At 39.4% G+C, this 57671-nt stretch carries 61 protein-coding genes and 2 riboswitches (2 of these 63 only partly in view); of the genes, 47 read left to right on the forward strand and 14 right to left on the reverse strand.

Going from position 1 to position 57671, the window contains the following annotated elements:
* The 13 genes from LC455_RS07810 to LC455_RS07870 form a co-directional block, all read left to right on the forward strand.
* Nucleotides 1-14, forward strand: the 3' portion of a protein-coding gene (locus tag LC455_RS07810) for an HD-GYP domain-containing protein (protein ID WP_223589606.1). The gene continues 1174 nt to the left of window position 1, outside the view; the window shows 14 of its 1188 coding nt (coding positions 1175-1188); the start codon falls outside the window, past its left edge; it ends in the stop codon at nt 12-14.
* 346 nt (nt 15-360) lie between these two features.
* Nucleotides 361-1542 carry a hypothetical protein gene (locus LC455_RS07815; RefSeq protein WP_223589608.1) on the forward strand — a complete coding sequence of 394 codons (1182 nt, stop codon included), beginning with the start codon at nt 361-363 and terminating at the stop codon, nt 1540-1542.
* A gap of 149 nt (nt 1543-1691) precedes the next feature.
* The gene (locus LC455_RS07820) at nt 1692-2780 is read left to right on the forward strand and encodes a hypothetical protein (protein ID WP_223589609.1); all 1089 of its coding nucleotides are present in this window, start codon (nt 1692-1694) and stop codon (nt 2778-2780) included.
* Nucleotides 2767-4947 carry a molybdopterin oxidoreductase family protein gene (locus LC455_RS07825; RefSeq protein ID WP_223589611.1) on the forward strand — a complete coding sequence of 727 codons (2181 nt, stop codon included), beginning with the start codon at nt 2767-2769 and terminating at the stop codon, nt 4945-4947. The genes LC455_RS07820 and LC455_RS07825 overlap by 14 nt, the downstream gene beginning before the upstream one ends.
* Nucleotides 4948-5508 carry a 4Fe-4S dicluster domain-containing protein gene (locus LC455_RS07830; protein ID WP_223589612.1) on the forward strand — a complete coding sequence of 187 codons (561 nt, stop codon included), beginning with the start codon at nt 4948-4950 and terminating at the stop codon, nt 5506-5508.
* A 12-nt stretch (nt 5509-5520) separates the two neighbouring features.
* Nucleotides 5521-6045 (forward strand): Rieske (2Fe-2S) protein, encoded by a 525-nt coding sequence (locus LC455_RS07835; RefSeq protein ID WP_223589614.1) that lies wholly within the window; start codon nt 5521-5523, stop codon nt 6043-6045.
* Nucleotides 6035-6226 carry a hypothetical protein gene (locus tag LC455_RS07840; RefSeq protein WP_223589616.1) on the forward strand — a complete coding sequence of 64 codons (192 nt, stop codon included), beginning with the start codon at nt 6035-6037 and terminating at the stop codon, nt 6224-6226. The genes LC455_RS07835 and LC455_RS07840 overlap by 11 nt, the downstream gene beginning before the upstream one ends.
* Entirely contained in the window at nt 6219-6530 is a 312-nt protein-coding gene (locus tag LC455_RS07845) for a hypothetical protein (protein ID WP_223589618.1), read from the forward strand. The genes LC455_RS07840 and LC455_RS07845 overlap by 8 nt, the downstream gene beginning before the upstream one ends.
* The gene (locus LC455_RS07850) at nt 6517-6798 is read left to right on the forward strand and encodes a hypothetical protein (RefSeq protein ID WP_223589619.1); all 282 of its coding nucleotides are present in this window, start codon (nt 6517-6519) and stop codon (nt 6796-6798) included. The genes LC455_RS07845 and LC455_RS07850 overlap by 14 nt, the downstream gene beginning before the upstream one ends.
* A gap of 48 nt (nt 6799-6846) precedes the next feature.
* Nucleotides 6847-7500, forward strand: coding sequence for a sensor histidine kinase (locus LC455_RS07855; RefSeq protein WP_223589621.1), 654 nt, complete (start codon nt 6847-6849; stop codon nt 7498-7500).
* A gap of 24 nt (nt 7501-7524) precedes the next feature.
* Nucleotides 7525-8178, forward strand: a complete 654-nt coding sequence (locus tag LC455_RS07860) for a response regulator (RefSeq protein ID WP_263297701.1) — start codon at nt 7525-7527, stop codon at nt 8176-8178.
* Between the two features lie 15 nt (nt 8179-8193).
* Nucleotides 8194-8646 (forward strand): GAF domain-containing protein, encoded by a 453-nt coding sequence (locus LC455_RS07865; protein ID WP_223589623.1) that lies wholly within the window; start codon nt 8194-8196, stop codon nt 8644-8646.
* 15 nt (nt 8647-8661) lie between these two features.
* The gene (locus LC455_RS07870; protein WP_223589625.1) at nt 8662-9681 is read left to right on the forward strand and encodes a PAS domain-containing sensor histidine kinase; all 1020 of its coding nucleotides are present in this window, start codon (nt 8662-8664) and stop codon (nt 9679-9681) included.
* A gap of 29 nt (nt 9682-9710) precedes the next feature.
* Here the strand turns inward: LC455_RS07870 and LC455_RS07875 are convergent, their stop codons facing one another.
* Nucleotides 9711-11366, reverse strand: a complete 1656-nt coding sequence (locus tag LC455_RS07875) for a glutamine--tRNA ligase/YqeY domain fusion protein (protein WP_223589626.1) — start codon at nt 11364-11366, stop codon at nt 9711-9713.
* A gap of 187 nt (nt 11367-11553) precedes the next feature.
* On the opposite strand from LC455_RS07875, the gene LC455_RS07880 reads away from it, so the two are divergent.
* The 7 genes from LC455_RS07880 to LC455_RS07910 all read left to right on the forward strand — a co-directional run bounded on the left by LC455_RS07880 (nt 11554) and on the right by LC455_RS07910 (nt 19281).
* Entirely contained in the window at nt 11554-12540 is a 987-nt protein-coding gene (locus tag LC455_RS07880) for a Gfo/Idh/MocA family protein (RefSeq protein WP_223589628.1), read from the forward strand.
* A 226-nt stretch (nt 12541-12766) separates the two neighbouring features.
* Nucleotides 12767-13783, forward strand: coding sequence for a 4Fe-4S binding protein (locus LC455_RS07885; protein ID WP_223589630.1), 1017 nt, complete (start codon nt 12767-12769; stop codon nt 13781-13783).
* Between the two features lie 123 nt (nt 13784-13906).
* The gene (locus LC455_RS07890; RefSeq protein ID WP_223589631.1) at nt 13907-14509 is read left to right on the forward strand and encodes a TetR/AcrR family transcriptional regulator; all 603 of its coding nucleotides are present in this window, start codon (nt 13907-13909) and stop codon (nt 14507-14509) included.
* A gap of 99 nt (nt 14510-14608) precedes the next feature.
* Nucleotides 14609-14974: an SCP2 sterol-binding domain-containing protein gene (locus LC455_RS07895; RefSeq protein WP_223589633.1), complete on the forward strand. Its 366-nt coding sequence runs from the start codon at nt 14609-14611 to the stop codon at nt 14972-14974.
* Between the two features lie 189 nt (nt 14975-15163).
* Nucleotides 15164-15529, forward strand: coding sequence for an SCP2 sterol-binding domain-containing protein (locus LC455_RS07900; RefSeq protein WP_223589635.1), 366 nt, complete (start codon nt 15164-15166; stop codon nt 15527-15529).
* Nucleotides 15530-15565: 36 nt separating this feature from the next.
* Entirely contained in the window at nt 15566-17449 is a 1884-nt protein-coding gene (locus LC455_RS07905; protein WP_223589637.1) for an AMP-dependent synthetase/ligase, read from the forward strand.
* A gap of 116 nt (nt 17450-17565) precedes the next feature.
* A complete protein-coding gene (locus tag LC455_RS07910; RefSeq protein WP_223589639.1) occupies nt 17566-19281 on the forward strand; it encodes a WG repeat-containing protein in 1716 nt (571 codons plus the stop codon).
* Between the two features lie 38 nt (nt 19282-19319).
* Here LC455_RS07910 and LC455_RS07915 read toward each other — a convergent pair whose 3' ends face one another.
* Both LC455_RS07915 and LC455_RS07920 read right to left on the reverse strand, forming a co-directional pair.
* Entirely contained in the window at nt 19320-20408 is a 1089-nt protein-coding gene (locus LC455_RS07915) for a copper resistance D family protein (RefSeq protein WP_223589641.1), read from the reverse strand.
* On the reverse strand, nt 20409-21008 hold the full coding sequence (locus LC455_RS07920) for a copper resistance CopC family protein (RefSeq protein ID WP_223589642.1): 600 nt from the start codon (nt 21006-21008) through the stop codon (nt 20409-20411). It lies immediately after the preceding gene.
* Between the two features lie 461 nt (nt 21009-21469).
* On the opposite strand from LC455_RS07920, the gene LC455_RS07925 reads away from it, so the two are divergent.
* From LC455_RS07925 to LC455_RS31345, 4 genes are all read left to right on the forward strand, one after another.
* Nucleotides 21470-21769, forward strand: coding sequence for a DUF5658 family protein (locus tag LC455_RS07925; RefSeq protein WP_223589644.1), 300 nt, complete (start codon nt 21470-21472; stop codon nt 21767-21769).
* 111 nt (nt 21770-21880) lie between these two features.
* Nucleotides 21881-23026 carry a DEAD/DEAH box helicase gene (locus LC455_RS07930; protein ID WP_223589645.1) on the forward strand — a complete coding sequence of 382 codons (1146 nt, stop codon included), beginning with the start codon at nt 21881-21883 and terminating at the stop codon, nt 23024-23026.
* Between the two features lie 459 nt (nt 23027-23485).
* On the forward strand, nt 23486-24955 hold the full coding sequence (locus LC455_RS07935) for an amidase family protein (RefSeq protein WP_223589646.1): 1470 nt from the start codon (nt 23486-23488) through the stop codon (nt 24953-24955).
* Between the two features lie 56 nt (nt 24956-25011).
* On the forward strand, nt 25012-25146 hold the full coding sequence (locus LC455_RS31345) for a hypothetical protein (RefSeq protein WP_263297732.1): 135 nt from the start codon (nt 25012-25014) through the stop codon (nt 25144-25146).
* A gap of 37 nt (nt 25147-25183) precedes the next feature.
* On the opposite strand, the gene LC455_RS07940 is transcribed toward LC455_RS31345, so the two are convergent.
* Entirely contained in the window at nt 25184-26722 is a 1539-nt protein-coding gene (locus tag LC455_RS07940; RefSeq protein ID WP_223589648.1) for an FAD-dependent oxidoreductase, read from the reverse strand.
* Between the two features lie 133 nt (nt 26723-26855).
* Between LC455_RS07940 and LC455_RS07945 the strand changes: the two genes are divergently transcribed.
* Nucleotides 26856-27764: a phosphotransferase gene (locus LC455_RS07945; protein WP_223589649.1), complete on the forward strand. Its 909-nt coding sequence runs from the start codon at nt 26856-26858 to the stop codon at nt 27762-27764.
* On the opposite strand, the gene LC455_RS07950 is transcribed toward LC455_RS07945, so the two are convergent.
* Both LC455_RS07950 and LC455_RS07955 read right to left on the reverse strand, forming a co-directional pair.
* Nucleotides 27761-27907, reverse strand: coding sequence for a hypothetical protein (locus LC455_RS07950; RefSeq protein WP_223589651.1), 147 nt, complete (start codon nt 27905-27907; stop codon nt 27761-27763). The genes LC455_RS07945 and LC455_RS07950 overlap by 4 nt on opposite strands.
* 104 nt (nt 27908-28011) lie before the next feature.
* Complete coding sequence (locus tag LC455_RS07955; RefSeq protein WP_223589653.1) at nt 28012-28386, reverse strand: DUF1360 domain-containing protein; 375 nt, start codon at nt 28384-28386, stop codon at nt 28012-28014.
* A 113-nt stretch (nt 28387-28499) separates the two neighbouring features.
* On the opposite strand from LC455_RS07955, the gene safA reads away from it, so the two are divergent.
* From safA to LC455_RS08010, 11 genes are all read left to right on the forward strand, one after another.
* Entirely contained in the window at nt 28500-29114 is a 615-nt protein-coding gene (gene safA, locus LC455_RS07960) for a SafA/ExsA family spore coat assembly protein (RefSeq protein WP_223589654.1), read from the forward strand.
* 142 nt (nt 29115-29256) lie between these two features.
* Complete coding sequence (locus tag LC455_RS07965) at nt 29257-29604, forward strand: lmo0954 family membrane protein (RefSeq protein WP_223589656.1); 348 nt, start codon at nt 29257-29259, stop codon at nt 29602-29604.
* Nucleotides 29605-29813: 209 nt separating this feature from the next.
* Nucleotides 29814-30458 (forward strand): PspA/IM30 family protein, encoded by a 645-nt coding sequence (locus LC455_RS07970; RefSeq protein WP_223589658.1) that lies wholly within the window; start codon nt 29814-29816, stop codon nt 30456-30458.
* A gap of 76 nt (nt 30459-30534) precedes the next feature.
* Nucleotides 30535-31278: a cell wall-active antibiotics response protein LiaF gene (gene liaF / locus LC455_RS07975; protein ID WP_317851416.1), complete on the forward strand. Its 744-nt coding sequence runs from the start codon at nt 30535-30537 to the stop codon at nt 31276-31278.
* Nucleotides 31275-32324 carry a sensor histidine kinase gene (locus tag LC455_RS07980; RefSeq protein WP_223589661.1) on the forward strand — a complete coding sequence of 350 codons (1050 nt, stop codon included), beginning with the start codon at nt 31275-31277 and terminating at the stop codon, nt 32322-32324. The genes liaF and LC455_RS07980 overlap by 4 nt, the downstream gene beginning before the upstream one ends.
* Complete coding sequence (locus tag LC455_RS07985) at nt 32317-32949, forward strand: response regulator (protein WP_223589662.1); 633 nt, start codon at nt 32317-32319, stop codon at nt 32947-32949. The genes LC455_RS07980 and LC455_RS07985 overlap by 8 nt, the downstream gene beginning before the upstream one ends.
* A gap of 138 nt (nt 32950-33087) precedes the next feature.
* Nucleotides 33088-33936 carry an iron uptake system protein EfeO gene (gene efeO / locus LC455_RS07990; RefSeq protein ID WP_223589663.1) on the forward strand — a complete coding sequence of 283 codons (849 nt, stop codon included), beginning with the start codon at nt 33088-33090 and terminating at the stop codon, nt 33934-33936.
* Nucleotides 33937-35223: an iron uptake transporter deferrochelatase/peroxidase subunit gene (gene efeB, locus LC455_RS07995; RefSeq protein WP_223589665.1), complete on the forward strand. Its 1287-nt coding sequence runs from the start codon at nt 33937-33939 to the stop codon at nt 35221-35223.
* A gap of 32 nt (nt 35224-35255) precedes the next feature.
* Entirely contained in the window at nt 35256-37001 is a 1746-nt protein-coding gene (locus LC455_RS08000) for an FTR1 family iron permease (RefSeq protein ID WP_223589667.1), read from the forward strand.
* 107 nt (nt 37002-37108) lie between these two features.
* Complete coding sequence (locus LC455_RS08005) at nt 37109-38458, forward strand: polysaccharide biosynthesis protein (protein ID WP_223589668.1); 1350 nt, start codon at nt 37109-37111, stop codon at nt 38456-38458.
* A gap of 87 nt (nt 38459-38545) precedes the next feature.
* Nucleotides 38546-40285 carry an aromatic amino acid hydroxylase gene (locus LC455_RS08010; RefSeq protein ID WP_223589670.1) on the forward strand — a complete coding sequence of 580 codons (1740 nt, stop codon included), beginning with the start codon at nt 38546-38548 and terminating at the stop codon, nt 40283-40285.
* A 42-nt stretch (nt 40286-40327) separates the two neighbouring features.
* Here the strand turns inward: LC455_RS08010 and LC455_RS08015 are convergent, their stop codons facing one another.
* Nucleotides 40328-40936: a Bax inhibitor-1/YccA family protein gene (locus LC455_RS08015; RefSeq protein WP_223589862.1), complete on the reverse strand. Its 609-nt coding sequence runs from the start codon at nt 40934-40936 to the stop codon at nt 40328-40330.
* 76 nt (nt 40937-41012) lie between these two features.
* Nucleotides 41013-41411, reverse strand: coding sequence for a large conductance mechanosensitive channel protein MscL (mscL, locus tag LC455_RS08020; RefSeq protein WP_223589671.1), 399 nt, complete (start codon nt 41409-41411; stop codon nt 41013-41015).
* 157 nt (nt 41412-41568) lie between these two features.
* Nucleotides 41569-41615: riboswitch (PreQ1 riboswitch) on the forward strand.
* Between the two features lie 89 nt (nt 41616-41704).
* On the opposite strand from mscL, the gene queF reads away from it, so the two are divergent.
* A complete protein-coding gene (gene queF, locus LC455_RS08025; protein ID WP_223589673.1) occupies nt 41705-42202 on the forward strand; it encodes a preQ(1) synthase in 498 nt (165 codons plus the stop codon).
* Between the two features lie 42 nt (nt 42203-42244).
* Here queF and LC455_RS08030 read toward each other — a convergent pair whose 3' ends face one another.
* A complete protein-coding gene (locus LC455_RS08030; RefSeq protein ID WP_223589674.1) occupies nt 42245-43747 on the reverse strand; it encodes a LuxR C-terminal-related transcriptional regulator in 1503 nt (500 codons plus the stop codon).
* 204 nt (nt 43748-43951) lie between these two features.
* On the opposite strand from LC455_RS08030, the gene LC455_RS08035 reads away from it, so the two are divergent.
* The 3 genes from LC455_RS08035 to LC455_RS08045 are packed head-to-tail and all read left to right on the forward strand — an operon-like array spanning nt 43952 to nt 46089.
* The gene (locus tag LC455_RS08035) at nt 43952-44524 is read left to right on the forward strand and encodes a DUF6230 family protein (RefSeq protein WP_223589676.1); all 573 of its coding nucleotides are present in this window, start codon (nt 43952-43954) and stop codon (nt 44522-44524) included.
* A gap of 13 nt (nt 44525-44537) precedes the next feature.
* Complete coding sequence (locus LC455_RS08040) at nt 44538-44924, forward strand: DUF6114 domain-containing protein (RefSeq protein WP_223589678.1); 387 nt, start codon at nt 44538-44540, stop codon at nt 44922-44924.
* A gap of 13 nt (nt 44925-44937) precedes the next feature.
* Entirely contained in the window at nt 44938-46089 is a 1152-nt protein-coding gene (locus tag LC455_RS08045) for a hypothetical protein (RefSeq protein ID WP_223589679.1), read from the forward strand.
* Nucleotides 46090-46155: 66 nt separating this feature from the next.
* Here the strand turns inward: LC455_RS08045 and LC455_RS08050 are convergent, their stop codons facing one another.
* Entirely contained in the window at nt 46156-47388 is a 1233-nt protein-coding gene (locus LC455_RS08050; RefSeq protein ID WP_223589681.1) for an aminopeptidase, read from the reverse strand.
* 435 nt (nt 47389-47823) lie between these two features.
* Nucleotides 47824-49095 carry an MDR family MFS transporter gene (locus LC455_RS08055; RefSeq protein WP_223589683.1) on the reverse strand — a complete coding sequence of 424 codons (1272 nt, stop codon included), beginning with the start codon at nt 49093-49095 and terminating at the stop codon, nt 47824-47826.
* A gap of 133 nt (nt 49096-49228) precedes the next feature.
* Here LC455_RS08055 and LC455_RS08060 point away from each other — a divergent pair, with 133 nt between their 5' ends.
* Both LC455_RS08060 and hutH read left to right on the forward strand, forming a co-directional pair.
* On the forward strand, nt 49229-51418 hold the full coding sequence (locus LC455_RS08060) for a DNA topoisomerase III (RefSeq protein WP_223589685.1): 2190 nt from the start codon (nt 49229-49231) through the stop codon (nt 51416-51418).
* A gap of 331 nt (nt 51419-51749) precedes the next feature.
* Nucleotides 51750-53267: a histidine ammonia-lyase gene (gene hutH / locus LC455_RS08065; RefSeq protein ID WP_223589687.1), complete on the forward strand. Its 1518-nt coding sequence runs from the start codon at nt 51750-51752 to the stop codon at nt 53265-53267.
* Between the two features lie 30 nt (nt 53268-53297).
* On the opposite strand, the gene LC455_RS08070 is transcribed toward hutH, so the two are convergent.
* A complete protein-coding gene (locus LC455_RS08070; RefSeq protein ID WP_223589688.1) occupies nt 53298-53498 on the reverse strand; it encodes a hypothetical protein in 201 nt (66 codons plus the stop codon).
* 134 nt (nt 53499-53632) lie between these two features.
* Here LC455_RS08070 and LC455_RS08075 point away from each other — a divergent pair, with 134 nt between their 5' ends.
* Both LC455_RS08075 and LC455_RS08080 read left to right on the forward strand, forming a co-directional pair.
* Nucleotides 53633-54007: a DnaJ family domain-containing protein gene (locus LC455_RS08075; protein ID WP_223589690.1), complete on the forward strand. Its 375-nt coding sequence runs from the start codon at nt 53633-53635 to the stop codon at nt 54005-54007.
* A gap of 520 nt (nt 54008-54527) precedes the next feature.
* A riboswitch (cyclic di-GMP riboswitch) is annotated at nt 54528-54618 on the forward strand.
* A 29-nt stretch (nt 54619-54647) separates the two neighbouring features.
* Entirely contained in the window at nt 54648-54797 is a 150-nt protein-coding gene (locus LC455_RS08080; protein ID WP_223589691.1) for an anti-repressor SinI family protein, read from the forward strand.
* An 80-nt stretch (nt 54798-54877) separates the two neighbouring features.
* Here LC455_RS08080 and LC455_RS08085 read toward each other — a convergent pair whose 3' ends face one another.
* A complete protein-coding gene (locus tag LC455_RS08085) occupies nt 54878-55207 on the reverse strand; it encodes a helix-turn-helix domain-containing protein (RefSeq protein WP_223589693.1) in 330 nt (109 codons plus the stop codon).
* Between the two features lie 285 nt (nt 55208-55492).
* Here LC455_RS08085 and map point away from each other — a divergent pair, with 285 nt between their 5' ends.
* Nucleotides 55493-56242 carry a type I methionyl aminopeptidase gene (gene map, locus LC455_RS08090; RefSeq protein WP_223589695.1) on the forward strand — a complete coding sequence of 250 codons (750 nt, stop codon included), beginning with the start codon at nt 55493-55495 and terminating at the stop codon, nt 56240-56242.
* Nucleotides 56243-56272: 30 nt separating this feature from the next.
* Here the strand turns inward: map and LC455_RS08095 are convergent, their stop codons facing one another.
* Nucleotides 56273-56497 (reverse strand): DUF1128 domain-containing protein, encoded by a 225-nt coding sequence (locus LC455_RS08095; RefSeq protein WP_223589697.1) that lies wholly within the window; start codon nt 56495-56497, stop codon nt 56273-56275.
* A 201-nt stretch (nt 56498-56698) separates the two neighbouring features.
* On the opposite strand from LC455_RS08095, the gene LC455_RS08100 reads away from it, so the two are divergent.
* Both LC455_RS08100 and LC455_RS08105 read left to right on the forward strand, forming a co-directional pair.
* The gene (locus tag LC455_RS08100) at nt 56699-57037 is read left to right on the forward strand and encodes a YtxH domain-containing protein (RefSeq protein WP_223589699.1); all 339 of its coding nucleotides are present in this window, start codon (nt 56699-56701) and stop codon (nt 57035-57037) included.
* A gap of 28 nt (nt 57038-57065) precedes the next feature.
* Nucleotides 57066-57671, forward strand: the 5' portion of a protein-coding gene (locus LC455_RS08105; protein ID WP_223589701.1) for a YihY/virulence factor BrkB family protein. Its footprint extends 231 nt past the window's final position; the window shows 606 of its 837 coding nt (coding positions 1-606); its start codon is at nt 57066-57068; its stop codon lies beyond the right edge, outside the window.

Here is a 57671-nt window from a genome sequence, read left to right on the forward strand (position 1 = left end):
ATGCAATAAATTAGTTGGGAAGGAGGTGGAAATATGAAAATTCGTAAACTTAACAAAGTTAAAGTTTCTTGTTGGTGGTGTCTCTGGATTAATTAATAATGTGGATTGGGATGCTTACGATACTAAAAAAGCATCCTTTTTTATAAATTGGCTGTGTAAAATGTTATTTATGATTTTTTATCTCTGTTGATTGGAGCGGAAGGCGCGAGACTCCTGCGGGAGTACGGGACAGGGGAGACCCCGCAGGCGCTAAAGCGCCGAGGAGGCTCCCCGAACCGCCCGCGGAAAGCGAAGCGCCTGGAGAGGAAATCAACAGACTAGTTTAACACAGCCTATAAATTAAAGTTAAAGGGTGTTGATATGGGCCTTTCACTCGATTCATATCTTTCTTTAGTCCCGCACGAAATTCGCAAGGATAAAAAACATTATATTGTTGAAGATAAAATTTCTGGTGAGTTTTATGAAATGCCGGAAGTATGTATTGATGCAATTAATTTGATTAATCAAAATGAACAGCTTAGCGTAATTGAAGGATTCCTAAAAGATAAATATCCATCTGAAAAGATTGACCTCGTGGATTTTGCAAAGCAGCTTTTGGAATTAGAATTGATCAATGAAATTGATGGCATAAAGGTTGAAATAAATGAAAAGAACAAGGAAAGTCTTGGCTTTATGTGGCTATCTCCATTACTAGGAAAATTCTTCTTTAATAAAATAGCACTATTAATTTATAGTGCTCTTTTCGTCTCAAATATTTACTTATTCATTTCCCATCCGAATTTATTTCCAGATTATAAGGATCTTTTTATTTTTGATTACATGATGTTTAATATTCCAGCTTGGATGCTCATAACATTTATTCTTGTGTTAGCCCATGAATTCGGCCATGTATTAGCAATGAGGGCGCAAAATCTCCCAACCAAATTAGAAATAGGTCACCGGTTATTTCTTGTTGTTCTTGAGACTGATATGGCTGCAGTATGGAAGTTGCCTTCAAAGGAACGGAATGTTTTATACTTAGCAGGGCTTTGTTTTGACACGGTTATTCTTTCGCTGGCTTTAATTTGCCAATTGAATTTTGCAAGTGGATCAGGTATTTTCCTGAACATCATGAATGTAGTCGTTTTGGATACATTTATTCGCATAGTGTACCAATGCTGTGTGTACATGAAAACAGATTTGTATTACATTTTTGAAAATGTGTCGGGCTGTTATAACCTAATGGAAAATGCCCAACAGGTTCTTAAAAAATGGTTCCCATTTCAAAAATCCTATTTAAGAGATGATGTTATTTATGAAAGTGAAAGGAAAACTGTTTACACTTATTCGATTATCTACTTTATTGGTGTAATCTTGACAGTGGCCTTATATTTTACTTTTTATATCCCGCAATTATTGTTTGCTATTAAGAAAGCTCTCCCAGGATTCTTGGAAGGAGCGGCCTCGTTTTCTTTTTGGGATGCAGTCATTTTTACCATGCAAATCGTCATTGGTTTGTTATTACTTTTGTATTCTTGGCGAAAAAAATACCTTCATAACTAGTCTGTGACAGAACTTTGTCAAAATCGAAATATCTAGGGGTTTTTTCCCCCTAAGATAGGGGAGTTCCCTTATATAGATAACACTGCCGTTTTTCTTACAATTAGCTTAAGAAAACGGAAGTGTTATTTTTTTTGAGGAGGATCAAGAAAATGCAGTCAACTATTTCAGCTAAAACGACTAAAAAGCCGGCAAGAAGTGTAAATGATGCATTTGCATCTCATTTTGCCAAATCCATGTTTTTAACTGTCGCAGGAATTGCCATTTTAGTGTTTATCGGAACAAGAATGTTTACACATATTGATTTAAACCTTTACGGATACATGGTCGGAACGATTGTATTCATTGGAGGTTTTTTCTACCGCTTTATCGCTTGGGGAGAAAGACCGCCAACCAAAATTATCATCAAAAAAGGCTTAAAGCTTTTATTTAGAAAAAGTACCCCAAAAACCGCTGTTAACCACTTTGCGATTTACGATTTCATTAAGAACCGCGGCCTTTACCGTTGGGTACAGCACATTTTAATCGGCTGGGGCTGTGTGCTTGCTTGTTTAGTTACTTTCCCGCTGGTGTTTAGCTGGATGTATTTTACGATGGAAGAAAACGGCTACTATACAATCGTCCTTTTTGGAATGAATGTCATGAAGGTTCCAGCAGAAGGAATTATCGCCTTCTTTTCCTACAATGCACTTAACATTGCAGCCATTATGGTTACAGCCGGAGTCTGCATGGCGCTTCGCCGCCGCTTGAAAAATATGCAGGCAAGAGCGGAACAGAAATTTATGTACGACTTCTTACCGCTTTACTTATTATTGTTTATTTCTGTTACAGGACTTCTGTTAACTGTCCAAAACGTATTTTTACATGGCTGGATGCAGCCCCAAATGTCGCTGATCCACCAATTTTCAGTCATTGTAACGCTAATCTACTTACCATTCGGAAAGCTTGCACATATTCCTTTCCGACCAATGAGTGTTTTTGCAAGAAACTACCGCGAACATTATGGGGAACAAGAAATGAAAAAGTGTAAAGTGTGCGGCGATCATTTTATATCTGTTGAACAATCAAACGATGTTATTCAGGTGTTAAGTGTTAATGAAATGGAATTCAATATGAAGGACGGCTTTAATCTTGCTGAATTGTGTCTGCCATGCCGCAGAAAATACCGCATTGCAAGATTCTCAGGCTTCGCTACGCATCAAGTTAAGGTTAAGGAGGCAAATCAAAATGCAAGAGGTTAAGGTTAGAGATAAATTTTTAAAAGAAATCGAAAATGTTCGTCATCCAAATGAAACTCTTATCAAAACACACTGTGCTTATTGCGGCATGCAATGTGGGATGAACTTACGAGTTAATACAAAAACAAACAAAATAATTGGTGTTGAGCCACGTTATGATTGGCCGGTAACAGTCGGAAAAATGTGCCCAAAAGGGGTTACCGCGTATCAGCAAACGAATCACCCGGATCGTATCTTAAAACCATTAATCCGCGACGATGCTTCCTTAAAAGGAACTCAGAAAGGCTTCCGTGAAGCAACTTGGGAAGAAGCATATAATCTGATTGCGAAAAAGTTTTCTGAGTTACAAGCGAAATACGGTAAAGATACATTATCAGTTTTCAGCGGTGTATCAATGACAAATGAAAAATGTTATTTAACTGGAAAGTTTGCTCGGGTAGCTTTGCAAACTCGTTATATCGATTATAATGGCCGTTTCTGTATGTCGAGTGCAGCCGGCGGCTTCCTTCGCTCTTTCGGTGTAGACCGTGGATCAACATTGCCTTGGACAGATATCCATGAAACAGATTGTTTATTCATTGCGGGAAGCAATACGGCTGAATGTCACCCAACCTCCATGTTCCGCGTTTGGCATGTACAAGAAAGAGGAGGCTACTTAATCGTTGCTGACCCTCGCGAAACGCCGATTGCCAGAAGAGCTGACGTTCACTTAGATTTAAGACCAGGTACAGACCTTGCACTTGCGAATGGAATCCTAAATCTTCTCATCCAGAACGGCTATACAGATGAAGAATTCATTAAAAACCATACAAACGGTTTTGAAGAGACTAAAGAGTTAGTAAAGGAATTTACACCTGAATATACAAGCCAAATTACGGGCGTTGCACCAGAAAAAATCATCCGTGCTGCAGAAATTTACGGTAAGGCACCAAATGCTGTTGTGATGTTCGCACGCGGTATAGAACAGCAGCATAAAGGAGTCGACAACGTTTCTGGTTACACCAACATGGCGCTTGTGACGGGAAAAATTGGTCGTCCAAAAGCTGGTGTCGCTACCTTTACTGGTCAAGGAAATGGTCAAGGCGGCCGTGAGCATGGTCAAAAATCAGACCTGCTTCCAGGCTACCGCAAAATTACCAATCCAAAGCATGTTGAAGAGGTATGTAAGGTTTGGGGAATTACTCCAGAAGAAATGCCGCAGCCAGGTGTTTCAGCTTATGAAATGTTTGAATTGATGGAAGAAAAGACAATTCGCGGTTTATATTTGCTTTGTTCTAACCCAGCTGTTTCTGCGCCAAATCAAAACTTTGTCCGTAAAGCCTTAAAGGGATTAGATTTTATGGTTTGTGCCGATTTCTATCTTTCAGAATCAGCTGAGTTTGCAGATGTGATTCTTCCTACTGTTACATGGTCTGAAGATGAGGGAACAGTTACAAATCTTGAAGGACGGATTATTAAGATCAATAAAGCACAAGAGCCCCTGGGCGAGTCAAAACCAGATTGGCAAATTCAAGTTGAACTAGCAGAAAAGCTTGGAAGAGGAAAATATTTCTCTCATTTAAAAACAGCAAGAGACGTTGCCGACGAATTCCGTCTCGCATCAAAAGGCGGTTATGCAGACTACTACGGAGCAACATGGGATAAAATCGATAAGCAGGATGGCGTATTCTGGCCATGTAAAGATGAAAATGATTCTGGAACTCCACATATGTTCCTTGATAAGAAATTCTATCATCCAGATGGAAAGGCAAAAATCTGTGCTTTACCTTATCGTCCGCCAGCTGAAGAACCGGATGCCGAATATCCGTTACGTTTAACAACTGGACGTGTTGTTTTCCACTATTTGTCAGGAAATCAAACAAGAAGAATCCAATTTTTACGCGATATGTGCCCAGAACCGTATGTCGAAGTTCACCCTGAAACAGCGGAAAAATATAACATTGAACATGAAGAATATGTCCGACTTTTTACACGCCGAGGCGAAGCAGAATATAAAGTGAAAATCACCGAAGCGATTCGTAAAGATACCGTATTTGTTCCATATCATTTTGGTCACGAAAAATCTATTAATCTCTTAACCATTGCCGCACTTGATCCAATGTCACGGATGCCTGAGTTCAAGGCTTGTGCAGCACAGATAGAAAAACTAGACATGAAGAAGGTGCAGTAAATGAAGAAGAGGCTTTATTTAGAACTGGAAAACTGTATAGGCTGCCGCTCTTGTTTAGCAGCCTGCACACAGTGCGGAGGACATGAGCAGCGCAACCGTAACTATGTTTACGACGTTAACCCGCTTGTTAACCGTCAAACGATGCCTCTTATGTGCCTTCACTGTGTGAATCCGGCATGTGCGAGAAGCTGCCCGGCTCAAGCGATTCAAATTCATGAAACAGGAGCCGTCTTATCTGCTCTTGTAGAAAAATGCATTGGCTGCCAAAACTGTACTATTGCATGTCCATATGGAATACCAAAGTTTGATACGGAACAAAATTTAATGTATAAGTGCGACCTCTGTATCGATCGTTCTAAAGATGGCATCCCGCCGATGTGTGCGAGCGTTTGTCCATCAAATACACTTCAGTGGTTGACAGATGAAGAAATTGAAGCAAAGCAAAAGCAATTTAATCTTGGTAATGGTAAATGGGTAACAAGCATGCCTTATTTAGAAGGCGAAACAAATGTAAAAGTGAATCTCCCTGGAATACTGCAGGGTGTCACAAAGTTGTTTTAGGAGGGATTAGACATGACAAATAAAAATAATAAAATCCCGTTTGATGAAGATAATTACACACATAATATAAACCGTAATAATGAACGAAAGCTCGACCGACGCGGATTTATGAAGACCCTTGTTGGGGCTGCCGGCGTTTTCGCCGTTTCATCTCTTCCATGGGGAGCGATGGCTGCAAAGGAACTTACAGGCTTAGGTGACAAAAAATATCCCAAGCATAAGATTACTGAGGTAAAATCCATCGCGATTGGCGATGCTGTAGACTTTGCTTTCCCCGGTGAGCACGATAGCGCCATCTTAATAAGACTTTCAGAAAATAAATATGTTGCATATCAAAATGCCTGTACTCATCTTCGATGTCCTGTTTTCTGGAAAAAAGACGAGGGGGAAATGCTCTGCCCTTGCCATCACGGGAAATTTGATGTAGAAACGGGTGCACCAATTGCCGGACCACCAAGACGTCCGCTTCCAGAAATCCATGTAAAAGTGGAAAACGGTGCTGTTTATGCCGTGGGGGTGAAGCGTTATGAAGCGTAGTTACGTTCCTGTTATCCTGCTATTGGCCGTCCTGATGCTAAACATTATTTTTACGCAATACATGGTACATCAATATTTTTATGAACATTACACAAACACGATTATTGCCGCAGTTATCAATGTGATTTTATTTCCGATAGCCTTCCTCATCTATAAAAAAGGTGTGAATGTTAATGACTAGCGAAACCTACATCGATTTTTGTTTTATGCGAGCGGAAGCAGGCGGATTTGCTGCAGAAATTGATAGTCTTTTAAAAACCACGTTTGCTAAAAAACGCTTAAATTGGTTTCTAGAAGAAAAAACAATCGAAAATGCTGAAATGGTTGTTGCCGAAATAAAAGGAATGAGCGATTGGGGTTCAGAGGAAGAAACGATTCAGTTCCTGGAGGAAAATGCCGAAGATAAATTTTGGGAGTATCTTCAAGGCTACAAAATGTTCATTTATCCTGTAAAGAGAGGATGCAATAGCTGTGGAACTCATTAAATTAGAAGATGTGGAACGGTTTGTTGGTGTGCCGGTTGAAATTGCAATCCAGGATGAAGAGGGCGGAGAACGGGCACCATCGGTTAAGAAAACAGTGAAAAAGGTTCAATATTGTCCGGATCGTACTCATATCCGTTTTTATTTTGATGATTTTTACTTTCTAGCAGCACCGCTGTCAAGCAGGGTAAGTCAATCGGAAAATGAATGGGCTGCCTACGACTCGGAAAGCGGGTTAACATATAAAGTAAAAAAGGTTCAGGTATTGTAAAAGTGCCTGAATTTTTTATAGGTCACAAGGTTAGAGGAGGGGTGATGAATGGAATTAATAAATCCAAAACAGCCAATTAGCTCATACATTATTGATTCTCAAGAAGAAGAAATAAAAAGGATTGCTTTTGAGCTTCACGAAGGGGTCGGACAAAACTTGTATAGCATATTAACAGGCTTGCAATTTGTTGAAACAGGAATAAAAGAGCCGCATATGAAAAATCACCTGCGCGAAATGTCATTGTTGATCGAAAAGACAATCCAAGAAATTAGGCTGCTTTCCGTTGAATTACATCCGCCTGCCCTAACAACACTTGGTTTACTTCCTGCCGTGAAAAACTATATTAAGTTATATACCTCCACCTTTGGCATTCTAGTTGATTTAGAATCGTACGGTGATGAAAGACCGATTCCAGAAAGAAACAGGATTGCGGTTTTTCGGGTATGCCAAGAAGCATTCGTGAATATTGCTAAGTATGCAGATACATCAGAAGTAAAAATGAATTTTTATTGGAATGAGGATGAGTTAAAGATTAACATTCATGATTTCGGCAAAGGATTTCAACCAGTAGAACCTAAGGAGCATACCTCTTCATCAGGTCTTGCGGCGATGAAAGAAAGGATGTATCTGACTGGCGGAGAGTGTACGATTTCCTCTAAAATAGGAGAAGGGACATCCATACAAATTTCTCTTCCGTTATAAATAGTCTCTAAAGGGGAGTTTATTTTGATAAAAATTCTGTTGGTTGATGATCATGCTGTAGTAAGAAGCGGTTTAAAAATGCTGTTGAACACAAATCCCGAAATAGAGGTAGTCGGTGAGGCATCCGAAGGAAATGAAGGAATTAAAAAAGCGCAAAAGCTTAAGCCCAATGTGGTAGTGATGGATTTAAGCATGCCCCATGGTAAGGATGGACTGACGGCTACTACCGAGTTAAAAAAACTCATGCCAGAAGTAAATATATTGATATTGACCATGCATGATGATGAAGAATACCTGTTTCGTGCTATTCAAGGCGGGGCATCTGGGTGTATTTTAAAGAGCGCCCCCCATGATGAATTAATGTCAGCCATTGAATCAGTTGCTAAAGGAGATGCCTATCTTCATCCTTCGGCCCAAAAGCGATTAATGGAAGAATACTTAGCTGGTATGAAACAAGATGGCAATGATACGTATAATCTCTTATCTGACCGTGAAAAAGAAGTGTTAACCTTAATTGCTAAAGGATATTCCAACAAAGAAATTGCCGAGCAGCTTGTTATTAGTGTCAAAACGGTTGAAACCCATAAAGGAAACCTAATGGAGAAATTGCAAATGAAAACCCGGCCTGAGTTGGTTGAATATGCCGTTAAAAAGGGGTTATTAGGTTATGGTATTTAAGGAGAATTATACGGGATGACAGAGTTAAAGGAACACCCAGCTGTAATTGAGGTTTGCAACCAACTAAAAACTTTAGTCAGCTGTGATTTTGTTGGGCTTGCCCTCCAAAATGTATCAGGCCCGGATGTCAGATGGCATTATGCAGCAGGCAATTTAAATGATAAATATAAAAGAATAACGGTCCGATTCGGGAAAGGAGTTGCCGGAAAGATTATTTCAAGCGGGAGTCCGATGATTCTGGAGAATTTCCCCAATGAGATCATCGGAAAAGTGACTGATCATCCTATTATGCTGGCTGAAAATCTCATTTCCTGCTATGCCGTTCCTTTATTTTTTAATGGTGTACCCAAAGGTGTATTGCTTGTAGGGAAAAGGAAAGTCTATACGTTTACCGAAAAAGAGCAGCAGTTGGTAGATGAATCTGCTCATACCCTGGAGCACCTATTAAAAGCACATATTATTCTTTGATGCAGGGGGTTGGAAATGGAAAGGGAATATCAGCTGACGAAAAATGAACTGATGGATTATAAATTTGCCCTGGATGCATCTTCGATTGTAGCGATTACGGATTCACGGGGCATTATTACATATGTAAATGATCAATTTTGTTATATTTCTAGATACACTCGGGAAGAGTTGCTGGGACAAGACCATCGGATTATTAATTCGGGTTATCATTCCAAGGCCTTTTTTAAAGAAATGTGGAGAACAATCGGTACTGGAAATGTTTGGACGGGAGAGATACGTAATAAGGCGAAGGATGGGACATTCTATTGGATGGATACAACGATTGTTCCTTTTTTAAACGAAAAGCACAAGCCTTATCAATATTTATCGATTCGCTATGAAATTACAGAGAGAAAACGTGTAGAGCAGGAATTACAAAAAATGATGACGACGATCATCGATGTTCAAGAAGAAGAAAGAAAGCGATTATCGCGAAATTTACATGATGGAATTGGACAAAATCTATACAGTCATTTAATTACGATTAATCGTTTGCTTTCCGAAATGGATCATCCGCTGCTGGAACAAATGCAAACAGAAGCGACCCAATTAATTGAAGAAATTCGGGAGATTTCATGGGAACTTCGCCCCTCTGTTTTAGATGACCTAGGATTAGTACCGGCCATTCGTTCTTTTTTATCGCGATTTTCAGACCATTATAATATTGATGTATTTTTTGAATGCGTATTACACCGCCGGCTTACCATTAGCATGGAATTGACGATTTATCGCATTATTCAAGAGGCGTTAACAAATGTCCGAAAATATGCGGATGTTGAAAATGCTAAAGTCACCGTAAGAGAAATGGACGATATTGTCAGGGTGATGATTGAAGATATGGGGAAGGGCTTTGACTTAAAAAAGAAGTCGCCAGGTGTCGGCTTGTTCAGCATGGACGAACGAGCACGGTCCGTTGGCGGTGAACTGTCTATTAATACTGCCCCGGGCGAAGGAACCAAAATTATCTTAGAGGTTCCTGTTTCAATAAAAGAATAAGAAAAGAGGGTGCAGGCACCCTCTTTTTCTTATATTTTAAATGAACTTTTCAAGGAAACAATCCGGTTAAAGACTAGTTTATCTACTGTGGTGTTTTTTGGGTCGACATTAAAGTAGCCGTGTCTAAAGAATTGGAACTTATCATGCGGTCTGCTTTCCTTCATATTTGGCTCAACAAAACCTTGGAGTACCTCAAGAGAATTGGAATTGACATGGTCTAGGAATGTTTTTCCTTCTTCAGCTTCATCCTCGGATTCATCCATAATAAGCGGTTCATATAAGCGGAATTCAGCAGGAACGGCATGAGTTGCTTCCACCCAGTGAATTGTTCCTTTTACTTTCCTGCCTGTAAAGCCTGTACCACTTTTCGTTTGCGGATCATAGGTACAGCGAAGTTCGATAACCTTACCACTTGCATCTTTAATGACTTCCTCACATTTAATGAAATACGCATTTTTGAGGCGGACTTCGTTTCCAGGGAACAGACGGAAATACTTCTTTGGCGGATCTTCCATAAAATCGTCCCGCTCGATGTAAATTTCACGTGAGAATGGAATTTTTCTCATGCCCATTTCTGGAACCTCAGGATTGATTTCCGCATCAAGCAATTCAATTTGTCCTTCAGGATAATTTGTAATGACTACCTTTAATGGATCAATTATACCCATTGTCCGAGGTGCTTTTAATTTCAAATCCTCCCGGACAAAATGCTCGAGCATTTGAACATCGACCATAGAGTTGTTCTTTGAAATGGCAGTTTCACGAACAAATTCTCGAATGGATTCGGGAGTAAAGCCTTTTCTTCTCATTCCAGAAATGGTTGGCATGCGGGGATCATCCCAGCCATCTACAAACCCTTCATCGACGAGCTGCTTGAGCTTTCGCTTACTCATAACCGTATTCGTAATATTTAAGCGGCCAAATTCGATTTGCTGCGGAGTGTTCTCCATTTCACATTGTTCGACAACCCAATTATAAAGCGGACGCTGATCTTCGAATTCAATTGTACAGATGGAGTGAGTAACTCCTTCAATGGCATCCTCAAGCGGATGGGCAAAGGCATACATCGGATAAATGCACCATTTATCACCTGTGTTATGGTGCGTGGCATGTGCGATACGGTAAATGACAGGGTCACGTAAATTAATATTTGGAGAAGACATATCGATTTTGGCTCTAAGTACTTTTTGACCATTCTCAAATTCACCGTTTCGCATCCGCTCAAATAAATCAAGGTTTTCTTCAATTGAACGATCGCGATAAGGGCTGTTCTTTCCAGGCTCTGTTAATGTACCGCGGTACTCGCGAATTTCATCAGCGGAAAGATCATCTACATAGGCTAGGCCTTTCTTGATGAGAAGAACGGCTCGCTTGTACATTTCCTCGAAATAATCAGACGCAAATAATAAGTCATCCCATTCGAAGCCCAGCCATTTGACATCCTCTTTAATGGAATTGACGAATTCGATATCTTCCTTTAATGGATTTGTGTCATCAAATCGTAAATTCGTTTTTCCGTTAAAATCATCTGCTAAGCCAAAATTGATGACGATTGATTTGGCATGCCCAATATGTAGATATCCATTTGGCTCTGGAGGGAAACGAGTCACGATTTTGTTGTGTTTACCTGATTCCAAATCTTTTATCATAATATCTTTTATAAAATTTGATGTTTGATTGTCCACCCATTTCAACCTCTTTCATCTTATCTATTAATTATAAATACCATAAATATTGATAATTTTCCATTGTTCCCATCATTTCATGAACAAAACATCCTGATTTAGAAATTTTTTTCGTTCAAAATGGAAAGCAGGAAAAAAAAAGGCTAAAATAGTGTTTTATAAGTCATCAACAGAAAGGGGTCCAAAGATGATTAATTTTGGAACAGTCGGAACTGGATGGATTACAGAAGCCTTCATTCAGGCAGCAAAGCTAAGCGGTCAAATGCAGTTGGCCGGAGTCTTTTCCAGGACAGCAGAAAAAGCGAAAGAACTTGCTGATACATATCATGCACCAAAATATTTTACAGATTTAGAAGAAATGGCGAAAAGTGAGGAAATAGAGGCTGTTTATATCGCTTCACCAAATTCTATCCATTTCGAACAGACCCTTGTCTTTTTTAAAAATAAAAAGCATGTCATTTGTGAAAAGCCGATTTTTTCAAACTCGGCTGAGATAGAAGAAGCTTACCGAGTTGCTGAGGAGAATGGTGTGTATTTATTTGAGGCAATCCGCAATATGCATACGCCGAATTTTCAAATCCTAAAGGATAACCTTCATCTAGCTGGACCATTAAGAAGCACCGTACTGCCCTATATCCAATACTCTTCCCGATATGATTTGTTTCTCCAAGGTGAGGAGCCAAATATATTTTCTGCAAAATTCTCTGGAGGTGCTCTCGTTGATTTAGGGGTCTATCCACTTTATTTAGCAGTGGGGCTTTTTGGGGAACCAGAATCTGTCACGTATCACCCAGTCATATTAAGGAGCGGTGTAGATGGAAGCGGCACGCTTATCTTAAAGTACAATGACTTTGTTTGTACGATTCTGTGCTCAAAAATTTCCGATTCCGTTCTACCTTGTGAAATTCATGGAGAAAAAGGAACGTTTATCCTCGAAGACGCTGCCCCTATTTCAGAAATAAAATTCATTGATAGTCACTCGAAAGAAAGCCAAATCCTGAGTGTCAAGCAAGAGGAACAAAATATGGTTTATGAATGTATTAATATCGCTAAGATAATCAAAACAAATAATGTAACAGAATATGAGAAGTTTAAAAAATGGAGCAAAATTGTTCTTCGCATAACAGAAGAGGCCCGAAAACAAAATAATATTATTTTTGCTTCAGAAAAATAAAAAGTGCCAGAGGATAACGTTATCCTCTGGCTATTAAGTTTAGATGCATGTTCTAATTTGATTTTCCCATCTAATTTTATTAATAGACGCTTTCATCTAAAACTTTTTGACAAAATTTAGATGGCAATGTGACATCTTTATGAAATGAATCTTAGCGATGATTTATATCACATACCCTGTTTTTTCAGTTTCTTATAGTAAAAGTATTAGGAATGGAGGTATGGTGATGAAATCAAAAGCTGGGTATAAGAAACAGCTGAAACGGAGGCCTGTTCAGATTACTAGATATGCCGTTCAGGCTGTGTTTCTTTTGTTTTTACTATATGTAGGTCTTACTTTCTATCAATTTTATATGCACTTTGAGACGCTTGGAAAAACCCCTTTTGTGGAACGGCCATCGGCTGTTGAGGGATTTCTTCCAATCAGTGCGCTAGTTGCCTTAAAGGTTTGGCTGACGAGCGGGGAGTTTGATCAAATCCATCCTGCCGGTCTCGTTTTATTTGCTTTCTTTGTTGGAGCAGGAATTATTTTTCGAAAATCCTTTTGCAGCTGGATTTGCCCAGTGGGAACGGCCAGTGAATGGACAGCCTGGCTTGGTAAAAAATTTTTTAAGAGAAATTTCGAAATACCAACGTGGCTAGTTTGGCTATTAACTCCCCTAAAGTATTTATTACTCTTATTCTTTATCAATATGATTATTTCAATGCCAATCTACAGCGCCAAGGCATTTTTAAATGATCCCTATAATAAAATTTCTGATGTGAAAATGCTTTTGTTTTTCTTGAATATCAGCGGATTCGCTTTAAAATTTATTATTGTTATCTTTATCTTATCGTTGTTCTTCAAGAACTTCTGGTGCCGATTCCTTTGTCCATACGGTGCGATGATTGGGCTAGGCAGCATCTTTAGAATCACCAAAATCCGTAGAAATGAAGATACATGTACAAACTGCGAAATGTGTACAAAGGTTTGCCCTCAGCGTTTAAAGGTTCATAAGGTAAAAACAGTTAATTCTCTTAATTGTACAGCCTGCTTGTCCTGTGTGGAGGCCTGTCCGATCAAAGATACATTGAATATGACGGTAGTTAATAAAAAAGTTAACAAATGGTTTGTGCCGGTTGGCTTCCTCGCCCTCTATATCTTGATTGTCGGAATTGCCAAAATTATAGGGCACTGGGAAACAATCATTTCCTATAATGAATGGAAACAATTAATACCTGATGCCAATTATGTTGGCCATTAAGCAATAGGCAGCCGATATTGAAGGCTGCCATTTCTTTTAAAAAAAGAATCTTGTGAAACGAATTAATATCTTTTAATATTTAAATTATACGTTTTCGTACGAAAGAGATTGGATTGATGAACAATGCTATTTGTTGAGGAAATGCCAAAAGAAGCAAAAGATAAAATCCTTTATGCCGGTCTATCATTATTCACAAGCTCCGGTTTTAAAAATACCTCTGTCCTAGATATAGTCGAGATGGCAAGAGTATCAAAAACAACCTTTTATCAACACTTCACCAGTAAAGAGAATCTGATGGCCGGCCTTTTTGAGGTACTGTTCTCAGAAATTATAAGTGAGGTTAAACAAGCGAGTGAACAAGAAAATCGCTACGCTTATAAAGCCTATTTTGGAATTCGGCGTTATATCGAAATTTGCTTCTCGGATGTTAAAGTTGCAGGCTTAATGCTCGTGGAATCAGTCGGAGTATCCCAAGAAGTTGAAAAAGTAAGGAGCGATGCGCACCGACGTTTTGCACAGCTTATTTTTAAGACAGTTCAAGGACTGCTGCCCTCAACTGTTTCAGAAATCGAAATGCAGCTCGTTTCGCAGGCGATGGTTGGAGCCATTAATGAAGTAGTTGTTCAGAACTATAATGTAGATGGGGGAACACGAGTCAGTTATGATGACCTTGCTCGCCTCCTTAACCGGATCGTAATTAGTGCATTCGTTAATCTTGCCAATTAACGGGTGCTTTTTTTTCGAAAAGTTCAATAAATCTTCACTGTATAATACTAATACGTATTAGTATTATGGGGATATACACTTATGGAAGGGGATTTACAAATGGCAAAAGCAATTCAAGCATATACATTACCAGAGTTGATGACTAAGATTGAAGAAATATTTAATGCAAATCCTGACCCGATTAAGGGCTTTGAAGCCATTGTTCAATATGACAACCACGGAGAGGAAGAAGGAACCTACCAGCATTTTTTCCATGATGGAAAGTTAACAATTAAGGAAGGCAGCGAGGCTTCTCCAAATGTTCCCATGGCATTGTCATATGATAACTTCAAACAGTTTTTATTAGGAAAACAAAGTGGGACCATGGCTTTATTGACTGGTAAGGTAAAAGCAAAGGGTGACATCAGCACGGGAATGAAAATAGAAGGCATTCTCCGTAAATACAAAATTAAAGAGCCATTATAATCATTTCAAAAGACAAGGGGGAAGTGGTCGTTCCCTTTTGTCTTTTTCTTTTTTAATAAACACTTTATCTATGTTGATAAAATGTCGAAAAATATTGATTGTTTGATACGAATACGTATTGGTATCATGTAAATATGATAATATACTGAATTTATGGAAAATTCAGATGTGCTAAAGGAGGACGAAGGAATGTCAAAAAAAATAGAAGAGTATTCTTTAGAAAGTCTATTGAAAAAGATTGAAGAGTTATTAAATGCAAATCCAGCGCCGTTTCAGGGATTTAAAGCAAACTATCAATTTGATATTGACGGGGAGGAGTCAGGGGTTTACCAGCTCCACTTTCAGGATGGAAAAGCCGCCGTGCAGAAAGGCTCTGATACACCTGCTGATTGTAGATTGATCATGTCACTAGCAAACTTCCATTTATTTTTGTTAGGGAAACTAAATGGGACGATGGCGTTTATGACTGGAAAGCTAAAAATTAAAGGTGATCTCGGCAAAGCGATGAAAATAGAAACCATATTACGGCAATATAGTGTGAAAGAACAACTCTAATAAACCTAATTGTTAATTTTCGGGAGGTGGTGTCACATGAAGGCAAAAAATTTAGTAGAAATGGTATCCCGATCAGCCGAACGATTTTCCGAGAAACACGCATTTTTATGGAAAAAGGACGGAAGGTATCAAGGCATCAGCTATTATTCCTTTTGGGAAAAAGTAAAACACATTGCAGCAGGACTTGCCCATCTAGGAATAAAACGAAATGACAAGGTAGCTATTTTATCAGAAAACAATCCTTATTGGCCTGTTGCAGATTTAGCTATCATGAGTCTTGGGGCAGTATGCGTTCCGATTCACTCCACGCTGCCTCCAGAGCAAATAGATTACATTTTGCAAAACGCTGAATGTGCTTTCATTTTGGTTCAAGATGAAAAGTATCTAAATAAAATCCTTCGTAATGGTAAAGCTCCCATTACAACAGCGATTATTTTTCCAGGGGAGAATTTCAAAGAAACTGAAGCCCTATTATCCTTGCAGCATTTAGCCTATATTGGATCCGTCAATCCCTTCGATAACTGGGAGGAAGGATGGAATGAATTATCAAGGGGGGAGCTCGCTACCATCATCTATACTTCAGGAACCACCGGTAAACCAAAGGGGGCAATGCTGACCCATGGAAATATCCTTTCCAATGTGGAAGGGATTCAATTCTGGGTGCTAGAAGCAAGGCCAGATGATATTTTACTTTCTCATTTACCCCTCTCCCATGTGTTTGAGCGAATGGCCGGGCAATTTATGCCTTTATCTGTTGGGGCAACAATTGCCTATGCGGAAGGAATTAATAAGGTTCAGGAAAATCTTTTAGAGGTCCGGCCTACAGTGCTGGTAAGCGTTCCCCTTCTCTTTGAAAGAGTCTATGCCCAAGCCCAAAAGATGGTGGAAACGGGCACACCCTTAAGAAGGAAAATTTTCAAATGGGCAATCGATATCGGCATAAAAAAATATGACCATTATTTAAAGTTAACTTTTGATGATGCAATGAAAAATGGATTTTTGCCAAAAGAAATTAAGAAAAGCTGGAAATTAGCCAATGCTCTTGTTTATAGCAAAGTGAAAAAGAAACTGGGGGGGAGAGTCAGGGGACTTATTTCTGGCGGAGGTGCCCTTAATCCGGAAATCGGGAAGTTTTTTTGGGCAGTCGATATCCCAGTACTCGAAGGCTATGGGCTAACAGAAGCCTCACCAGTTGTTTGCACCAATCCAATGAATCGATCAAAGGTTGGCACGGTTGGCAAGCCGCTTCCAAACCTAGAGGTTAAGATTGCTCCAGATGGAGAAGTGCTGGTAAAAGGCCCGAGTGTGATGAAGGGATATTACATGGATGAAAAGGCAACAAATGAAGCATTTAAAGATGGATGGTTTTTAACGGGTGATATTGGAAGGTTTGATGAAGAAGGCTTTCTAAAAATTGTTGACCGGAAAAAAAGGATAATCGTGCTGACAACCGGAAAAAATGTCGCTCCTCAGCCAGTGGAAAATGCCATTACACAAAGTATCTATATTGATAATTCAGTTTTAATCGGCCAGGACAGAAAATATGTCATAGCCTTGATTACGCCAAACTTAGAAAATCTCTTGTTATGGGCAGAAAAGAAAGGGTTTTCAGGGAATTTTCAGCAGCTGCTGAAAGAAAAAGAAGTACAACTTCTTTTAACCAAAGAGGTAGCCGGATTCACCCAACAATTTGCCCGGTATGAACAACCGAAAAAAGTGGTCATCATCGGGAAGGAATGGACAGTGGAAGATGGGGAATTGACACCATCCTTAAAGGTCCGCATCCCGGAAATTCAAAAAAAATATAAAGAAGTCATCCATCATGCCTATACGGAGGAAATGTTTACCGATATGCAAATTGCGGCAAACGAAGTAGCCGTCGGATTATCACTTGAGTTTAGCAGAGGGAAAGAGCATTAATCTTAATCAACAGCTATTGTGGAAATAGCTGTTTTTTTCATCCCATTGGAAAGGTGAACAAACCAAATGCCCATATTTTTCATATACATATAAAAAAATAAAATGGGTGAGCTCTAATGTTTGGAAATGAAAGAACGGTTTATCTTTTTCCGGCTGCCATAAAAGAAATTGGAGGGAACAAGTGGGGATATATCAATGAAAAGGGAAAATTCATTCTTCCTCCCAATTACGAAAATGCAGGGGATTTTCAGGATAATGGATTAGCGATCGTAAGGGCAATGAACCATGCGGGTGTCATCAATTCATCAGGATATTTTATTGTGAAACCAAAATATGATACCATCAACCCATTTTCGGAAGGGAGGGCCACCGTCATTGATCATCAGGGGTTTAAAGTGATTGATGAGAGTGGAAAAGAGATTACTTCAATAGCTTATTCCTATATAGGGGACTACAAAGAAAGCCGGGCATTAATCGCTGATTATACTAAAGATGGCTGGTATAGATATGGATATTTAAATAAACGAGGGAAAGAAGTAATCCCCCTTACCTATGAATCTGCCAGTGATTTTACAGATGGCAGAGCAGTAGTAAAAACTAATGGAGGCAAATTTGCCCTAATTGACCTTACTGGGAAGGAAGTAAAATCGTACCCTTTTTATTTTGTCGGCCATTATGGACAGGGGATGATGGCTTTTCAAATGCGTGCCAATGAAAAGTTTGGTTATATTGACGAGCAAGGCAAGATCACCATTGAGCCAAAGTTTTCAGGTGCACAATCTTTTATTAATAATCGAGCCATTGTCAATGTTTCAGAGGATTATAATGATCATTATGGATTAATTGATCAGACAGGCGGCTATATTATTAAACCAAACTATAATCGAATAGAATATCTAGATGAAAACCGTTATTCGATTGGTAAAGCGATTGAACCCTCTAAACCATTTGCTGGTTCTAAATATGCTGTTGCTGATGGTGATGGGCGTATTTTGACAGGTTTTATTTATAATGAGATTGGCATATTTACAGAGGGTTTTGCTTCAGCCTCCGATGATCAAAATACCTTTTTTATAAATAACAGAGGTCAGCGTGTTGAGCACCTTCCCATTGTGAGCGGAAGCGGAAGATTGCAGTTTGAGAAAACACTTATCAAGGGTGAAATCGATTTTCGCCTTATGTATCTTTCTAGTAAAGGTGAGATAGCCTGGAAGCAAAAAACAGTGATTCCCCTCAACGACCAATATGCAGTATTAGAGCAGAAATACAAGCCGAATAAGGACTATTTGGTTTATTTTCCTCAAATACAGGGGATGGGAAAGAGTGAAAGTGTAAATGCCGCATTAAAGGAGCTTTCTGGGGTAAAGGCTGTACCATCCCATAAACAATTAGATTTCAATTATTTGGGGGACTTTGAGGTTACGTTTTTTAAAGGGAATTTATTGGTTATAGAAATACACGGCTATAATTACCCTTTTGGTGCTGCCCACGGAATGCCAGTAAAAAAGTATGCTCATATCAATCTTAAAACAGGTTCCTTGTATAGCCTAAAGGATTTATTTTTGTCAAAAAGTCCATATGTAACAACAATTAGTGAGATTATTGGCAAGCAAATCAAAAGCAATTCCGAGTATTCCTATGTTTTCCCCAATAGCTATAAAGGGATTCAAGCTAATCAACCTTTTTTTATCAGTGACGATTCTTTTAATATCTATTTTTCCCCCTATGAAATCGCCCCATATGCTGAGGGGTTTCCAACCTTCAGGATACCGTTTAATGAGGTAATGAATATCATTGACCAAACAGGTGAATTTTGGAGGTCCTTTCATTAAAAGAAGCGTGAATCTAAAGCAGATTCACGCTTCTTATTTTATACACTTAACATAAGCGCTAAGTATCCAATAACGATGAATAGTAAGCTCAAAACAAGGGCTAAAAATTTCGGTGCCTTTTTTATGAAAGAAAAAATCATCAAGATTAAGAAAAATACCGCCCATAACATAAGGCTTTGCGATGCAATTCCAGGTGAAAAATGTAACGGGAATGTTAGACCACCTTGATGTGATAGGCTAAAAAGCTTTGAAGCCCCTTCAGCTTTTATTGTTGTTTTAATATCATGTGGCGGTGATTCCTGGCCTAACGCTCCGGTTATTGCAAAGATGATTAACACGAGAATACTTTCAAGCCTCATCCAAGGAACTGGATTAAAGGGAGCCCCTTTTGAAAGTTTATTGCGAATAAGGAAACTGTTGATAAATGCAAAGACAAGCAGCGGCACAATCGCCAAATGCTTCAACAAGAGTGCCTGGCCATAGGATAACGGCCACGTATTGGCATAGTCGCTTAAATCCATAACAAAAGACATTAAGGAAATGCCTGTGATGATGATGGTAAGTAAACAAATGATAGCGAACGGTGAAAACCATTTTAAAAACTTCAGCCAATTGTCATGGTTCTTAGAGAACCAGCTTACTACGATTAGGATGCCTATCCAGGCACTCACAGCTAAAAAATGGGCAGTATGAATAAAAAATCCTGGCCATCTTGATAAAGAGCTGGCATGGCTGGACCATCCAAGAGCAGCGATTAAAGCAAGTGTAAAAATTAATCCTGTTATTGAGAAGTGCGGTTTTCGCTCTAGTTTAATCGGAATTAGATAAATAAATAAAATAAAAGAAATGCCCCCCGTGCTAATCCACGACTTTCCAACCTCAAAATTGGTCAAAACAGACTGTATGGTTATACCCAGTCCAAGGTCCTTATATAAATAGAGAATAATTTTTAATACCGGAACAAAGGAAAACAGAGCAATTCCAAGAGCTGCTGCTAATAAAATGCCTTTTGGAACTTTAATTGAAGGACGAGCTGTTTCTGGAATGAGATGTAAGATAAAACTGCCCAGCAGCACAGAAAAGCATAAATAAAGCAAAGCTTCGCTAATGATATTTACTACAAACATTTAAGCATGCTTCTTTCGATAAAATAACCAGTAGCCGCTCATAACGAAAATAATCAACAATGCGACAGATCCAGGGACAACATAGTCTTTAAATGAAGGCTCCATAGTTTCGGTATTCTTGGTCAGTAAGGCAGTATTCTCAACCTTCTTGGGTGGAGCTGCTTCTTCAGTTTTATTTTTATCAGCTGGTTTCATTTCATTTGATGCTGATGCTGCAGCTGCAGCAGTAGTGGTTTGGTTTGCTGGCAATTGAACAGAAAATGAAATATCTCCTTCAAGTGGATGTCCGTCCGTCCCGATAATTTTCCAATGAATTTTATAACCGCCGTTTGCTAGTTCATTATTCAATGTTCCGATTAATTTATTCCCTTCAATAGAGACTTTGGAAAGTGGTATCGCGGTACCTTTTGAATCTTCTAAAGTAAATGTGCTGGTGCTCTCCAAGGTTGTTTCAAAGGTAAGAGCTATTTCCTTTAATGGCTGGGTTAGCACTTCTCCATTTTTGGGGGATGAAGATTCTAAATGTGAATGTGCAAAGACAGTAGTTCCTATTAGAAAAAACAACATTGATGCAATAAGAGAGATTTTCTTAAACATCATTTTCAACTCCGTTATATTGTTTATCTTGCTTGTTGTTCATTCTATCATCAAATTTTCTAGGTTTATCATTTTAGCGCCATTGTTCACAAACCTTTCATAAATAATTGAAAAAGTTATTCAAAAAGTTTATTCTTTATTAAGAACACAATAGTTCTTAATATTATTTTATTTTTGGCTGTGTTAAACTTGTCTGTTGATTTCCGCTCCAGGCGTTTTGCTTTCCACGGGCGTGCAGGGGAGCCTCCTCGGCGCTTTGCGCCTGTGGGGTCTCCCCTGCCCCGTACTCCCGCAGGAGTCTTCGCGCCTTCCACTCCAATCAACAGAGTGCCAATATCAACAATAACCTTTAACACAGGCTTATTTTTAATAGTCGTTTAAGAAAAAATATTAAATATTTAGAGTGTATCATCATAAGACTTACTAGAAACAATGGAGAGTAATTATTGATAATGGAGGGAATCATGAAACTTTGTCTATTCCTATTGTTTGCCGGTATATTGGATGCTGTCCTGACACATTTTGGGATTGTATCGGGTTTCGTAGAGGAAGGAAACCCAATCATGGAGTTCTTCATAGAAAAAAGCTGGTCTTACTTTTATTTAATAAAAATACTCCTGCCAATTATTTTGCTAGGTCTGGTTTCCCTTCGTCCATTTAGAGGACGGGTTAGGACGCTTTTGTTTTCCGCTAGTGTGCTTTATTTTTCCGTTCTTATATACCATATCGTCTGGATCCTTCTTTATTTAAATACATCGACATAACTCCATAGAAACTAGACACACCTTGGTTATTAAGTTAGTATCAATACGATATGGATTGATCATTGCAAAAAACGAATACTATGAAAAAAGAGTTTAAATAAGGAGTATCATATGTTGAATAATTTAAAGCCATTCTTACAGGAAGCGTGGGAGAAGTCTGGGTTTCAAACGGCTACTTCTATTCAAGACGCTGCCATCCCAGTTATCCTCGAAGGAAAAGATGTAATTGCCGAATCGCCGACTGGCACAGGGAAAACACTTGCTTATTTGTTACCATTATTAAATAAAATCGACCCTGCCGTCCAATCCCTGCAAGCAGTCGTTTTAGCGTCTTCACAAGAATTAGTTATGCAGGTTTATCAAGAGTTCCAAAAGTGGTCAGAGGGAAGCGGCATTCGCGGCACTTCCATTATCGGCGGGGCAAATCTTAAGCGCCAACTAGAAAAATTAAAAAAACGACCTCAGGTAATTTTTGCTACTCCTGGCCGCCTGCTTGAACTGATCAAGCAGAAAAAAGTAAAAATGCATGAAGTGAAAATGGTCGTGCTGGATGAAGGAGATCAGCTATTGATTCCTGAGCATCATGGCACCGTCCAAAATATTGTAAAATCAACGATGAGTGACAGGCAAGTTGTGTTATTCTCAGCAACGATGAAAGCTGCAACAGAAAAATTGGCAAAAAATTTGACTAAGGAACCTGAAGTTCTTCGTATTGAAAAAGATGAAGCGGCTTCATCGGGAAATGTAGAGCACATTTACTTCCAGTGTGAACAAAGGGATAAAATTAAGCTCCTCGAAAAAATAGCCCGCCTCGAGGGAAGTAAGTCACTCGCCTTTATAAATGACATAGGAGAGATTCAGGTTTTTAAAGAAAAATTACATTTTAAAGAGCTATCTGTCGGAATCTTACATAGCGATATGAAAAAATTAGAACGGCAGGCTGCGTTAAAATCCTTCCGCGATGGCAAAATGAAAATGCTGGTTGCCACAGATGTGGCGGCAAGAGGACTTGATATTCAAGGGGTTACCCATGTCGTCCAAATTGATTTTCCTAAAGACATCACCCAATATGTCCACCGGGCGGGAAGAACAGGCCGGATGGGTGCAGATGGAATCGTCATATCACTTGTCACCGAAAGAGAAGAACGGGAATTGAAGAGATATTGCAGAGAGTTGAATCTTCCTCTTCACAAAAGAATCTTTTACCAGGGGCAAATTGCCGAGGAAACGGAAAAAGGGCAAAAGCTGCGGAAATAAGGAAATAGATATTGACTGGACTCTATTTAAAACTCAAAACGGTCACGTAGAATTTTTCTACGTGACCGTTTTGGTTGTTCAAGGCTCTTTTTGGTCGCGTAGACCTTCTTTTACGTGCCCGAATTGGAAGTCGCAACCTAGATTGGGTCACGTAGCCCGCCTCTACGTGCCCGAATTGGAAGTCGCAAACTAGATTGGGTCACGTAGCCCGCCTCTACGTGCCCGAATTGGAAGTCGCAAGCTAGTTAGGGTCAGGTAGACCGCTTCTACGTGCCCGAATTGGAAGTCGCAAGCTAGTTAGGGTCACGTAGACTGCTTCTATGTGACCGTTTTGGTGGTCGAAGGCTAGTTTGGGTCACGTAGGTTATTTTTCTCTGTGAAAAATCCACCATTTGAAGCAGCAAAAAAAGGATTTATTCCTCCCGTCTTGAATAAATAAATTGAAACGGAGGGAAAACGATGGAAAATCCACAATTAAAGAAACTACTTAATGAATGGCTGGAGGAAGCCACGATAAGCGAGATGCAGGAGAAATTAGAAAGCGGAGAGATTACTTCTAAAGAGCTTGTTTTGATGTATTTACATAGAATTTCGAGCTTTGATAAAGAGATTCATTCCGTCCTGGAGGTTAATCCAGACGCGTTACATATTGCTGCGGCGCTTGATGCTGAACGAAAGGAATCAGGATCACGAAGTCGGTTGCATGGAATACCCATTTTAATAAAAGATAATATTGATACACATGACAAAATGCATACAAGTGCGGGTTCCCTTGCTTTAAAGGATTCCTTTGCACTTAAGGATTCCTGCGTTGCGGAACAATTACGCAAAGCAGGCGCAGTTATTCTCGGAAAAACAAATATGACCGAATGGGCGAATTTTATGGCCATCGGCATGAAAAGCGGCTATAGCTCACGAGGCGGACAAGTATTAAATCCCTACGGCCCTGGTAAATTTGATGTAGGCGGCTCAAGCTCGGGCTCAGGGGCAGCCGTTGCAGCAAACTTTGCCGCGGCTGCTGTCGGAACAGAAACTTCCGGTTCCATTTTAAACCCTTCCTGTCAAAATTCGCTTGTAGGAATAAAGCCAACCGTCGGCCTTATAAGCCGAAGAGGTATTATTCCAATCGCGCATACACAGGATACGGCGGGACCGATGGCTCGAACAGTAGAAGATGCAGCGATATTGCTAACAACACTGACTGAAAAAGATGAAGAGGACGCAATCACCCAAACCAATCCTCTATTAAATATTGATTTCACGGAATACCTGTTAAAGGATGGTCTTAAAGGGAAAAGAATCGGGATCGCCTTACATGGATTCATTGAGCATTTAAGTGAAGAAAAACAAAAGGCTGCCGCCTTAGCATTAGAAGTATTAAAATCAACAGGAGCAGAGGTTATCGAGAATATTGTGATTCCTTCTGCAAACGCTGACTGGAAATATGATGTTTTAACATATGAATTCAAACCGGATTTAAATGCGTATTTAAATAGTTTGCATCCATCCATTAAGGTCAGATCTTTAAAAGAGCTAATTGATTTCAATAATCAAGATGAAGAGAAGATGCTGAAGTATGGTCAGGCAGTGCTCATCCAATCCGAAAAGACGAGCGGCTCATTAACTGAAGCAGAGTATGCCCAAGCATTGGAGTTTGACTTATATCACTCCACCCAGAAAGGAATTGATTACGCCTTAGAAACCTATAACTTGGATATAATTGTTTTTCCACACGAAGAGGGCTCACATATCAGTGCGAAAGCTGGCTATCCATCAATTGCGGTCCCCGCAGGCTATACTTCCGAAGGGGAACCAGTGGGGATTACCTTCGCCGGTACTGCCTATAGTGAGCCGATGTTAATACAAGCAGCTTATGCTTTTGAGCAGAAGACAAAATTCAGAAAACCGCCTGTTTTAGAGAAAGAATAAGTCCATTTGTTTTCACTCATACTATCAATGAATTTCTCAAAAAGGAGCTGACAGCAGTGGGAAGAACGAAGCTGGGAAACGCCAATGCCAATCGTAATAACAATCGAAAAAAGGGTATGAGAAACAGCGAAGAACTGGTTGAATTTACAACTGGTGAAGATTTAAAACGTAACCGTCCAAATAGTAAATAACGAATAACGCCTCCTAAAACTTAGGAGGCGTTGTTTATTATATTTGCTCTTCTTCCTTAAGCAATTCCAGTGCTCTAAGAGCAGGTCCCTCAATTACATCGCCGGAATATGCATAGCGGGAACCATGACATGGGCAATCCCATGTTTTTTCCGCATCATTCCATTCACACTCACAGCCTAGGTGGGTACAGGTGGTATCCACAATATAGAGTTTTCCGTCTTTATCCTTGTAGGCACCTGCTCTTTTTCCTTTAAACATGACAGCTGAGCCTTCTCCGTTCTGCAAATCCTCCGGATCCTTTGGCACAATTTCCAGTTTCCCTTTGATTAGATGCTTGGCAACATCTAGATTAGCGGTAATAACATTTTTTAGATCCGGGTCTGCCTGGAATCTAGATGGAGAATACAATTCTTTGTATGGATTTTCCCTATCCAAAACATAATCTGTGAGCAAGTGGGCAGCGAAAATGCCTGTTGTCATGCCCCATTTTTTATAGCCTGTTGCTACTAAAATATGCTCTCGCTCGGAAGTGGTTGGGCCGATGTATGGGACTTTGTCAAGTGTCACTAAATCTTGAGCCGACCAGCGGTAAGTATATTCTTTGATGCCGAACACCTCTTCTGCAAAGGTCTCCAGTGCTTCATAATGTTTCATCGTATTGATGCCTTGGCCGGGTTTATGCTTTTCCCCGCCGATGATGATAAGCTTTTCATCTCCATCAAGCGGCGTATAACGTATAGAACGAGGAGGGCTTTCAGCACTGATATACATACCGCCTGGATAGTCTTTATCTGTTTTTATTCCAATGGCGTAAGACCTGCTCGCATACATTCGTGCGAAATAAAGACCTACTTTATCAGAAAAAGGAAAATGTGATGCCATAATGACTTTTTTGCATGTAACGGTATTGCCAGTTTTGGTGATGACTTTTGTTTCACCGTCATCATCATCAATTTCATCAGCTGTTGTGTTTTCATAAACAGCACAGCCGTTTTTCACTGCTTCATCCAGAAGGCCCTTTAAAAATTTTAATGGGTGATATTGAGCCTGGTTGCTCATCATCAAGGCTGCTTTTGCAGGAATATTAAAAGGAATCGTATCCTTTAAAGCACCATCAATACCCAGCCTTTTATAAGCCTCCCATTCAGTTTGCAGCTTGTCTACATATTCTTCGGTAGTTGCATAAATATAGGCGTCTTCCTTGCTAAAATCACAGTCAATCCCTTTTTCATTTATTGTTCTTTCTACAAATTCAATGGCACTAGAGGTGGAATCATAATATTGTCGAGCCTTTTCTTCACCAAAATGATGGATTAGTTCATCATAAAGGATGTCATGCTGTGCCGTTAATTTCGCAGTTGTATGACCTGTTGTTCCATTTAAAACACTGCCGGCTTCCAATAACGCAACCTTTACCCCCTCATTTGAGAGCAAATAGGCTGCTGTAATACCCGTTATCCCTGCTCCTACAATGGCAACATCGACGGTTATATCTTCGTTTAATTTTTTAAAAGCAGGTAATTCAATTTCACGCCAATACGTTTTTGGGAATTGTGGGATATTATCTGACGTCATATGTACTCCTCCATTTTCCAAAATGAACTCCTGTTTAATTTTTCCTAAAATGATAAAATTAATCTAAAAGTAAAAAAGAAAGAACCTTGCTTGATGGGCAAGGCACTTTTTTTGAAATATGGAGGCTTGATGAATGACAAACCCTTGGACGCCGGAAATTGAATTATCCTCTCAAGAAGCAAGCAAACTCATTGGAACGCAGTTTCCTCAGCTTAATCCCATCCAAATTAGCTTTTTAGGGCTAGGCTTTGATAACACTGTCTTTAAGGTAAATAATCAATACATTTTTCGGTTTCCTAGAAGAACAATTGCGGTGGATTTATTAAAAACAGAAAATCAGCTTTTGCCACACCTTGCCAAAAACCTTAATTTGCCTATACCAACGCCCATTTTTTTCGGAAGCCCCAGCAGTACATATCCATGGCCATTTACTGGATATCAAGCTGTTAACGGAGAAACACCACGCCAATTAACAGAAGAAATAAGACTTTTATCGGTTGAATCTATAGCAGAGTTTTTACGAACGCTTCATCAGTTTCCAATCGACATGGCTAAAAACCTTCATGTACCAAATGATCAACTGAATCGATTAAGTATTCCAATCAGAAGAAAAAAATTAGAGGAAAATGTAAATATAGCTGTCGCAGATGGATTGATAAAAAATCCAGAAGTAATAGGAAATTATCTTAAAAGGTTAAAAAGTGTTGAGGTGAATCAAGAACTTGCCCTTGTCCATGGCGATCTTCATTTTAAGAATCTTTTAGTGGACAACAAAGGGTTAATTACAGGCGTTATTGACTGGGGAGATGTGCATATCGGACATCGTGCTGTAGATTTATCGATTGTCTACAGTTTTTTTCCGCCTGCAGGCAGAAAACGATTTTTTGAAATTTATGGCAATGTAGACGAAATCACCAGGTATCTAGCTAGATTTAAGGCAATTTTCACAAGTATAATGCTGGTTAGGTTTGCCCATGAGCATAATGATCAAGAAGCTTTCGATGCTGCCGGGCAAGCATTAAATATGGCCTTAGCGGATTAAGGAGATTCATTTTCTTCGGGAATAGGATCAATTCGTTTTGCATCCTCAGAATTAAGACCGTTTCTTAAAAAATGAATCCAGGTTCCTACAGCAAAACCAAGACACAAAAGAAATCCGATGGTTGTAATCCACAAAAGAGCCATTGTAAATCCCCCTTTAGTTTAGCCTTGAGCGTCCAAGGAAGCTTGAGCTTTCTAAAATATATGCATAAGGGGGATTAATTTTTCCAACCTTTACAGTGTTTTCTTTATTCCTTTTTCTTCAATTCAGCATAATAATCGACTTTTTTAATATTAACGCCCACAAAGGTTTCGATAATGGACTGACCGCCAGCAATCGAAAAAATCAATATAACCACATAAGTAATCTTGGGGAATAATAAGTAAGCTGCCCCGAAGAAGATTGCACTCCAAACGCCGGCACACCAATAACACTTCAATAAATACCCAAACATGGAGGTCGGGACTTCCTTTGTTTCGGTTCCATTTTCTGTTTCCACTTTCACTTTTTTCACAAAGGGCCTCCGGATGGATTCGGTAATTTTATCGAAAACAATTAAATGGGTGAATCGGTAGCTTGCTAAAATTAACATGATATAGGTCATCCACGAAATGTCTTTCAAATTTAGTCCTCCAAAACCTTTTGATTTCAACGTCTTAGTTAGAGATTTATTTTTTCAAGTCCTGTATATTTTGAGCCTGAAATCAAAAATATATATTCGGAGGAGGCTAAAAAATGAAAAAATCTTTTTGGTTTAGTTTAATGTTTCTACTTTCTCTTTTCTGCATTCCAAGCGTTTCATTTGCCCAACAAATTTATACTGTTCAGCCGGGAGACTCGCTTTGGAAAATTGCCGTCAGGTATCAAGTGGGACTCTCAGAAATTATTTCAGCAAACCCGCAATTTAAGAATCCTGCAATGATTTATCCGGGTCAAAAGGTAACCATTCCAGACTTAGGCGGGGTTAAATCGATTGAAAACCAGGTTATTTCGCTGACGAATCAGGAACGGGCGAAAAATGGGCTAAAAGCGTTAACACCTGACTGGGAGCTTTCAAGGGTGGCTCGCTATAAGGCCATGGATATGCGGGACAAAAATTATTTTAGTCATACTAGTCCAACCTATGGCAGTCCGTTTGACATGATGAAAAATTTCGGCATTCAATATAGCTCTGCAGCTGAGAACATTGCCGCAGGACAAACCACTCCAGCATCAGTCGTCCAAGCATGGATGAACAGCTCAGGACACCGTGCCAATATTTTAAGCACAAGATCGACTTATATTGGTGTAGGCTATGCTGCCGGCGGTTCAAAACGATATTATTGGGTTCAGATGTTTATTTCAAAATAAAACAAGAAGGGTCAGTTTCTTATAAGAGACTGACCCTTTCTACGTCTCAGGTCTGAGTTGAAAATCAAGCTCTAGCGCAATTATGGGAGATAAAGAAAAAAGGTAAGATGGTATCAAGATAAAGAAAGGAGTGAAAAACAAAATGAAAAAATTTGGTTTACTTTTAGCAGGTGGGATTGCAGCAGTCGTTTTACTGTCAACAATCGGTCCGATGGTGGGGCTGCTCGTTAGCCTCGTGCTCCTGTATTTCATATTCAAACAGTTTTTAAAAGCTAATTCGACTGGAGCAAAAATCGGTCTAGGGATTATCGGTGCGATCGTCCTAGTGGCTTCTATCCATAACATCCCTGCCATCATTGGTGTAGCAGCAGCATATGTGCTTTACCTTGTTTATAAAAAATGGAACGAGAACAAGCATACCAAAATCAAAGAAGAATCAGATCCATTCGTGAATTTTGAAAAACAATGGAATGAATTAAAAAATTATTAAAATAAGGCTGTTTTAGAGGTCATTATTGATTTTGAACTATGTTGATTGGAGCGGAAGGCGCGAGACTCTGCGGGAGTACGGGGCAGGGGAGACCCCGCAGGCGCTTAAGCGCCGAGGAGGCTCCCCGAACCGCCCGCGGAAAGCGAAGCGCCAGGAGCGCAAATCAACAGCCAAGTTAAAAGACCTTAAAATAAAAGGAGAGAATGAACATGACAAACCTGTTTACAAGAATTAAAGATACCATTACTGCTGATTTACATGAAGCAATTGACAAAAAGGAAAAGCAAAACCCAATTGCACTACTTAACCAATACCTCCGTCAGTGTGAGCAGGAAACGGAAAAGGTAAGGAAGCTTCTGGAACGTCAATACACATTAAAGGATGAATTCACTAGAGAATACCAACAGGCCGTAGAATTAACCGAAAAAAGAAAGCATCAAGCGGAAATTGCCTCAAAGGCGGGCGAAACAGAGCTTTATCAGTTTGCGACAGCTGAGTTTCAACAGTATTCCGACCGTGCCGAGCGTCTAAGTGCTTCCCTTGAACAAGTAAAAGGACAGCTTGAAGAATTGGAAAGAAAGTATCAAGAAATGAAGCACAAATTAAAGGATATGCATCTTCGCAGGATGGAATTAATGGGACGAGAAAATGTTACACGCGCTAACCTTCGGATCAATCAGGTGCTAGATTCTAATTCTTACTCTGATAAGTCTTACTCAAAATTTAAGGAAATTGAAAACTACCTAGATCGACTAGAGCATCAAGTAAATAGTTCTTTTCACCGCAGCACCATAGATGCCAGGATCGCTCAATTAGAAAAAGAAATGAAACTGGAAGAAAGCAAGTCCATTTAATGTCAAAACATGGTATGCTAAAAAAGGCGTAGGTTTTACGCCTTTTTGGCAATTGATAAATTTACAAAAAGGGAGGGTGGGCCGTTTGTTAAAAAATAAGAAAAATGAATATACAGGCTGGTTAGTTGTCATTGGAACTGTTGTTCTTCTGCTTGAAATATTGTTTTTCAATCCGGGGCTTATTTTCTCCCTTTTTGTTTCTGGCGGTATGATTTATTTGGGCCGTAAATGGGCAGGAAAAAAGAAAGGGAAAGTTCTGTTCTACGGTGGGATTTTTTTCTTTGCTATTAGTATTTTATCCATGAAAACCTTCAAGTTTTTATTATTCGCTATTCTTTTGCACTATATTATTCAATTCTATCAATCGAAAAAGAATCCAAAGAAAATCCCGCTGGTCTTAACAGAATCAGACAAGGTCCCACATGAGGAAACGCTAATTAAGAGCAAGCCGCTCTTTGAAAATATTTTTTTCGGGCAGCAAAAAACTCCTGCGGGTGCCTATGAATGGAACGACATCAACATCCAGGCAGGAATCGGCGATACCAGCATTGATCTTAGCTATACCATGCTTCCAAAGGGAGAAACAGTTATTTTTATTCGTAACATTATCGGCAATATTCAAATACAGGTCCCATATGAATTGGAAGTAAGTGTTCATCATTCTTGTTTGACTGGTTCCACGTCTGTTTTTGATCATCATGAATCAAAAGTTTTTAATCAAGTCTTTCACCTAAAAACACCGGGATATGAAACCGCAGAGCAAAAAGTGAAAATCTTTACATCGTTATTGGTGGGGAATTTAGAGGTGAGCCGGATATGAGCGCAACCCAGCGGCAAATTGTATGGAGTGTCACCTTTTCCTTTCTAACGGCCATTATTGTTTCAGCCATTTTTCTGAATGTGTTCCCACTTTCGGACTGGTCCCAAGTATGGGAGCGGCATTTCATGGGAATTCCGTTCATTGTTTTTATTCCAGCTTTTAGTATTGCAATAGGAATTCTACTAGGCGCCTACTCTGGTGTTTTTTGGAGAAGGCAGCTAGTGGATGTGGAGCAGGCGTTACACCTGCTTGAAGAAGGAAAACAACACGAGGTAAAACCAAATCCTTCCTTAAGTGAAATTCAAAGTATCGCCAAGCGAATCGATAAAATAGGTAAACAGATGTCCGAGCAGGCAAAGCTCTCGCAGCGCCTTGCAACGGAAAAAGTAGAAGATCTCGAATCGAAAATTCAAGAAATTATTGAACAGGAACGGAATCGGCTTGCCCGCGAACTTCATGATTCCGTCAGCCAGCAATTATTTGCGGCATCGATGATGATGTCGGCCATCAACGAAACAAAGGAACAAACCGAAGAAACACGGGAAGCGAAACAATTAAAACTAGTAGAAGAAATGATTCATCAATCGCAGCTTGAAATGAGGGCTCTTCTGCTTCATTTGCGGCCGGTTGCCCTAAAGAATAAGACCTTGCAGGAAGGAATTGAGGAGCTCTTAATCGAATTATCACAAAAGGTAACAATGGATATTAACTGGAAGGTGGAAGCTTTTCCGTTAGATAAAGGGGTAGAAGATCATCTTTTCCGGATCCTGCAAGAGTCGATATCAAACACACTAAGGCATGCAAAAGCAAATAAGCTCGAGGTCCTGATGATTAAAAGAGATGATCTTGTTATTTTAAGAATTGTGGATGATGGCATAGGTTTTGAAGTGGATGAAATGAAAGCAGGCTCCTATGGAATGCAAAACATGCATGAGCGGGCGCTGGAAGTCGGCGGTACGTTAAAAGTGATTAGTGTAAAAAATAAAGGGACAAGACTGGAAGTGAAGGTTCCGGTGATGGTAAATGGAGATGGTGTAAATGATTAGAGTAGTATTTGTAGATGATCATGAAATGGTGCGAATCGGGGTTTCTTCTTACCTTTCAGCTCAGCCTGACATTGAGGTTGTTGGCGAGGCTGATAATGGAAAAAAAGGGGTGGAATTAGCACTAGAACTCCGCCCAGATATTATTTTAATGGATTTAGTCATGAAGGAAATGGATGGAATTGAGGCAACAAGGCAAATCGTTGAAAAATGGCCTGATGCAAAGGTCATCATCGTGACAAGCTTCCTCGATGACGAAAAGGTCTATCCTGCCCTTGAAGCGGGGGCGACAAGCTACATGCTTAAGACCTCAAAAGCAAGCGAGATTGCCAATGCCGTCCGCGCTACATACCATGGCCAGTCAGTCTTAGAGCCAGAGGTTACCGGCAAAATGATGGTGAAAATGCGCCAGAAGACCCAGCACCTGCCACACGAAGACCTCACCAGCCGTGAACTAGAAATCTTACTTCTTATGGCCCAAGGGAAAACTAATCAGGAAATAGCCGATGAATTGTATATCGCACTGAAAACAGTCAAAACACATGTCAGCAATATTTTAAGCAAGCTAGATGTTCAGGACCGCACCCAAGCAGTCATTTATGCATTTAAACATTCCCTAATAAAGTAATTTTTAAAGGCTTTCCAAATAAAAATGGAGGCCTTTTTATTTTTAATATTAAAAAGTAATTGAAAATTATTCTCAATAGATATATTATAAATAATGAAAATCATTATCACTAGATTCATACCGGAGGTTTATATAAACATGAAATTATTAAAAGTATCTGGAGTTCTATTTTTATCTAGCAGTCTATTATTTGCCTGTTCTAATACTGAGAAAGAATCATCAACAGAAAAGGTTAAAGAAACAAAGAATACATCAGCAGAAGCTCTTAAAGGGGTAACAGGCGAATACCGCCAATATGCTATAGGTGAAATTGAAGAATTTGTTAAGGCAACAGAAGCTTTTACCACAGCAGTTAAAAGCGGTGATATCGAAAAAGCGAAAGAGCTTTATGGAACATCCAGGATGCATTATGAGCGTGCTGAACCAATTGCAGAAGTATTCGGGGATCTGGATCCTAAAATTGATGCCCGTGAAGGGGACGTCCCTGAAGCGGACTGGACTGGATACCACCGTATTGAAAAGGGATTATGGGTAGATAAAACAACAAAGGGCTACGAACAATATGCCGATCAATTAATGAAGGATGTCAATCTATTAAGAGCTAAAGTCGATACTGTTGAAGTAACTCCAGAACTGTTAATCACAGGTGCGGTTGATTTATTAAATGAAGTCTCAACATCTAAGGTTACAGGTGAGGAGGACCGTTATTCTCATACAGATTTATACGACTTTGCAGCAAATGTTGAGGGAGCGGAAAAAATCTATCAGCTTTTAAATCCAGCATTAAAGAAAAAGGATGCCGAGCTTTCAAAGGATATTCAATCCAAATTCACTAATGTTTATAATCTATTAAACAAGCATAAAACAGATAGTGGTTATAAATCCTATACAGATTTATCAGAAGCAGAAGTTAAAGAGCTTAGTCAGGCCATTGATGCACTTGCTGAACCACTTTCTCAAATTGGCATTGTAACGGAGGCGTCTTAATTGACAAACAATCCAAACAACATAGAATCACCAAATGAAAGAAAGATTTCAAGGAGGGACGTTCTTAAAACGGCTGGTATTGGCGGGGTAGGAATGCTGCTAGGGGCTTCAGGGCTTGGCGGCATCATGTCCATTACAGAAAGCAAAGCGACAAGCCAAGAATCCCATGACATCGTTCCTTTTTTTGGTAAGTATCAAAGTGGAATTGCGACCAAAACACAAAACCATGTTTATTTTGTTTCCTTGGACGTGACAACTTCAAAAAAGGCGGATCTTAAAAAGCTGTTTAAAGATTGGACCAAGGCGTCAGCACTTTTGACGGCAGGAAAACCAGTCGGTGAGCTTTCAGGCAATGAATTTCTCCCTCCAAAGGATACGGGGGAGGCAGCAGGATTATCGCCATCCAATTTAACGATTACGTTTGGAGTCGGCCCAAGTCTCTTTGTAAAAGACAATCAAGACCGTTTTGGCTTAAAGTCTAAACAGCCGAAAGAGTTAAAGGATCTGCCCAAATTCCCGCTTGATGCGTTAGACGAGAAATGGACGGGAGGCGATCTTTGCATCCAGGCTTGTGCAGATGATCTTCAAGTGGCTTTTCATGCTGTCAGAAACCTGATTAGGATTGCCAGGGGAAAAGCTACCTTACGCTGGGCACAAACAGGCTTTCAGCGGAGCAAGCAGGCTGATCCCAAAAGTGAAACACCAAGGAATTTATTCGGCTTTAAAGACGGCACTGTGAACCCTGATGTAAATAGTGAAAAACAAATGAACGAGGTTGTATGGGTTCAGCCGGGGGATGGTCCGAATTGGCTGGTAAATGGCAGTTATCTTGTTGTCCGCCGTATCCAAATGTTTATTGAAGTATGGGACCGTACTTTATTAAAAGAGCAGGAAAGAACCTTTGGACGCCAACGCGGGAGCGGTGCTCCACTAGGCCAAAAAAATGAATTTGATAACCCTGATTTTAATCACAAAGATGAAAATGGAGAGGATTATATACCCGCGGATTCACATGTTCGTCTTTCCCGGGGGGATGGATCCCAAAAAATCCTCCGCAGGGGTTATTCCTACTCCGATGGGATGGATTTGAAAACTGGAACTCTTGATGCCGGTCTTTTATTCATTGGTTTCCAGCGGGCACCAAGCAAGCAATTTATCCCTATTCAAACCCGATTGGCAAACATGGATAAATTAAACGAATATATTTCCCACCGCGGCAGCGCTATTTTTGCCTGCCTGCCAGGAACAAAACAGGGCGGTTTTATCGGAGAGACACTATTTAATTAGTGTTTTTCCTTTTATAGAGGAGAGATAGTTATATGCAAAAATTGTTAAAGCCATTTCTATTCCTGACGATTTTATTTGTGTTTTTGCAAGCGGTACAACCAGTTACAGCGGCAGAAAATCATGATGAGCTTTTTGTCCTGATTGGCGATAGTTTAATGAAGGCGAAAGATGGTGATAGGGGAACTGTTGCCAAAAACATGGAACAATTCGCAAGTGAATGGGATTCCGTTAAGAAATCCGACAGCAAGCAGGCAAAAAAGGTGGACGAAAACCTTAAAAAGGTTCAAAGTTTACTAGCCAAAGAGAATGTGGATAAAGAGGCACTTTCAAAAAGCCTATCGGCTCTGTCTAGTTCAGTTGTTTTGTATGATCAGGAACAAAATCCAGAAGATAAGGCAAAAGGGAAAGAGCAAGTAAAACAGATGCTTACAATAACCGCGAAATTAAAGGAGTCGATTAAGGAGGGGAATCTATTAACCCTAAAGGCTGAATACCAGTCGCTCCTAAATCAATGGAATGCATCCGAAAAGATTGTTCATGATGAAAGTATTGCGACATATGGGAATATCGAAAAATACATGGCATTAATCCGCATCGCGATTACCCAAAACCCAGCGGATCTTGAAAAGGCTGAAACGAATGTAGACCAGTTAACCAAAGTCGTGGAGAATTTTTTAGCTGGCAAGGTTACGAAGCAGGTAAAAGGGGAATATTCGTTATCAGACCTGACGGCATTATTAAGTAAGGCAGAGAATGAAATTTCTGACAAGGATTATCAGACTGCTATCAGTCATTTAAATGAAATTCTCGATATCTGGCCCATGGTTGAAGGGGATGTGTCAACAAAGGACAACAAACTGTACAGCGATATTGAAACGAAAGTTCCTGCCGCTATCAGTATATTAAGCTCCAAAAAAGTAAATGAATCAAAAGCACTGACGATCGTAGAGGACTTAAACTCACGACTTGCTCCATTAACGAGCAAAACCGATTATTCTTTATGGGATGCGGCACTTATATTATTACGTGAAGGGTTAGAAGGGCTGCTAATCGTTGCCACCCTAATTGCTTTCTTAAAGAAAATGGGCCAGCAGACTAAACAAAAATGGATTTGGGCTGGAGTTGCGGCAGGCGTGCTGGCAAGTGCAGTGCTTGCAGTCATTATCAATATTGTCTTTTCAAAGATTACAGCAGCGTCAAGCCGGGAGTATATTGAAGGCATAACGGGTGTTATAGCGGTTGTCATGATGCTGACGATTGGGGCATGGCTTCATAATAAATCAAGTATTGGGAATTGGAATAAGTATATAAATCAGCAGATGCAAGAAGCCATAGCAAGAGGAAGCCTTCTTTCTTTTGCGTTTATCAGCTTTTTGTCTGTTTTTCGTGAAGGTGCAGAGACCATCATTTTTTACGCGGGGATAACCCCATATATAAGCCTGCAGCAGTTAATCTTGGGGGTACTTCTAGCTGTAGGATTATTAGTGATTGTCGGATTTGCGATTATTCACTACAGTGTTAAAATTCCCATCCGCTTATTCTTTAAGGCTGCAACTTTATTAATATATTTCTTAGCCTTTAAAATACTGGGAATTAGCCTCCATGCCTTACAGGTTTCAAATGTACTTTCCACCAGTACTGTACAAAATCTTCCGTTCATAGATTGGATGGGATTATATCCAACCTGGGAAACCACATTAACTCAAGCTCTGTTAGTAGCTGTCATCATTCTAATGACATGGACGGTTAAGAAGCGCGCGGTTACAACAAATATTTAAAAGGGCGAAGGCCCTTTTTTTGTTGCCATCAAAAAATATTCTCCTAATATTCATGGAACTTGTCTCATATGTTATAGAGTGATATTAAAAAAAGGGAGAATAAAAAATTGGCTATTTACTACAAGAGTGTGTTCTTTTTAGCTGCTTCTGCATTTTTGGGTGAAGGAATTGAGTTCTTAGTAAATATGATACTGGCAAGAGAGTTGGGAACACACGGTTTAGGGCTTTATATGTCCATTCTGCCAACGATATTTTTAATTGTCCTGCTTTCGAGCTTCGAACTGCCAGTCTCGATTTCAAAATTCATTGCTGAACGGGAAGAACGCTATCACCGTAATATTCTTTATCATGCCATTACAATCACCATTATCTTTACTAGTATTCTATTTTTATTGGCAACCGTGATTATCCCGTTCATCCCGATTTTTAAAACGTACCATCCGTATGTAAAATGGTTTGTCATGATGCTCATTCCGGTTATTTCCTTTACTTCGGTAGCAAGAGGTTATTTTATGGGAAAGCAGCAGATGGGGAAAATTGCCGTTTCCAATTTTTTAAGGAAAGTCGTGCAGCTTGCCGGCCTATTTATCCTTTTTCGATTCCTTGCCTTTGACTCAGAAAGAGCTCTACTGATCGCTATTGGCACATTAATTGGCAGTGAAATCGTTGTTTTCCTTTACCTCATTTATATGTTTATCATTCAATTTCAACAAATCAAGCGCCAGCCTTTTTCCAATCTAAATCGGAAGGCCGTTCGGAAAAATTTAATGGCCGTTTCAATACCGACAACTGGGATGCGCTTGTTTTCTGCCTTTACCAACGCCGTTCAACCGTTCGTTATTAAAGCAGCCTTAGTACATTCTGGAATGACGGAAAAACTTGCAACCGAGCAATTTGGGATGCTGATGGGTGTGGCGATGTCGATTGGCTTCTTTCCAGCTTTTATTGCTCATTCGCTATTAGTTGTTCTCATCCCTGCTGTCTCGAAAGCCCATTCCGAGCGAGATTATCCTACCTTACAAAAAATGCTACAGCAGGTGATGAAGCTTACCCTTTTGTACGGTGTTGCAGCAGTCACCATTTTCTATTTTTATGCTCCTGAATTAACGTCCCTTTTCTTTAAATCGGAAACACCTGCTATCTTCCTGCAATTACTATGGCCGTTTTTCTTGTTCCATTTCTTTATTATGCCAATGCAGGCTTTTATGATCGGTTTAGACATGATTAAAGAAGCGTTTATTCATATTATTTGGTCAACGGTCATCTCCTTTGGACTTATTCTTTGGCTTGGTTCCCAAGCGGAGTGGGGAATGAATGGAGTTATTATTGGAATGAATACGGGTTCTGTCTTATTAGCGATGATGCATTATTTAACCATTTGCAAGAAAATAGGCTTTTCCATATTAATGAAAGGTACAAAGTGGGAAAAGGATTTGCCCAGTCATTTGAAGAATTAGTTATGGAACATAATTATCATTTGCATAGCATAAGAAACTAACGGAAGACATTTATCTAAACTATTTATTTAGAGGAGAATGTTCACGATGACTGGAAATGGAACAAAAGAAATCCCTGCACATTTAAAGCCGTTTATTTCCAAACAATACTACCATCGCTATACTCCTATCGAACATGCAGTCTGGCGATTTGTAATGAAGCAAAATCACTATTTTTTGAAACAAATTGCGCATCCAGCCTATGTAAATGGCCTCCGAGATTCTGGTATCAAAACCGAATCGATTCCAAAGGTAGAGGATATGAATACGAGCTTGGCAAAAGTGGGCTGGGGGGCCGTTACGATTGATGGCTTGATTCCAGGCTCGGCCTTTTATGGTTTTTTAGCAAACGGGATTTTACCGATTGCCACAGAAATAAGGAATATCCAAAACATTGCGTATACGCCGGCACCCGATATGCTTCATGAAGCAGCAGGGCATGCCCCGATTTTATTAGATGAATCTTACAGGGACTTCGTTAAGAAAATTGGAGAAATGGGCGCGAAAGCCCTGTCCAGTAAAGAAAAACTAGAGGTATTTATGGCGGTTCGCCATTTAACGATTGTCGCTGAGGACCCAAAATCAACGCTGGAGCAGGTGAAAGCTGCGGAACAACAAGTGGCTGAAGCTAGAAAGAAGGTAAAAGGATTATCTGAATCTGACCAAGTATCACGTCTTTTTTGGTGGACCGTGGAATATGGATTAATTGGCGAGTTAGATAATCCAATTATTTATGGTGCCGGCTTGCTATCTTCAGTAGGAGAAAGTCAAAGCTGTTTAAAGGAAGATGTAAGAAAAATTCCTTTTTCCGTTGAGGAATGTACGAAGACTCCTTATGATGTCACAAAGCCGCAGCCGCAATTATTTGTTTGTAAAAGCTTTGATGATTTAGTAGCCAAGATTGATGAATTTGCTAATACGATGGCATTTCGAAAAGGCGGGACAGAAAGCCTTGAAAAGGCATTAACGACTGAAAATACAGCTACGATGGTTTTCTCTTCTGGTTTGCAGGTAACTGGCACGGTTGCGGATATTTTGAAGGATGATACAGGAGAAGCTGTCTATTTCCGTACTGCAGGGCCTACTGCTTTATCCTATGATAACCACCAATTAGCAGGCCATGGCACCGAAACACATCGTAAAGGCTTTGGAACGCCAATCGGCAAATTAAAGGGTGATATTGTCCTTGAACAATGCTCTAGAGAGCAATTACAATCTCTAGGAATCTTTGAAGCAAAGGAAGTCGTCCTAAACTTTCAAAGCGGGGTAAAGGTAGAGGGTACGGTTAAAAGTATCTTATACTCAGAGAACACGCCAATCATTATTTCCTTTAAGGATTGTACAGTAACCTTTAAAGATCAGGTCCTTTTTGAAAAAGCATGGGGAACTTTCGATATGGCCGTTGGAGCACATATTACCTCCGTCTTTGCCGGTGCTGCCGATCCTAACAATTATTTTGAAATTGAATCAAAAGAGGAAATCGAGGATGAAATGGATCAGCCAAGCTGGAGTGAGCTTGAGGGGTTATATGAAAAGGTCCGGAATTTACGCGAGGCAGCCGTTTGGAATGAAAAGAGTTTATCCAGTTTAAATGAAGTTTTAACCAAATTGGATCAAGATTATCCGCAGGAATGGCTGTTGCGCTTGGAAATTTTAGAACTCTATAAAATTCATATTGGCAGTCATACCAATGTTGATAGAATTTTAAAAGTATTAAATAAAGCTAATTGGGAGCCATCAGTGAAACAAATGATTGGTCGTGGTCTGACATTGTTTAACGGTAATTAACATCAAAAGGAGCTTGGGGTGTGACCCTAAGCTCCTAATTTTTTAGTCTTTACTATTTAAAATTCCAAAGATACGGAGAATGCTGATAAATAGATTAATGAAGTCCAAATATAAGTTTAATGCCATCAAAGGCACTTCTTCTGCTCTAACTCCATGATGCTTCATGCGGCTGATATCAAAGAGAACGTACCCGCTGAAAACTAATACTCCGATAAATGAATAGGCAAGCATTCCAGTAGAGCTTAAAGGAAAGAAAATATTAAAAATTGAAATTGCTACTAATGCAAGCAAGGCAGCAAGTAGAAAACCACCTAAGAAAGAAAAGTTCTGTTTTGACTTTGCGGCGTAAATAGCAATACCAGAGAATACAACAGTAGTGCTTGCGAATGCCATTATAACGACGTTAGCGCCTGAAGTAGCTAGGTAGTAAGCAACGATTGGATATAAGGTAATCCCTGAAATAAACGTGAAAAGATACAGGAATGAATAAGACATTGCTTTTTTCCGTCTGACGAAGAATGCGATCATCAGCATGACAAATTCTAAAATGGCTAATGGCATAAACAGAGCGGGAGGTACAAATACTCCTGCCATAGTCCCTAAGAAGGCAATGGCTAGAGAAAAGGCAAACGTCCGTATTACAGATGGCATAAATTCAGCAGATGTTTGTGGATACAATTTAGCTTCACCTCAAAATATTGTATTACTAAGTTATACGTAAAAGTGGTCAAGATGTTTCATTTTTTCTGAAAAAATCTTTGTCTTCTTTTAACAGGTCGCGAATTTCGGCTAATAACTCTTCTTCACGGCTGATTTTTGCTTCCACTTTAGCAGGCTCTTCTTTCTTCTTAAAGCGGCTCAGGAACTTTATAAAGAGGAAAATCGAAATGGCGATAATGAAGAAATCAAGGACTGATTGAAGAAATACGCCATATTTTATCGGGCCATAGGCGAGATCCTTAATATCCTCTACGTTTACTGCACCGCTAATTACTACTATTATTGGCATAATAATATCTGCCACCAGGGATGAGACGATTTTACCAAAAGCTCCACCGATAATAACACCGACAGCTAAATCAATAACATTGCCCTTCATGGCAAATTGTTTAAATTCTTTCCACATCCAATAAAACCTCCGAAAATAGTTTCTTAATTGTATATTGTAACCATAAGACTCTTAAAATTTCAAACTCAAAGGATTTCCAACAATATGTTGATTGACAGTTCCTTTAATTTTAACTATAGTAACTATGTTAAATTAAATTTATCTGCACCCGTTTATGGGAGAGGTTCATAGCGTATACCCTCTATAAAAAACTATGGAATGGACAAATTGACCATATCCTTAGGATATGGTTTTTTATTTCTTAGTTTTTGAGCTCCTATAATTCGCGGTTAACATAAGGAGGACTAAAAATGGCTGGAAGAACAGATGCTGAATTAGAAGGCGTAACACTACTTGGTAACCAAGGCACAAAATACTTGTTTGAATATACACCTGAGGTATTGGAGGCGTTTGATAATAAGCATCCAAACCGTGACTATTTTGTAAAATTCAATTTCCCTGAATTCACAAGTCTTTGTCCAAAAACAGGGCAGCCCGACTTTGCAACCATTTATATAAGCTACATTCCAGATCAAAAGATGGTCGAAAGTAAATCTCTCAAGCTATATCTTTTCAGCTTCCGTAACCATGGGGACTTCCATGAAGACTGCATGAACATCATCATGAATGATTTAATTAAGTTAATGGATCCAAGATACATCGAGGTTTGGGGCAAATTCACTCCAAGAGGCGGCATCTCAATTGATCCTTACTGTAACTACGGCAGACCGGGGACAAAATATGAGCAAATGGCCGATCACCGCATGATGAACCACGATCTTTATCCTGAAAAAATTGATAACCGCTAATCACTCTAAAGAGCAGCCTTCCATTTCTGGGGCTGCTCTTTTTCAAGAGATTAAATTCATTTTTAACGCTTTTACCGCGGCATCCGTTCTGTTTTTAGCGGCTAATTTTTGAATAATAACGGAAACATAATCGCGAACGGTATAGCTGCTTAAATGAAGCTCTTTTGCGGCTTCGTTGATAGAAGCGCCCTCTGCGATCAGTTTCAAAACTTCCTTCTCCCGCTGGGTTAAGAGGCAATCAGAGCCGCCAAATTGTTGAATGGCCTCATCCCATATCGAATACATTAATTCCCCTGCATATCTGCCAAATTTTATTAGCGTTGCCAAGGTTTGTGAGGATACCGCAAATTCGGAGTTTTCACCCTGATCCAATAAAGCAATTCCAAGCAATCTGCTTTTTGAGGGTACAAATATTGGCAAGATAACTAATGAACGAAGCTTATACTCCTGTATATATTTCTTCGGTAAAATCTCAGCTGCATCCTCAAAGTAAAGAGGCTGGGATTGAATCAAAGGAAGTAAATATTTCTGAATTAAGGAAAGCTCGAAAACCTCTTCTTTAATTTGCTGTACAGATGGGATGCTGACATTATAACCAGAAACACCAATCCCCGTATCTTCATAGTGATTATATAAAAATAAGGCACAGCGGCTGAAAGGCATATAATCCACTAATCCCTTTGTAATGGCTTTAACCGCATCATCGGCATTTCGAGAGCATAATAAGTGCTGCAAAAACAGGAGGGAAGCATCCTTCCAAACTATTTTTCTTTCAAGATGATAAAGCTTCAATTGGCGAAGATACATATCCCGAATAAACTGGATTTGCTGTTCACCAATCACTAAATCTTGTTCCTGCAAACACACGAGCAGAATTTCATTCAAACAGGGAATTTTGAGAATTCTTCCCTTATCTGTACCTGCTCCAATCAGTCTGGAGATTGCCAGTGAAAGATGGTCAATTTCCCCTGATTTTAATCCTGAACACATACTAAGCAAATGGCTGTCCACTTCATGCCCAGGAGAACAAACAACACTATCAATTTGAAAATCGTCCTGTTCTTTTTTTACAACAGCCACCCATTTCATTGGGAGAATGTTCGTAGCCATGATCATTTTAACCCATTTATCAGTCAGGTTCTCACTGTCTTGGGTTAATAGCGCCTGGTCAAGGATTCTTGCAAAAAAAGCTTGGATGGCCTGATGGTCGAAAAAGGAGGCAGATGGGGTGGCAGCTACAAGCTTATGAAAGATATTTTCAATTGTAGTAACGAGAAAGATAGTCTCATTTTCATCAAACTTGTTGGAAAAACGCTTTTGCCATTCTGTCAGCACCGAAAGAATAAAAGAGTCTATACGGGGCTTCTTTTCATTTAAAACTTTTTGAATGGCAATTTCAATCATGATATCAAATTCATCTACTAAACTTTCGTTTCGGAATTTTATTGTGGGCAGGAGCTCTTTCCATTCTTTCATAAATGGCTCACGATGCTCCATAAGGATATCGAGCCCTTTCAGTAAAAGCTGTTCCACTTTATGCTCCATGTACTTCCGCCTCCATATCCTCTCTATGAATAAAATATTCGATGGAAAAAATTCCAATATGACCGTAGTGAAAACTCAACCCCGACATTTGTCGGGTCCTTAATAATTTTACGATATTTTTCGTGATTGTAGTAGTAAAACAAGGGTAGTAAGGTATAGAAAAGATAGATTGTTTAAAAATTTCAAAAAATAGGAGGGATTTAAATGGAAAGTTCAGTTCAACTCTTGGAGGGTACGACAAGCAAGAAGGTTTTTTGGTCAGCATTAGGCGCTGGAATTTTAACGTTAGCATTATTAATAGTTTCATTTGGTGTATCAGGTGTGGCCTATGCTGTTCCGATTGCTGGTGTAGGTGATTTTTATGTAGAGTTTGACAAATTAGTTGGAACTGGTTACACCTTCTATCCAAAAATGGGGGAAACAGGCACTTCTGACTCAGCCCCCCAAGGTACCAATTTAATCGAAAATCTAACCATTGACAATTTGCAATTGTATAAGGATTTTAAAGTGGGCGGAGAGTGGATTCGTGTAAAAATAACGGCATCTAAACCTGTTCAGATCAGCGGATTGCAGCATGACGCAGGTCTAATTGAAGCAGATGCCAAATTCCAGAACTTAGTCCTTCAGGAAAAGCACAGCGATGACTGGCAAAAACAATTCAAGCAAACTTCTTCCTCCATTGTTTTAGAACATGCCAAACTAAAAACGCACTATCTCTTCCAGAAGACCATTAATATGAATGGAATGAAACTTACCGTAGAAAAAATTAACAAATAGGGAGTGCGTGCAGATGGGTGTTAAAAAATGGCGTAAACAAAGGCCGGTGTGGGGAGCATTACTAACTATTGTAAGTGGTTTAATGATATTATGGGTTCCTTTAAATCTATATCTAAGTACCTTCCTGCCTGGGTCAATTGCGATTATTGGGCTGCTTTTTGGCGGATTAATAACCCTAATTGGAATTGTAGCTTTATTTTTTCCTAATGCTTCAAAGATTCTTGGAATTTTCACCATATTTTTATCAATCCTTTCCGTTATTGGTGCCTTAGGCGGGTTCCTATTTGGTACTATTTTTGGAATTATTGGCGGCGCACTATTGATGGCATGGCGACTTGGTCCAGCAAAGGTAAAAGTCTCACGTTCTGGCAGCGTTGAAGAGACGGTACACAATTTTTAAAGGAGAGCTTAATATGTGGTGGAAAAGCAAGTTTATCTTGTTAAGTTGCAGTCTAACGCTCATGTTTTTGTCAATATGCTCTCTCGGTAAAAGTGTATATGCCGAAAAATTAGATACAGAAGGTTTTATTATTGAAGCAGATCGAGTGGTAGGTTCAGGAATGACAGCATCGATTGTTAAACAAGAAACCACAGAAAATGATCAAAAGCCTATGCTCCGTTTTCAATATCAGTCGGCTACGATTTATGGAATGAGGTTAACGAAAATGGTTGATTCAGCTAATGGTCCGGTCAGTATCACCTTAAAAGCAAGCGGACCAGTTACAGTAAAAGGGATGACTGTTGATACCACGGCTATTTCCTTTAAAGGCGCATGTATTAATGCATCTGAAACAGTTCCCGAGCTAGGGATGGAAGACGTGGTTATGGTGGCGCATTATATGAAGGCAGAGGATAGTTTAATAGAAAAGTTAGTCCTTAATACTATTTCTGGAAATGCTGGTGCTGAAAAGCCGGGAAAATTGCAAGTTCTCCAAGATTTAAGTTTGCTCCCATTGGATCAATTGGATAAAAAAATTGAAAAAATTTCGGCTGGGCATCTGCCTCTTACTTGTGCAGATGGTTCAAAAACGGACGCGCCGTCTGGCGGCATTGGAAAAATTACCGATCCGATTCAGGATGTCATTGATGTCGTGACCAATCCCCTGGAGCCGGTAACAAAACCGCTAGAACCAATTTTGAAACCGCTTGATCCAATAACCAAACCACTTGAGCCTGTCCTGAAACCGTTAGAACCTGTTGTAAAACCGCTTGAACCAGTGTTGAAGCCGCTCGAGCCGGTTATTAGTGGAACAACAGAAAAGGTGGAACAGGTGGTAAAATCTGTTTGCGAGCAAATGGAGGATGCAAAAGGAGTGATTAATAAAGAGCTGGCATTGGCTTTAATTGATGAAGCGATTGCAAAGAAATTGCCGTTGAATAAAGTTTGCCAAACTAACACATCTCTCACCAAAGAGCTTCAAAGCTGGGAAGAGAGCCTGTTAAAATCACTCGGACTTATTGATCTATTAGGAAAAGTCATTGTACAGGATCCAATCCAGCAGCTTAATAAAATGCGTGACAAAATTTCAAAAACAAAAGATGGAGCCATCATTTTTACTCCATAAAAAAGAAGGTGTCAGGCACTATGTGAAATTTTCACATGGTGCCTGACACCTTTCTCACTTACCATATTAAAAAGCCCAATTTCCGCCTCTAAATACTGGTTCAGTTTTACCATCGGCGGTAATGCCATCGATGTCCATTTGATCGGAACCGATCATGAAATCAACGTGGGTGATACTTTCGTTAAGTCCATCTTCAGCTAATTGCTCAGAGGACATTTGCTTTCCGCCTTCAATACAGAAGGCATAGGCACTTCCAATGGCTAAATGGTTAGATGCATTTTCATCAAACAACGTGTTAAAGAATAGAACATTAGATTGTGAAATTGGCGAATTGTACGGCACAAGTGCTACTTCTCCAAGGTAATGGGAGCCTTCGTCTGTATCGACTAGGCGTTTTAAAATTTCTTCGCCCTCTTCCGCCTTCACACCAACAATTTTTCCATTTTCAAAGGTAATCGAAAAACGGTCGATGATATTTCCGCCGTAGCTTAGCGGTTTAGTACTGGCAACGGTACCATTGACACCGGTTTTAAATGGAACGGTGAATACTTCTTCGGTCGGCATATTGGCCATAAATTCAAAGCCCTTTTGATTCACACTGCCGGCACCAACCCAAATATGTTTATCCGGAAGCTCAATCGTTAAGTCAGTCCCAGGAGCTTTATAGTGAAGCTTTGCATAGCGTTTTTCATTTAAATAATGTACTTTTTCGTGAAGCGCTTCGTCATGCTTTTTCCAAGCTTCAACAGGGTTTTCCACATCTACGCGAGTTGCTTTAAAAATGGCCTCCCAAAGTTTGTCGACTTGCTGCTCACTAGGCACATCCGGAAATACCTTAGCAGCCCATGCTGGAGATGCCGCTGCAATTACGGTCCAACTAACCTTATCTGATTGAACTGCTTTTCGGTAGTTAGACAATGCTTTCCCTGCAGCCTTATTAAAGTTAGAAATCCTTTCGGGGTCCACTCCTTTAAGCAAATCTGGACTCGTGGAAATAACCGACATAAAGGCAGCGCCATTTTCTGCAAGTTGTTCCTGCTCTTTTGCACGCCACTCTGGATACTCAAGAAATGCTTCATTTGGAGCCAAATCGTACTTTGTTCTGGTGACAGTATCATCGTTCCAATTCACAACGACATTGTGGGCACCTGTTTCGTACGCCTTTTTGACAACCAAGCGCACAAATTCAGCAGCATCCAACGTGGCACCAATAACCAAAGTCTGGCCTTTCTGAATGTTAACGCCAACCTTAACGGCAAGCTCAGCGTATTTTTCAAGGTTACTTTGAAAATCACTCATATGTAATGTCTCCTTTTCAGAATCTTCTTGTATATTGTAGCTTTTTTAATTGGAAAAAGAAACCGCTAGCATAAAAACATAGGCTGTGTTAATGACCTTGTTGATTTTTAACACTGTTGATTGGAGCGCAAATCAACAACTAATATTAACAAAGCCAAAACATAAAAAAACAGTAAAGACTATTATCTTTACTGAAGCTTGCTTCCGTACACTTTTATATTAAAATAAACACCTGCTGAAAAAAGAACGATAAATGTAATAATACCTGATAATGAAGTTGGAGCCATGAATTGCGATAATTCCATTGATTCCACCGTCCTTAAAATAATTAAAAAGTTTACACTCTAATTATAATGTTAAAAGGGGTGAATGTGAACAAATTAGTACAATTTTTTGGACATTTTTTGAATTAAATTTCAACAAAAATGGGACCCATCAAGCCCCGGCTTTAATAGATTGTTTTTCAAAAGTATAGAACATCAGCCAATATAAGAAGCTGCTAAGGAGTGCTAAGATAACCAAAACCAAAAACGTCCAGCCATACCCAATCCAAACCGTCAATGGAATTGAAAGGGGGGCGATGGTCCGGCTGATAGTAAACCGCAGACTTGCAGCGGCAAAATATTGGCCACGCATATGTTCCGGGGCCAGTTTAGAAACAAAGCTTTGCTGGAGCCCCGCACCCATAAGTTCAGCTAACGTAAATACGGCCATTGCTAAAATAAGCCCCCAAATCAAATGGGTTTGACTAAAGATCACCATGGATCCGGCATAAACAATAGATGATAGCACAAATACGTTTCGTTCATAGTATTTACTCATCCATTTTGTTACAATAACCGTCAATAATGCCACAAGGAAGCCATTCTCCGCTAGTACAATTCCAAAGGCCTGCTCTGCCCTTACAGAAAATGACCAATCTCCAAAGGTAAACAGATTTTGAGTTTTGACGACATCTTTTATATAGACAGGAATTAATAAGTCTAATTGCATAAAAGTCTGTCCTGCTAATACACCAGCCAGAATAAATAAAAGGAAAGTTTTATCCTTTACGATGAGTGAATAATCCCTTAACTGGTTAATTAAAAAATAATACCACTTTCCATCAATTGAAGCGTCTGCCATCCTTTGCAAGGGAGCGGTTTCACGAGTCCATTTAAATAAAATTAAACCAAGTAGAATGCATACTATGCCTGCGACAAGAAGTAATTGAAAACGATAGTGAACATAAAATATGGATCCTAAAATAGGACCAATAACAACGGCAATATTGATAGATGTATAGAATATCGCAAAGACGCTGCTTCGGTCTTTTTCTCCGACTACATCCGCAATCATCGCTTGGCTTGCCGGCCAATAAAAGGAACCAAAAACACCTGCAACCGCAAACGATAAAAAGCCGACCCAAGGAGAATGAAACCATGGAGAACTTGCAAAGGCAAATGCCAAAAAGGAAAGTCCCTGTCCAATGGCGGATAGGACCATCATGCGTTTTCGGCCAAAGCGGTCGGCACAATATCCGCCCATTAAGTTCGCAATCACAGAAAAAATCTGTGAAAATACTAATAATAATCCTGCTTTATTTTTTCCAAATTCATCTGCAAAATAAATCGTTAAAAAGGGAAAAAACATCCAAAAGGTAATGTTCATCATGGCTTCACTAAACAAGCGAACCTTTAGATTTGGATCCCAATCCTTTATCTTCATGCTGTATCCTCGTTTCCAAATTTGATGCCATTTCATCATACTAGAATATGGCCCTTTAATGGAACAGTTTTATTATTATTTTTGTTCCTATGCTATATTAAACTTATGGAAACTTGAAAGGATGTTTTAAAATATGGCAAAAAGTGTTGTAATTGCTGAAAAACCTTCTGTCGCACGTGATATTGCACGTGTGCTTAATTGTAATAAAAAAGGAAATGGGTATCTGGAAGGGAATAAATATATCGTTACTTGGGCACTTGGGCACCTAGTTACCCTTGCTGATCCAGAAAGTTACGATGTGAAATATAAAACATGGAATTTAGAAGATCTGCCTATGCTGCCCGATCGTTTGAAATTGACAGTAATTAAGCAAACTGGAAAACAGTTTAATGACGTTAAGAGTCAACTGATTAGAAAGGACGTCAGTGAAATAATCGTGGCTACGGACGCAGGAAGAGAGGGAGAATTAGTTGCACGTTGGATTATTGATAAAGTAAAAGTCAATAAGCCAATTAAACGTCTTTGGATCTCATCTGTTACCGATAAAGCGATAAAGGATGGCTTCGCCAACTTGAAGCCTGGAAAGGCATATGACAATCTATATGCTTCCGCTGTCGCTCGTTCAGAGGCTGATTGGTATATTGGTCTAAATGCAACACGCGCGCTCACAACAAGGTTCAATGCCCAATTAAACTGCGGCCGCGTTCAAACTCCAACTGTTGCAATCATTGCTGCACGCGAGGATGAAATTAAAAATTTCAAAGCACAGACCTATTACGGCATTGAAGCCCAAACATCGAACAATTTAAAGCTGACCTGGCAAGATGCAAAAGGGAACAGCCGCAGCTTTGATAAAGAAAAAACCGATGCAATTGTAAAAAAACTAGGAATCCAAAATGCGATTGTAACAGAAATTGAGAAAAAACCGAAAAAGTCATTTTCCCCAGCACTTTATGATTTAACAGAACTGCAGCGAGATGCGAATAAAATCTTTGGTTACTCTGCAAAGGAAACGTTAAACATTATGCAAAAGCTATACGAGCAGCATAAGGTATTAACCTACCCGCGTACGGATTCGCGATATATCTCTTCTGATATTGTCGGAACGCTTCCAGAGCGATTGAAGGCATGCGGAGGAGGAGAATATCGTCCTTTAGCTAACAAGATTTTAAGCAAGCCGATAAAGGTTTCGAAAGCATTTGTGGATGATAGCAAAGTATCAGACCACCATGCCATTATTCCAACAGAAAGCTATGTAAATTTCGCAGCGTTTACAGATAAAGAACGGAAAATTTATGACTTAGTTGTAAAACGGTTCTTAGCAGTTTTATTCCCGGCATTCGAGTACGAGCAATTAACGCTTCGTGCAAAAATCGGTGATGAGAACTTCGTTGCAAGGGGAAAAACGATTTTTACCATTGGTTGGAAAGAAGTATACGGAAATCGTTTTGAAGATGATGATGCAGCAGATGACCTAAGGGAACAGATTTTACCTCGCATCGAAAAAGGCGACACATTAAATGTAAAACTAATCGCCCAAACATCTGGCCAAACCAATCCGCCTGCACGATTTAATGAGGCAACATTACTTTCTGCAATGGAAAACCCTACGAAGTTTATGGAAACTAAAAATAAACAGCTGGCAGAAACACTAAAATCTACTGGCGGCTTGGGTACTGTTGCGACACGTGCTGATATAATTGACAAGCTATTCAATTCATTCTTAATCGAAAAGCGCGGCAAAGATATTCACATTACTTCTAAAGGCCGTCAATTGTTAGATTTAGTCCCTGAAGAACTTAAATCTCCGGCTTTGACAGCTGATTGGGAACAAAAGCTTGATCAGATTGCACATGGCAAGTTGAAAAAAGAAGTGTTTATCAGTGAGATGAAGAACTACACAAAAGAAATCGTTGCTGAAATAAAAGCAAGTAATAAAAAATACAAGCATGACAATATTTCTACCAAAAATTGTCCGGACTGCGGAAAACCAATGCTTGAAGTCAATGGCAAAAAAGGAAAAATGCTCGTGTGCCAGGATCGAGAGTGCGGACATCGTAAAAATGTATCCCGAGTCACTAATGCACGCTGCCCACAATGCCATAAAAAACTGGAGCTTCGCGGCGAAGGCGAGGGTCAAATCTTCGTATGTAAATGTGGACACCGTGAAAAACTATCTGCTTTCGAAGCACGCCGCAAAAAAGAATCTGGCGGCAAAGTGGATAAGCGCACTGTACAAAAGTATCTAAAAAATCAACACAAAGATGAAGAACCATTGAATAATGCGTTGGCAGAAGCATTAAAAGGGTTAAAATTTGATTAACCACCTAATAAAGGGGCTACTCACGAAGATAAAATATCTTTGTGAATGGTCCTTTTTTCAATTACTATTACCTTTCATTTGTTATTGTGCTAAAGTGTTATCGTGCTAAAATTCAGAAAATTTAATTGACAGTAAGGGTTTTCTTCGCATACAATAATTATCGATAGTATAGTTTTTATAATTTTTTGGATGGGATGATAACCAATGAGGCATCGCAATAAATTTATACAAAATTCCGTTATGTTCATAAAAGAGGCTGGACTCAAAATCTAATCAGATACGAGTCCAGCCTCTTTCTTTATTATACTAAAGTATTAGAGGAGATGGAGAAATGATTACACTTACTGGGAATAGTTTAACGCTTGAGCTAATGAAGGACGTGTTATTTCGCAAGCAAAAGGTCCGCGCTTCTGAACAAAGCATGGAGGCTGCAGCAAAAAGCAGGGAAGCTGTAGAAAGAATCGTATCAGAATCTAAGGTTGTTTATGGAATTACTACGGGGTTTGGTAAATTTAGTGATGTTTTAATTGAAAAGGACAATGTACAGGACCTCCAACTTAACTTAATTCGTTCACATGCCTGTGGTGTAGGCGAACCCTTCCCTGAAGTTGTTGCAAAAGCAATGGTGCTTCTTCGTGCAAATGCACTTTTAAAGGGCTTCTCAGGAATCAGACCACTTGTCATTGAAAAGCTTATTGAATTAGTAAATAAAGACATTATCCCTGTCATTCCGCAACAAGGATCTCTTGGTGCAAGCGGTGATCTAGCTCCATTATCACATCTTGCCTTAGTCCTCATCGGTGAAGGTGAAGTTTTTTATAAGGGAACTCGCATGGACTCCCTTTCTGCACTTCAGCAAGAAGAAATCATGCCTGTAACATTAGAAGCTAAAGAAGGACTTGCTTTAATCAATGGTACTCAAGCAATGACTGCCATGGGGGTAGTGGGTTATCTCGAGGCTGAGCAGCTTGCTCATGAGAGTGAGCTTATTGCTTCCATGACAATCGAAGGATTAAATGGAATAATTGATGCCTTTGCAGAGGAAGTTCATGTGGCAAGGGGCTATCAACAGCAGATTGATACAGCTGCGAGAATCCGCCAATATTTAAGTGACAGTTTATTAACGACGATGCAGGGAGAGCTTAGAGTTCAGGATGCTTATTCTCTTCGCTGTATTCCGCAGGTTCATGGTGCATCTTGGCAGGCTCTTGATTATGTAAAAGAAAAACTTGAAATTGAAATGAATGCGGCAACTGACAATCCGTTAATTTTTGATGATGGTGAAAAAGTAATCTCTGGAGGCAACTTTCACGGTCAGCCGATTGCTTTTGCAATGGATTTTATGAAGATTGCTGTTGCAGAGCTAGCTAACATTTCGGAAAGAAGGATTGAACGTTTAATCAATCCGCAATTAAATGATCTGCCGCCATTCCTAAGCCCTGAACCAGGCTTACAATCAGGGGCAATGATTATGCAATATGTGGCCGCTTCACTTGTTTCAGAAAATAAAACGCTTGCCCATCCTGCCAGCGTGGATTCGATTCCTTCGTCAGCGAATCAGGAGGACCATGTCAGCATGGGAACAATTGCATCCAGACATGCTTATCAAATCATTCAGAACGCAAGAAAGGTTCTTGCAATTGAGTTGATTTGTGCCATGCAGGCTGTAGAATTCCGCGGAGTCGAAAAAATGGCCACACATACAAAGATGTTCTTTGAAAAAGGCCGGGAACAGGTTCCAGCCATTACTCAGGACCGGGTATTTTCTAAAGATATCGAAAAGGCATCTGAGTGGCTTAAAAATATTGAATTTTCCAAGATGGTTAGAAGCCTAAAGGAAACATTTTAAAGGAAAAAGGCGTGAGTTGCTCACGCCTTTTTATTCTGTCTGTTCTGGCAGGACACGTGCTGTATCATCGCGGCTGCCTTCTTCCTCAATTCTATTCTTAAATGCTTCCTGAGTTACAATCAATTCTTCGTCGCCTATGGCTTCCTTCACATGCTTTTCCACTAGGCTATTCTGAGGAAACTCACCTGGATGGTGTTTCCTTTTGTGGTTAAAATGTTCTCCACGAGCCAAACTCAACACTCCTTTCTTATACGCATGTAGCATGCCCCAACAGAAAAGAAAAAATTACTTGTCCAAAAAGACGTTAACTTAAAATGTATCTTATAAATTGATATAATTATATATGCTAAAAAGGAGGCTTTAACATGGATATGTTTCAAATTGTCTCGGAAGACCGTATTAAAAAAGCATATAAAGATGGAGAATTCGAAAATCTTCCAGGATTAGGTAAACCAATGCAGCTAGAGGATTTATCGGCAATCCCCGAGGATTTGCGGATGGCTTATAAGTTGCTGAAAAATGCAGGGTATACCCAGGAGGAAAGTCATTTACGACAGGAATTAATGACGATCGAGGATTTAATAAAAAAAACAGATGATATTAGTGAAAAAGAAAACCTGCATAGAAAGTTAAATGAAAAGCTGATTCGTTTTAATCAAATCATGTCCAAAAAAGGTGTAAAAACCAATTCTTCCATTTTTAAAAATTACGAGTTAAAGGTACAAAATAAGTTAAAATAAAAAAAGCTGTGTCGTAGAGGAGCTCAATAACAGTTCACTCTTCGCCAGCTTTTTCTTCTGTTTTTGCGGGTTTACACATACGGTCAAGAAAATAGCCTGCAAATACCATAAATGCAATCGGAATCGAGAAATTTAAGACATGAATTACGGTCAACGTGCATCACCGCCTAATATTTTTAAAATATTATTAATATTAGGTATATTTATATGTTAGTTTCATTATATGCTTTTTGTCACATTTTAGACAAATATTAAAACCAAATATTAAAAGTAAAATTCGACTTTATTTCCTCCCTTTTCCAATTTGAACAACTAGAAATGTAAAATAAATGGGGATATTTTGTAGGATTTTGGTATTATTTGTTCTAAAAAGTTGTTAGAATTTTATAAAAAAATGACAAAATCTAACACCCTGTTATAAAAGGACTATATATAATGAACATATCGAAAATGATTAAGTATATTGGCCTAGAAATGTTAGTGATGGTTGGCAAGTCGGTGATGATTTTGGTTCATTAAAGACAGAAAAAGGCAAACCTGTTGAAAAACAGGGACGCAAAGCCGAGGATCTAAGGTAGGTAATTGCTTACTATGATGGCCGGGTTACCTGGAATACGAATGTATTTTAGGGGTGAAAACGATGGTGATTACAGAAAGAAAAATGGATGTCATCGACGAGGAATGGCTAGGGCTCATATTAGAGGCGAAAGAGCTTGGTTTATCGTTAGAAGAGGTACGGGAATTCCTCAATCAAAGTCAGGTAAAAGAACTAATAACTAAAAACATCTGAGTACATATGGGAAAAAGAAAAAGCATTCTACAAAAATTTTATTTTTTGTAGAATGCTTTTTCTTTTCATATGACAAAATTCTATTGGTTATTGTTTTGGTTCGTCCGCCACTTATTAAACTCAAGAAACTCACGAAATTGATCTTTTGATACACCTGAATTCATGGCTTCTTTTACAATATTCATCCATTCACTATCTAACTCAGTTTTATCTATTTGTTCATGTATTAAATGTTCGACTGGAAGGTTTAATACAGCAGCAATCTTTTCAAGAAACTGAATCGAAGGATTCTTTTGCAGGTTTCTTTCAAGTGAACTTAAATAAGATTTAGCGACACCTGCCTGCTCAGCAAGTTCGGATAGTGACATTTTCTTCTCTAAGCGAAATTTTTTTACGCGGTCACCAATCATTTAGCCTCACACACCTAATTATTATTGTTTATATGTTAATTCTACCAAAAAGAATAGGTAAGTACCATATTACGAACGGAGGATTATGACAAAATTATGAACTTTGTGAATTAATGTTTTAGTTTTCGAGGATATAAGTAATTTTGAAAAAATAATCGGATAGAGTTAATATTAATAGTGTTGCCAATTTAGTCTTAAAGTATAATTTTGACATAAGTATGTTTCTATAACGAACAATATTGCTTAACCTACATAAAATTAAACAAAAAGGAAGGGGCCCCTTACATGATTGTCCTTAAATCACAACGTGAAATTGAAGCGATGAAAAAGGCGGGAGAAATACTGGCTGCCTGTCATAGAGAAATAGCGAAGCGAATTAAACCGGGTATTACAACTTGGGAGATTGATCAGTTTGTCGATCAATTTTTAAGCGAAAATAATGCTACCCCTGAGCAAAAAGGCTATAAAGGGTACGAATATGCAACCTGCGCGAGTATAAATGACGAAATCTGCCATGGCTTCCCAAGAAAAGAGCCGCTAAAAGAGGGGGACATTGTTACGATTGACATGGTTGTTAATTATAACGGTGCCTTGGCTGACTCTGCATGGTCTTATGCTGTTGGTAAGGTTTCACCAGAGACAGAACATTTATTAAACGTAACAAAAGAAGCACTATACAAAGGGATTGAACAGGCCGTTCCCGGCAACCGAATTGGGGATATAGGACATGCCATTCAAAAATATGTTGAGGGTGAAGGCTTCTCAGTCGTTCGGGATTTTATTGGACACGGAATTGGGGCTGTCATCCACGAAAAACCGGATGTACCGCATTATGGGCTGCCAGGTAAGGGACCTCGAATTAAAGAGGGAATGGTGTTTACGATTGAACCAATGGTTAATGTTGGCAGGTACCAAACAAAGATGGATAACAATGGCTGGACCGCCCGCACCATTGACGGTAAAAACTCAGCCCAATACGAACACACAATTGCGATTACCAAAGATGGTCCGTTTATTTTGACGGATCAGGGGTAAATAAAAAAACAGATCCTCGTGATCTGTTTTTTACCTTTTTCGAAGATTCCCTAATTCTTCAACAAGGGCCTGCATTTCATTGGGACTAAACGAATTCTTTCGAAGTACCATTTCATAAATTTCTTTTAATTCCTCATACATTTCCTCATCGAAGTGAGAGGGTTTAATCGCACCAAGGTTTAATACCTTCAGTTTTTCTTTTATTTGTTCGATCATAAATTCAACATTTTCTACTGACTTTTGGGATAGATTCACTCCGGTCACCCTTTCAGAAATATTAATCCCATCTTTTCACGTTAAAAAGGTTATGTCAATACAAAACTCATGATAAAGTTAGCGGACACTACTTGCTTAGGGAGCGTGAATAAAGCAAAATAAAAGGTAGATTGTATTTCTGGTATTATTTTCATGAAAAATGGGTTTATGATAATTAGAGATAAGGAAGGAAAGGTTAAGATGACGAAGAAGAATCAATTTTGGAAGGGTATGTTACTGGGAGCACTCGCAGGGGGAGCGATCAGCTTATTAGATAAACCAACCAGACAGATTATGAAGGAAAACGTTCAAAAAACTTCAAGCAAGGTTACCTATATTTTACGGCATCCCGGGGAAACCGCTGGGAAAATACGGTCAACGTTTGAGCAGGTAAGTGAGGATATTTCCTATCTTGTGGACAAGGTTGAGGAGTTGCGGGAATTAACCCCTCAGGTGAAGGATATCGTCAAAGAAACGAAGGACTCATTCTCCAACAGTGACGAAGAGGAGCTCCTAAAAGAAGTAATTGTAGAAGATTAAAAAATTTATTAAAAGGAGAGAGTAGAAAGTGGAAAAGACAGAGAATGTACGCTCTTCATTGCTAAGATTGCTTTGGCATAGAATCGAAGAAGATGACCTTCCAGGATTAAGTGCCCAATTGGCCTACTTTTTTCTTCTTTCTCTGTTTCCGCTCCTCATTGTTATTTTTTCCCTAATGCCCTATATTCCGATTCCTCATCAAGATATGCTTGGGATGATCAGGGATTTTGCACCTGCTGAAGCAATGGAACTTATTGAAAAAAACATAAAGTTTATTATGAATCATCGAAACGGCGGCTTGCTTTCATTCGGGGTTATCGGGACGATTTGGTCGGCATCCAATGGTATTGATGCGGTTGTGAGGGCTTTTAATAAGGCATATAATGTCAAGGAAAGCCGCTCCTTTATTATTGCAAGAGGAATGGCTATTCTATTAACCTTCGGGATGATTTTTGTGTTCATCCTGGCGATTATACTGCCGATATTCGGCAGGGAAATTGGACTCTTTATCTTTTCACAATTAGGATATACACAACAGTTCATAAAGCTGTGGGATACGTTTAGTCTGCTCCTAAGTGCGATTATTTTATTTCTCATTTTTACCGGTTTGTATTGGGTTGCCCCTAATGTTAGA

The sequence above is a fragment of the Neobacillus bataviensis genome (assembly GCF_019969725.1).

What these genes read in the sequence shown, in the direction of transcription:
- hutH (WP_223589687.1), top strand. Translation starts at nt 51,750, where the DNA reads ATGATTACACTTACTGGGAATAGTTTAACGCTTGAGCTAATGAAGGAC.
- LC455_RS08055 (WP_223589683.1), bottom strand. Translation starts at nt 49,095, where the DNA reads ATGAAGATAAAGGATTGGGATCCAAATCTAAAGGTTCGCTTGTTTAGT.
- LC455_RS07920 (WP_223589642.1), bottom strand. Translation starts at nt 21,008, where the DNA reads ATGATGTTTAAGAAAATCTCTCTTATTGCATCAATGTTGTTTTTTCTA.
- queF (WP_223589673.1), top strand. Translation starts at nt 41,705, where the DNA reads ATGGCTGGAAGAACAGATGCTGAATTAGAAGGCGTAACACTACTTGGT.
- LC455_RS07910 (WP_223589639.1), top strand. Translation starts at nt 17,566, where the DNA reads ATGTTTGGAAATGAAAGAACGGTTTATCTTTTTCCGGCTGCCATAAAA.
- LC455_RS08085 (WP_223589693.1), bottom strand. Translation starts at nt 55,207, where the DNA reads ATGATTGGTGACCGCGTAAAAAAATTTCGCTTAGAGAAGAAAATGTCA.
- LC455_RS08050 (WP_223589681.1), bottom strand. Translation starts at nt 47,388, where the DNA reads ATGAGTGATTTTCAAAGTAACCTTGAAAAATACGCTGAGCTTGCCGTT.
- LC455_RS08040 (WP_223589678.1), top strand. Translation starts at nt 44,538, where the DNA reads ATGGGTGTTAAAAAATGGCGTAAACAAAGGCCGGTGTGGGGAGCATTA.
- LC455_RS08030 (WP_223589674.1), bottom strand. Translation starts at nt 43,747, where the DNA reads ATGGAGCATAAAGTGGAACAGCTTTTACTGAAAGGGCTCGATATCCTT.
- LC455_RS07930 (WP_223589645.1), top strand. Translation starts at nt 21,881, where the DNA reads ATGTTGAATAATTTAAAGCCATTCTTACAGGAAGCGTGGGAGAAGTCT.
- LC455_RS08080 (WP_223589691.1), top strand. Translation starts at nt 54,648, where the DNA reads ATGGTGATTACAGAAAGAAAAATGGATGTCATCGACGAGGAATGGCTA.
- LC455_RS08010 (WP_223589670.1), top strand. Translation starts at nt 38,546, where the DNA reads ATGACTGGAAATGGAACAAAAGAAATCCCTGCACATTTAAAGCCGTTT.
- mscL (WP_223589671.1), bottom strand. Translation starts at nt 41,411, where the DNA reads ATGTGGAAAGAATTTAAACAATTTGCCATGAAGGGCAATGTTATTGAT.
- LC455_RS07840 (WP_223589616.1), top strand. Translation starts at nt 6,035, where the DNA reads ATGAAGCGTAGTTACGTTCCTGTTATCCTGCTATTGGCCGTCCTGATG.
- LC455_RS08015 (WP_223589862.1), bottom strand. Translation starts at nt 40,936, where the DNA reads ATGCCATCTGTAATACGGACGTTTGCCTTTTCTCTAGCCATTGCCTTC.
- efeO (WP_223589663.1), top strand. Translation starts at nt 33,088, where the DNA reads ATGAAATTATTAAAAGTATCTGGAGTTCTATTTTTATCTAGCAGTCTA.
- LC455_RS07900 (WP_223589635.1), top strand. Translation starts at nt 15,164, where the DNA reads ATGTCAAAAAAAATAGAAGAGTATTCTTTAGAAAGTCTATTGAAAAAG.
- LC455_RS07845 (WP_223589618.1), top strand. Translation starts at nt 6,219, where the DNA reads ATGACTAGCGAAACCTACATCGATTTTTGTTTTATGCGAGCGGAAGCA.
- safA (WP_223589654.1), top strand. Translation starts at nt 28,500, where the DNA reads ATGAAAAAATCTTTTTGGTTTAGTTTAATGTTTCTACTTTCTCTTTTC.
- LC455_RS07965 (WP_223589656.1), top strand. Translation starts at nt 29,257, where the DNA reads ATGAAAAAATTTGGTTTACTTTTAGCAGGTGGGATTGCAGCAGTCGTT.
- LC455_RS07880 (WP_223589628.1), top strand. Translation starts at nt 11,554, where the DNA reads ATGATTAATTTTGGAACAGTCGGAACTGGATGGATTACAGAAGCCTTC.
- LC455_RS07820 (WP_223589609.1), top strand. Translation starts at nt 1,692, where the DNA reads ATGCAGTCAACTATTTCAGCTAAAACGACTAAAAAGCCGGCAAGAAGT.
- LC455_RS07815 (WP_223589608.1), top strand. Translation starts at nt 361, where the DNA reads ATGGGCCTTTCACTCGATTCATATCTTTCTTTAGTCCCGCACGAAATT.
- LC455_RS07895 (WP_223589633.1), top strand. Translation starts at nt 14,609, where the DNA reads ATGGCAAAAGCAATTCAAGCATATACATTACCAGAGTTGATGACTAAG.
- map (WP_223589695.1), top strand. Translation starts at nt 55,493, where the DNA reads ATGATTGTCCTTAAATCACAACGTGAAATTGAAGCGATGAAAAAGGCG.
- LC455_RS08100 (WP_223589699.1), top strand. Translation starts at nt 56,699, where the DNA reads ATGACGAAGAAGAATCAATTTTGGAAGGGTATGTTACTGGGAGCACTC.
- LC455_RS07885 (WP_223589630.1), top strand. Translation starts at nt 12,767, where the DNA reads ATGAAATCAAAAGCTGGGTATAAGAAACAGCTGAAACGGAGGCCTGTT.
- LC455_RS07925 (WP_223589644.1), top strand. Translation starts at nt 21,470, where the DNA reads ATGAAACTTTGTCTATTCCTATTGTTTGCCGGTATATTGGATGCTGTC.
- LC455_RS07935 (WP_223589646.1), top strand. Translation starts at nt 23,486, where the DNA reads ATGGAAAATCCACAATTAAAGAAACTACTTAATGAATGGCTGGAGGAA.
- LC455_RS07835 (WP_223589614.1), top strand. Translation starts at nt 5,521, where the DNA reads ATGACAAATAAAAATAATAAAATCCCGTTTGATGAAGATAATTACACA.
- LC455_RS07970 (WP_223589658.1), top strand. Translation starts at nt 29,814, where the DNA reads ATGACAAACCTGTTTACAAGAATTAAAGATACCATTACTGCTGATTTA.
- LC455_RS07830 (WP_223589612.1), top strand. Translation starts at nt 4,948, where the DNA reads ATGAAGAAGAGGCTTTATTTAGAACTGGAAAACTGTATAGGCTGCCGC.
- LC455_RS07870 (WP_223589625.1), top strand. Translation starts at nt 8,662, where the DNA reads ATGGAAAGGGAATATCAGCTGACGAAAAATGAACTGATGGATTATAAA.
- LC455_RS07945 (WP_223589649.1), top strand. Translation starts at nt 26,856, where the DNA reads ATGACAAACCCTTGGACGCCGGAAATTGAATTATCCTCTCAAGAAGCA.
- LC455_RS07950 (WP_223589651.1), bottom strand. Translation starts at nt 27,907, where the DNA reads ATGGCTCTTTTGTGGATTACAACCATCGGATTTCTTTTGTGTCTTGGT.
- LC455_RS07940 (WP_223589648.1), bottom strand. Translation starts at nt 26,722, where the DNA reads ATGACGTCAGATAATATCCCACAATTCCCAAAAACGTATTGGCGTGAA.
- LC455_RS07915 (WP_223589641.1), bottom strand. Translation starts at nt 20,408, where the DNA reads ATGTTTGTAGTAAATATCATTAGCGAAGCTTTGCTTTATTTATGCTTT.
- LC455_RS08035 (WP_223589676.1), top strand. Translation starts at nt 43,952, where the DNA reads ATGGAAAGTTCAGTTCAACTCTTGGAGGGTACGACAAGCAAGAAGGTT.
- LC455_RS07825 (WP_223589611.1), top strand. Translation starts at nt 2,767, where the DNA reads ATGCAAGAGGTTAAGGTTAGAGATAAATTTTTAAAAGAAATCGAAAAT.
- LC455_RS07985 (WP_223589662.1), top strand. Translation starts at nt 32,317, where the DNA reads ATGATTAGAGTAGTATTTGTAGATGATCATGAAATGGTGCGAATCGGG.
- LC455_RS07865 (WP_223589623.1), top strand. Translation starts at nt 8,194, where the DNA reads ATGACAGAGTTAAAGGAACACCCAGCTGTAATTGAGGTTTGCAACCAA.
- LC455_RS07855 (WP_223589621.1), top strand. Translation starts at nt 6,847, where the DNA reads ATGGAATTAATAAATCCAAAACAGCCAATTAGCTCATACATTATTGAT.
- LC455_RS08075 (WP_223589690.1), top strand. Translation starts at nt 53,633, where the DNA reads ATGGATATGTTTCAAATTGTCTCGGAAGACCGTATTAAAAAAGCATAT.
- LC455_RS08045 (WP_223589679.1), top strand. Translation starts at nt 44,938, where the DNA reads ATGTGGTGGAAAAGCAAGTTTATCTTGTTAAGTTGCAGTCTAACGCTC.
- LC455_RS07890 (WP_223589631.1), top strand. Translation starts at nt 13,907, where the DNA reads ATGCTATTTGTTGAGGAAATGCCAAAAGAAGCAAAAGATAAAATCCTT.
- LC455_RS07980 (WP_223589661.1), top strand. Translation starts at nt 31,275, where the DNA reads ATGAGCGCAACCCAGCGGCAAATTGTATGGAGTGTCACCTTTTCCTTT.
- LC455_RS08000 (WP_223589667.1), top strand. Translation starts at nt 35,256, where the DNA reads ATGCAAAAATTGTTAAAGCCATTTCTATTCCTGACGATTTTATTTGTG.
- LC455_RS07905 (WP_223589637.1), top strand. Translation starts at nt 15,566, where the DNA reads ATGAAGGCAAAAAATTTAGTAGAAATGGTATCCCGATCAGCCGAACGA.
- LC455_RS08060 (WP_223589685.1), top strand. Translation starts at nt 49,229, where the DNA reads ATGGCAAAAAGTGTTGTAATTGCTGAAAAACCTTCTGTCGCACGTGAT.